The organism is Streptomyces sp. NPDC032940, assembly GCF_040636935.1.
Lineage (GTDB): Bacteria > Actinomycetota > Actinomycetes > Streptomycetales > Streptomycetaceae > Streptomyces.
The window spans coordinates 1-54652 of sequence record NZ_JBEZVJ010000036.1; the positions used below are offsets into that span (position 1 = coordinate 1).

Below are 54652 nucleotides of genomic sequence, written 5' to 3' on the forward strand. Positions count from 1 at the left end.
GTCGCCCTGGCCTGGGGATTCAGCGAGCGCCTGGCGCCGTGGTTCCCGGTCGGCGTGGATGCGTCGATCATCGCGTTCCTCGCGCTGGACCTGTACCTGATCCGCAAGGGCACCCCGTGGCCGCTGCTGAGGCTGGCCGCCCACGGCATGACCGGCGCCACGATCTGGTTCAACGCCTCTTCGCAGGGCCACCTCGCCGCCGACCCGGTCAAGGCCGCCAGCCACGGCGTCATGCCGCTGCTGTTCGTCATCGGCGTGGAGGCCGCCCGCCGCCTGATCATCCAAAAGGCCAGGCTGGAAGCGGGAACGGCAGCCGACCGGATCCCGCTGCACCGCTGGATCCTGAGCCCGCTGGCCACTCCCCGCTTCTACCGCCGCATGCGGCTGTACGGGGTCACCTCCTACCCGGAGATGATCCGCCGCCAGCAGGACCTCATCGCCTACGAGCAGTGGCTCAGGCGCAAGTACCACGGGGACCTGAGCAGGGCGAGTGAGGACGAGCGGCTGCCGATGACGATGGCCGCCTACGGCTACACCGTCGCCCAGGCCCTCGCGATGCCCGAGCAGCAGGAACGAGAGGCGCAGAAGCGGGCGGAGGAAGCCGAGCGCCGGCGCCTGGACGCGGAGACGCGTCGGGAACTCGCGCAGCGGCAGGCCGAGGCCGAGCGCCTGGAGGCCGAAGGCGAGCTGGAGACCGTCCGCGCCCGGGTGGAAGGCCAGACGGCCCAGGCCCGCGCCCACGCCCGCGCGCAGGCCAGCGCCGCCGAGCGGGCCGCCGAGCTGGAGGAAGCGGCGTTGGAGACGGCGGTCATCGCCGAGGCCCGCGCCCGCGAGGCGGAGGCGCAGCGCAAGGAAGCCCAGGAGCGAGAGGCGAAGGCCGCCGCGGATGCCCGGGCGGCCGAGCTGGAACGCCAGGCGGCCGAGAAGCGGAAGGTGGCAGCCCAGGCCGATCAGGTTGCCGCGGCCGAGGCTCAGGCCATCGAGACACAGGCCATCGCCGAAGCACGGCTGGCTGCTGCCGAAGCCGACCGGCGTGCCGCCGAAACGGAGCGGGCCGCCGCCGAAACGCGCCGCGCCGCTGCCGAAGCCGACCGGCTCGCGGCACAGGAGACCGAGCGTCAGGCCCTTGCCCACGCCAACGCGCAGGCCGCCCGAGAGCGTGAAGCCGAAACCGAACTGCGCGCCGCCGAAATGCGGCGCGCCGCCGCCGAAACGGAGCGGCGCGCGGTCGAAGCCGAGGACGCCGCCCGGCTCAAGCCGCGCGAGCGGGCCGTGCGCAAGGTCGCCCGGATGATCCTCGCGACCGCCGACGGCGCCGCTGAGCGGCTGCCGCTCGCTGACATCCAGCAGGAACTGGCCGTTTCCTCGCCCGGCACAGCCTCCGAGTACCGCCAGGAGGCGGCCGAACTGCTCGCCCAGGGCTACCGCCCCTGATCACGCCCCACACGGACCGTCCGACGGTTCCGCCGGCCCCCGAGATGATGACGACACCTCGGGGACACGGCGAAGGCGCCGAGACGCCACCCGCAGCTTCCCACCGATCCGGATCACCCCACCACCCCGAGGAGAACCCCTGATGAGCAAGGACATTGCCACCCGGGTCACGACCGGCGTGCAGGCCCTCGCCGTGCCCGGACAGCGCGAGGGCTGGCAGGCCCAGCACCGCGGCAGCCTGCTGACCGACGCGCAGACCTACGACGCCCTCGCCGACGCCATCCAGGCCGACCTGAAGGCCCGCCGCCTGGATGGTGACCTGCCCTGGGGCATCTCGGCTGCGGCCCGGGCCCGCAAGCGGGTCAAGCCGCTGCGCCAGGCCGCCCGCGCCATGCGGCAGGCCGCCAAGTGCATCAACGGCATGGTCGCCGCGTACGAGGAGACCGACCTGGAGAAGGTGGCGCTGCGCCGGGAGGCCAAGGCCGTGCGCAAGGAGATGCGCAAGCAGCAGCTCGGAGCAGCCGCCCGCAACAGCTCGGAGGCCACGCTGAAGCGCCTCGCCCCGGCCGACACCGACGACGCGCCAGCGGGTGCGCCCAAGCTGCTGGGCGACTTCTTCGGCGGCAGCAACAGCCAGCAGCGGGGCGCCTGATGGCCGCTGCGATGTCCCCGAAGCGGGCCGCGCACTGGAACGCCCGATTCGAACAGGCCCGCACGGCAGGCGAGAAGGGCCCGGAGGAGTTCTTCCGGGCCTGGCTCGACCTGGTGAAGGTCTCCGCGATCCAGAAGGTGCGCCGCACCGGCGACCACGCCACCTTCAACGCCCTGTCGGCAGAGCTGGAACGCCTCTACCGGGATCACTGCCAGTAATCGTCATCGTCATCATCATCACCGCCGAAATGGGGGTTGACGGGGGTCCCAACCACGCGTACGCGTACGCGTGCGAGGCGGCCCCCTTCCCTCACCGGCAGTCACCAGGAGAGGAGGGCGCGTGTCCGACGACGACAGCCCGGACAACGTGCTCCAGATGCCCCGCATCGGGTCCCCGCCGCCCCCGCCCGTCCCGGCGCCGCCGACCCTCGACGAGCCGTCACACGGGGCCGACGAGCCGGGCAGCACTGTTCGAATCAGTGCCTTCGACGCCCCCGCCGTCCCACACGCTCCGCCCCCGCCGGCCTCCATCCCGGCCGCCCTGCGCAGCGACGGCCTGCCCCCCGCTCAGGCCCCCTCGGACGCGGGACCGCCCCGGACGGGGGCGCTCTCGCTGGCCGCCATCCTCGCCATCGCGCTCGCCGCGTTCGAGGGCCTGCAGACCTGGATTCAGGAGTCCGGCCCGCGCCGGGCCCAGGCCGCCGCGAACCAGCGCGAGATGGAGCTCCTGGCGGCCCGCGCCACTGCGGACGCCACCCGGCACGGCGCGGAAGCCGACGCCGCCCGCGCCCGCGCCGGGAGCCGCCGGGTGCCCTCCAGCCACGACTACGGGCGCAGCGCCCTGGGACGCGGCTCCGGCGCCCCTGGACGCGGGTCTGCGGGCCTCGGACGAGTTGGCTCCGCAGGCCAGCGACGGGCCGCGAGCGGCCTGCACAACGGCTCTGCGGGGGCCGGGCGGGGCGGTGGCGCGGGCGGCCCCGCAGGGGGCCGACGAGGCCCCACCGGCACACACAACGGCTCTGCAGGTCTCGGGTCTGTGGGCCGCTCGGGAACGGGCCACTCCCCGTCCCGCAGCGGTGCCGCACCGGGCAGTGCGGGCGGAGGAAGCCGCGGGGGTGGTGGCCGCCGCACCGACGGCTCACCGCGCGGCGGCTCCGGCAGGACTCCGGCTCCGGGAGCCGGCGGGCACACCGGCCGCGGTACCGGGCCCGGAGGTGCCGGTGGCGGGGGCAGCGGGCGCCGCTCCCCACGGCAGGTCATGGCCGACTGGCGAGGCCAGCGCGGAAACCGGGGCGGCACAGCGCCCGGCGGCACCGGCTCGTCGCGGGGCCGACAGAACACCGCCAACAACGGTGCGGGCACGCGAGGCCAAGACGGGCGCTCCGGGCCGACGTTCTGGGATGCGGTCGGGGACCGCACGCGTAACCGCTGGCCCCGCCGCCCGGGCGGGGGCCGTGCTGGGCAGAGGGGCACGGGAACCGCCCGCACCGGCTCGGGGGCTGCCGGGGCCGTCAATGACGGATGGGCCGACCGCACGGACCTCCGAGGCGCCGTCTTCACCACCATCAACGACCGCTGGCGACGGCGCCGCAGGCAGTGGGACGTCAACGGTGGTCCCCGCCGCCGCGCACCGGGGCCGACCGGTGGTCCCGGTCCGGCTGAAGGGCAAGGGCCGACCGCGACAGACAACCCGGGACCGAGCGGAGGCAGTCCGGGACCGGCACATGGTCCTGGCCCTACGGGAGACCGTCCGGGACCGACCGGTGGTCCTGGCCCGGCTGGCGGCCCCGGCCCGACCGGCGGTACAGGGGCGACCGGTGGACCGGGGCCGTGGCAGGCGCGGTCCTCTCCGTTCGACGCCGACCCTGGCCCCCGCGTGACGATCACTGTCGAGCAGGTGGACCCGCCGGGTGCTCACGCCAAGCGGTGGGAGCCGGACGCGATCGCCCCGGCGCCGAAGCCGCTGCCTGCCCAGAGCCAGCCCGCCCTGCCCCGCGCTCCGCAACGTCCGGCCGGGCAGCGCCCCGGCACCACCCGCAGAAAGGACCCCATCCCCATGCCCACACCCGCAAGGGCGAGCACCGCACCGGCACCGGTCACCGCCTCGGTACCGGCGGCGGGCGGCATGACCGCCCAGCACGCCACCGACATCACCCTGGACGACGCCCTCAAGGCCCTCACCCGGCTCACCACCGCAGGAATGGAGACGCACGACGACTGCGCCCAGCTCGCCCGCCAGTCCCGACGCCTGATGGGTGAGCTGGAGACGATGGCCGGCGACCTGGCGACCACCCACAACGTCAGCGGCCAGCGCACCAACCGCGCCCTGTCCGTGCTGATGGAGAGCGTCGGCCAGATGGTGGTGCAGGCCGAACGGATGGCCCGGGCCGCCCTGGACGCCGCCGAAACCGCCGAGGCTGAGGAAGTCGCGATGGCCCGCGACTACCGGCCGACCCAAACCGCGACCGCGGAGGCCGGCCTCGCCGCGCCCAGCGCCCGCATCCACAACGAGAACTGACAGGAAGGAGACAGCCCGTGGGAGAGATCGTCCCCGCCGTCGCCGCGGACGGCGCCGCCAACGGCTTCGACGCCGTCCAGGCCAAGCTGACCGCACTCCAGCGCGCGGCGGCTCAACTAAACGAACACGCCGAGCGCGTGGCCCAGCGCATGCGCACCAACGCGAAGGCCGCCACCACCGTGGCCGACCTGAGCGCCGCCGCGCAGGTCGACGGCCGGCACGTGGCCGCCATCGCCGAAGTGGCCGGCCACTTCGGCCGGGTGGCCGGAGGCGCGCTGGGCCTGAGCGGCGCCGCCGAATCCATGCACCAGGCCGCCGGTCACCTCCGCAGCGCGCACCGGGCCGAATACGGCGGCGTGCACGCCGCCGTGGCGGCCTCCAGGGCACGCCAGGCAAAGCCCGGCTTCTACCGGCAGACCTGAACCACCCACCACGTCCCACCACCGGGGCCGCGCCCACCACCGGGCGCGGCCCCCACCTGTATGCGACACCCCTGGCCTCGCCGGACGCCGCACTGCCCCGCTCTCGGGCAGTGCGGCCTCCAGCACGACCAGCGGACCACCGTCCCCCAGCCCAGAAGGAACCGACCGATGAGCAAGATGCCGATGCGCGCCAAGGCAGAGATGGCCGCCTACGGGGCGTCCGCTGCCACTCTCGCCTACGTCCCCTCCATGGAGCTGCTGCCCGCCCACGCCACCGCCGTCGCCATCAGCGGCGGCTGCGTGTGGTGGCTGTACCGCAAGGTCAAGACCCGGGACTTCCGCCGTACGATCCGCAGCGCCCAGCGCATGCTCGGACCGGTCACCGGCGGCGCCGTCTACGCCGCCGCCGCGGTCGTGCCCGGCCACTCCTGGTGGGAGCCGGTCGCAGCCCTCGGCTGGGGCGCCCTGATGTCGGCCGCGCTGCCCATCACCCGCTCCACCTGGACCCCGCCCGACACCATCGCCGCCGCTTACCCGCCCGGGTTCCAGGGCCTGGTCATGCGGCTGTGGGACGGCGCCGAAGTTGCCCCCGAGACGCGGCTGGAGACCATCGAGCAGACGGTCTCGCCCCAGCACCCCGACTTCACCGCGCACATCGTCGCCCCCACCGGCCGCCCCGTCCCGCGCATCGACCCGACCGCCGCGGCCGCCGCGTTCGGCGTGCCCGTCGCCTGCGTCGCCGTGGACGAGATCCCCGGCACCGGACCGGGTCGCATGCGCCTGACCGTTGCCCCGACCACCCGCCGCGGCGGCGGCAGCCTCGAGGACATGTGGGCGGACAAGGTCGCTCGCCCCGGCGGCGCCATCCCGGACAGCGAGATCGTCCGCGTGGAAAGCTTCCCCGCCACCGGTGACCTGCCCGCCCGGGGCATGGTCCTCGCCCAGGTCGACGCCGGCGAGCTCGCCCGTATCAACCACGGCCAGCTCTGCTCCGCGTTCGGCGTCCAGCCCGAAGAACTGCGCCTGGTCGCCGAGGCACGCGGCCGCGAGGCCCTGGTCACGCTGTACGAGACGGCGCCGCTCAAGGTCTCCCGCCGGGCCACGCGGGAGCTGCTGACGCTGGACGCGTACGGCCGCTACACCATCGGCACCGCCCACGACGGCAGCGACGCCAAGGTCCACATGCAGTCCGCGGCCGGCACGCTGCACGGCTTCCTCGTCGGCGTCACCGGCTCCGGCAAGACCGTCGCCCTGGCCCTGATGTGCGCGGCGTGGGCCCTGGCGGGCCTGGCGAACTGGGTGACCTCCGCCCGCCCCGACGCGCAAATGAGTGCGGTCGGACGGCACATCGACCGCCAGGGCGCCGGAGCGATTTTCACCTGGTGGATGCTCAAGGCCGCCATCGCCCTGATGGACATCCGGGGCCAGATCAACGCGGAAGTCGGCCACGACTTCTCCGCCCACTCCCCCTACCCCGGCCTCGTCCTGGTCCTCGACGAGTTCAACAGCCTTGTCGGCGACGACGCCCTGGGCGACGAGATCGCCCACATGACCGACGTCCTCGCCCGCGAGGGCCGCAAGTTCGGCATCGGCATCGTCTTCGCCGGCCAGTCCCTCAACCTGTCCAAGCTCGGCGGCGAAGCCTCCCTGCGCGACCAGGTCCAGGGCGGCATCGGCGTCGTGCTGCGCATCGCCAGCTCCTCCGGCGGCATCGCCGCACGGCAGGCCACCGGCGGACTCGCCGGGGACGTCGACCTCGCCGACATCCCCGACCGGTTCAACGCCTCCACCTCGCTGATGGACCGCATGCACGGCGTCATCGACGACGTGCCCGGCGAAACCACTCAGGGCGTCGGCCACACCGTCACCGGCTCCGGGGCGACCATGATGCGCACCCTGTACGTCCACCTGCCCAAGGACGGCAGCCCCGACGGCCTCGGCGACATCTTCCCCGCGGACGGCTCCATCAACTGCCTCACCGACCGGGAGATCGACGCCCTGACCGAGCTCGGCCTGTGGCACGACTGGACCATGCCGCCGCCCTCCAAGAACGACAACGGCGACGGCGAGGTCGACGGCGCCATGGTGCCGCCGCAGTTCATCGGGATCGGCTCGTTCGCCCCGCCCCCGGCGCCGCCGAAGCCCCGCACCGTCAAGGAGAAGGTCCTCGCCGCCGTCGACCGGCAGATGACGGCCAAGGACATCCGCGCCAAGGTCGACGCCGCCGCCGGCACCGTCCGCAACGCCCTGTCCGACCTGGTCGCCGAAGGCCGACTCCAGCAAGTCGACCACGGCGTCTACGCGCCCGCCGGCCACGGCGCCGCGAGCACCGACCAGGACCAGCAGGCCGCGCAGCCTGCCCCCCAGAGCCCGAACGGCGTGGACGGCCCGCTGGTCGTGGAGGCCGCCGAACTCGTGATCAGCAGTCAGTTCGGATCGCAGTCAATGCTGCAGCGCAAGCTGCGGGTCGGCTTCGCCGTCGCCGGGCGCCTCCTGGACGCCCTGGAACAGCGCGGCATCGTCGGTCCCGCCGACGGCAGCAAGGCCCGCAACGTCCTGGTCACCACGGACGCCCAGGACGACGTCCTGCGCGAGCTCCGCGCCGACTACGCCCTCGCCGCCGACGACTGAACCTCCCCGTGCCGTCGCCCTGGCCACCGCCGGGGGCGACGGCACCGGCATCCGTCCGGCCTGCACCGCCCCGTCCCGAACCATGGAAGGAATACCCTCGTGATCGTCTCCGTGTCCGCCGCGCTGCTCTTGGCCGTCGTCGTGGCCGTCCTGCTGCGCCAGCGCATCGTCGGCTTCGGCTCCGCCCTCGCCTGCGCTCTGCTCGGGTTCTGCCTCGCCTCCACCGGCATCGCCCCCGCCATCACCGAGGCCCTGCACGCCGTGGCCGGCCTCGTGTCCCTGCACTGACGGGAGCTCCCGCATGGCCGCCTCACTGCACCCCGCGCCCGCCGTCCCAGCCGATCCGCGCGTCCGGACGACGCCCGCCGACGGTCTGAGCCTGGACGCGCGGCTGGCCGCTGTAGAGGCGGCCATGACCGTCCGACTGGACGAAGCCGCCGTCGCACACGAGGTGCGGACCGCTCACATCGACACCAAGCCCGTCGACCTCGCCGACGTCATCACGGTGCCGCTCACACCCACACTCCAGCCGCAGCCGCTCCCCGCCACTCCGGTCGCCGCTCTCCTCGAGAGGGCCCGAGCCCGGATGGAGACCGACGGGTGGTGTGCGGGGGCGCTGACCGACGAGAGCGGCGCGGTCTGCCTGCTCGGAGCCATCCGCAAAGAGGCCGGCGGCGACCGCGGCCTGGAGGCCGACGCCGCGTCCGTCGTCCTGGACGCCATCCGCCGCCGCTTCGGCGACGACGTCGACTCGGTGCCGTCCTTCAACGACGCGCACGCATCCGGCCGCCTGCCCGTACGCATGCTGGGCGAGGCCGCCTCGATGGCCGACGCGAAAGGGCTCTGACCGGCCGCCCGTAGCCGGCCCGGTCAGTCGTCCAGCTCGATGACCAGGCGCCCGTAGTCGTCGACCCACGCCGGATACACGTAACCGCCGACGATGGCGCGGTTCACGAAGATTTCGACCTCCGCGTCGGTGTCGATGACCAGGACGCCGTCCTCGTCCGTGAACGCCTGCCACGTGACGCCGTCGGTGTCCATGACCGCCTCGAAATCCACCACCGGCGGATCACTGCGAAACCAGCCCATCACTCCCCCTGCCGCCCTGCCCGCGCGCGCATCCCAGCCTGACGCACTCGCCCTACCCACACCAGCCATGGAGGTAGCCCGATGCTCATCCCCCGCCCCCGCCGCCGCATCGGCCGGCCCCGCCCCGCCGTTCCCGGCCCCCGCTACCCGCACCGTCCCCGCCGCCTGCCCTGCTCCTGGGAGACGCGATGACCACGCGCCGCGCCCGACAGCGACGCCAGGCCCGCCCCCGCATCCCGCAGGGGTTACCCGAATATGAGTGGGGCACCGCACCGACCGAGCAGCTCGCCACGCGCCGCCAGCTGCGCGCCGCGCGCCTGCGACCCGGCGGACACGACCCCGTCGCCATCCTGCGCTGCAAGGCCTGCGCTACTCGCCCGACGCGCACCTGCACCCGGCCCGCGTACCTGTACCGCATCGACCTCGCCAAGCCGATACGGCCCATGACGCTCGCCAAAGAGGCCGCCCTGGACACCGCGATGGCCGCCCGCTCCACTTGCCCGCGATGCCGACGCCGCTACCACCACGTGCTCCCGCTGCGCACGCTCGGCTGCTGCCTCGAGTGCCACGACGGCACCCCCGCCGACCCCGCCACCTACACCCTCCCGCCCGGCCACACCCTTGCTGCCTAACCACCTGGAGACGACGCGATGTCCGCACCGACGATCGCCACGAGCCTCACGGACAGGAACCTGGAGGCGGCCCTGGCAACCGTCCAGACCGAGATCGGCCGCACCGACGGCAAGGCCAGCCTGCTCCTGGCATTCAACGGCGCCTGCCTCGCCGGCCTCGCCTCCCTCGCCGGTGAGGACCTGCCGACGCCCACCCGGGTGCTGGGAGGCATGGCCGTCGCGGCGATCGGTGCCGCCACGGTCCTGCTGCTTTTAGTCGTCCGCCCCCGCCTGGGCGGCCAGGACCGCGCCTCGTTCCCCTACTGGGCCCGCCTGGCAGAGACTCAGATCCACGCCTGCATGAACGGCGACACCCGCGCCGCCCGCATCCGCATCCTGTCCCGCATCGCGCTCGCCAAGTTCGCCCGGCTGCGCCGCGCCGTCGACTGCACCCTCGCCGCGCTTGCGTTCCTCGCGCTGGCCGCCGCCGGCGCCCTGCTGTGACCCCCTGACGACCACCGCTGCCAGCGACCTGGCGGCCTTCCGTACGGTCCCGGCCGGCCTGCGCCTGCTGGCCGGGACGGTGCGGAGGACCGGACAGCCCGGCCAGCACCATCACACCACCCGGAGACTCGCATGACCGAGATCCTGGCCCTCCCGACACGCCCCTACGCCGCAGACTCCCCGCTCGCCTACCTCCTGGACATGGCGGCCGAAGCCGCCGGACCCACCGAGGAAGAGCAGCGCGATGACGCCGAAACCACCGCCGCCCACCACGTCTACACCGCCTACCCGCACAGCCTCGCGCAGGTCATCGAAGCGATGGACTGGCCCGGCTACCCCGCCAAGCGTGACGGCGTGTGCGACCTCGAGCCGTCGGCGGTGGTCTGGCTGGACGGCGGCCTGTGGCTGCACCACACCCTGCACATCAGCGAGGCCGACGGCGCCCGCGACGCCCTCACCCTGATCGTGCCGTGCACCTGCGGCCGCGGTTACGTCGACATCCAACTCGACACCGAAGACACCCTGCTGGAGATCCTCGCCGAACTGCGGCCCACCCACGGCCGCTCCCAGCACACCGACACCCCGCTCGACTGCCGGAGCGTCCCGCCCCTCCCGCGACTGAGCGGCCGGCGGTAACAGACCTGAGGTGGCTGCAGCATCGGCAAAGACACAGCCACCCCAGGGCACTCCCGTCTCCGTCACGAGACGACAGCACCCCAAGGATGCCCGGGCCCGGACGGACAACACCGCACGGGCCCCGGTGATCACACACGAGAGGCGCACCCCCATGCCTGGACAGCCCGGGGTGCGCCTCCTCATTCCGCCCGCACGGGCGAGAACGGAGATCCATCATGCCTGCCCCGACTCTCTTACGGCAGCCCTCTCGCACACGCGTCATCGCCGCGGCCGCTGTGCCGCTCGTCCTGGCCGCGCTCGCCGACGACGTCCGCGTCCGCCGCCAGCTGGACGCCGCCCGCCGCGACCCGCTGACCGGTCTGCACGGCCGTGCCGGCTACACCAGCCGGGCCCGGCAGATCACTGACCGATACGGCGACCACGCCCTGGTGGTCTTGGCCGACATCGACTACTTCAAGCAGATCAACGACACGCACGGGCACGCCGCCGGCGATCGCGTCCTGGCCGTCACCGCGCAGCGCCTGACCGCATGGGCGGGCAGTCATGGCGCGGTCGGCCGGCTCGGTGGGGACGAATTCGCCGCCACGGTGCGGATCGGGTCCGCGCGTCGCCGCCTGCGCCTGGAGGAACTGGCCGCCGTGCTCGCTCAGCCCGTCGACCTCGGCGACGGCCGCCTCGTCGACGTCGCCGTGTCCATCGGCGCCGCCGCTCCCGACACGGTCGGCACCACCGACTTGTCCGGCCTCCAGCGGGCCGCCGATGCTGCGATGTACGCGGGCAAGCACACCGGCCAAGCGATCCTCGCCGACCGCTCCCACGCCGCCGTGCCGTCCGTCAACGGCCGCCGCATCGGTCGGCCGGGCACCCACAGCTTCGGGGCCGCCACGTGACACCGCCGCTCTACGCCCCCGACGCCATCCGCGGCATCACCGTCAAACAGCCTTGGGCCGCCTGCATCCTGTACGGCGACAAGCGCGTGGAGAATCGCCCCCGCCCTTGGGGGCCGGGCTGGCGCCTGCTGCACGCCGGCGTGGCCATCGATCGCCCGGCGCTGCGCGACCCGCTCGTGGCACGCACGATCCGCGGCCTGGAAATGCCCACCCGTGAGGTCTCGGCCTCGTCCGTATACCCGGCTCCCACACCGACCCCGGCGAGACGTGCAGCACCTGAGCGCAGCCCGACCAGGTCCACGTCGACCTCGACGACGTCCACGCGCTGCCCCTGCCCGTGCCCTGCGACGGGCAGCTCGGTCCCTGGCGCGTCCCGCTCGCCGTCTACGAACGCGTCCTGCTCCAACTCCCCCGCACCTGCACAAGCTGCTCCCGGAGGTCACGTCATGAGCTACGTCGGTACCGCAAAGCTGACCGACACCACCGGGCCCGACCCGCGGTTCCCGTTCCCGCACCACTCCGCCCCGACCCGCTGCCGGACGGAGCCGTGAACAAGGCCCCGGGCCGTTCCCTCCATGGGAGGGAACGGCCCGGGGCCTTTTGTCTTTTGGCGCCGTGCCGCCTGCGGACCACCGGTCTCAGGCCGACAGTCCGCGTTCGGCCAGCTCCTTGACCAGCGCCTTGTACTCTTCCGCCCGGTTCTCACGGAGAAGCTCCAGGCCAACGCGTAGTGCCTTCGCGAAGTCCTCGGGGAGCATCTTCCTGAACAGGTGATGCATCACGTAGGGGGGATCGTCGTAGGGGAGCTGTCGTGGTTGCCCCTGCCGACCCTTCTGATCACCGCCGTCGCTGGTCGCACCTGCCGCTGGAGGACGTGAGCTTGGAGGGCTCGGCTGGTTAGGGACAGCTGCCTTAGAGAGGGCCGGAGCATCGGCAATGTTTTCCGCGGAGAACAAACTGGGGGCCTTACGCGGCTGAAGGTCGGGCTCCTGCGCATCCTCCGGGGAGGCAGTGTTGTTCTCCGCGGAAAACAAACCTGAGGCGGTGGTGCCCTCGGCCGGCCGCGCCTCACCAGCAGTCGGCTGGGTCTCGGGGCGGTGCAGCTTGTTATCCGCGGAAAACAAGTCCTCGTCAGCTCTACGTCGCAGAGCATGTAGCTGGGCGCGCTCTTCAGCCTTAGCCTTTGCGGCCGTCTCCTTCTCGGCCTCCAGCCGATCCAGCAACGTGGCAGCGTCGATGCCTTCGTTCTCCCGGACGTACCGCACCATAGTCCGTCCGTCCCGCTCTGGCACGCTGCCAGCGCTCAGCATGGCTTGGATCTCTTGGGGCAATTCCAGCAGGGCCAGTTGGTTCGTCACCCAGGAGCGGGCCTTGCCGAGGCGTTTAGCCGCTCGGGAGCGTGCTCCTCGCTCAGACTGCTCTGCGCAGGCCGCAACGAGCTGCTCGACGCCCCGCGCCCGTTCGATGACATCGAAGTCTTCGCGCTCGAGGTTCTCCTGCAGGAGGTAGTTGATGAACTCTTCCCGCGTCTTGGCAAGGTCGTCGCGGACGACGAAGTCCAGCGCTTCCAAGCCGACGTGGACGGCGCTGTGAAAGCGACGCTCCCCATTGATCAGAACATGGGAGGCGTCGGCGATCCGATCCGCGTGCTCAGGCCACAGGGCCAGGTAGGCACTTCGTGTGACCGCCACACACGCGGCCAGCTGTGCCTGGCGAAGCTCCTCGCCGAACCGCGTCTTTTCGTCATCCGTGCCGAAGTTGCGGCGCGGATTCAAAGGGGTGGGGGAGACATCCTCCAGACGAAGCCGGACCAGCTCGTACGACGGTACGTCTCCCTGCGTTATGGCCTTGGCCCGGCCGCGGGCGCTGCGGCCCCGAGGAGCCTGGCTGAACGATGAACCAGTTCCGAGTCGGTCGGCGATACTCATCCGCTGATCCTCCGTGCCACTGTGCGCATAACTTCCGCCTGCTCGCCGTAGGGCGCGTGGACCAGCAGCGGCTGCTTCACGCGTACCGCCTCGCGCTGGTCCTTCAGCTCCGGCACGATCGCGAGAACTGGCGGATCCCCGATCTTGTGCCACTCGTCCAGCGACGATGTGGCCACGAAGCCCTTGCGGCTGTCGTACATGTTCACGACGAAGCCCAGCATCGCGATGTCGACGTCCATGTCGGCGACAAGGTCCTGGATTTGGTCGTAGAGCATGTCATAGGCATCCGCTGATGAGTCCTCAGCGAGTACCGGGATGACGATGCCGGATGTGCTCTCCTGCTCGCCCTCGCGCGTTCGGGAGTAGTACAGGGCGGTGTCCATGCTGTAGCCGAGGCTGGGAGGACAGTCGACCAGGATGTAGTCGAACTCCTGCTCCAGAGCCTCCAGCGCCTTCTCGAGTGCTGTCTCCTTGATACGGACGTTACGGCTGGTGGCGAGCTTCGCATCCAGGAGGAAGGCGTCCTTGCATGCTGGCAGCAGCCACAGGTGCTCCTCGAAGTCGCCGCCCTTTATCGGCACCAATAGCTCAGCCAGCTCGCCCCGGGCCTCACCCAGCATGTGCTTGGCCAAGCTGGGGGCGTCGATGTCGACGAGAGGGTGGCCCAGTTGCTTAGTGAGATGTCCTTGCGGGTCGAAGTCGATCAGCAGGGTGCGGTTCCCGGACTCGGCGAGCGCTTGCGCGACGCCAGCGGAGATGGCAGTTTTGCCGACGCCGCCCTTCTGGTTGCCGAAGATGATGCGCCGCGCTCCCGTGACGCGGGGCGGCTTCGGACGCGGAGAGGGATGCCGGTCAAGCCACAGCCGGATCGACTGAGCGATGCCCTGGTTGTACGAAATGCCCCGGGACTTGCAGTCCTTCTTGAGTTTGTCGTACAGCCCGGTCGGCAGATAGGTCGCGAAGGACGTCCCTCCAGTCGTATCTACCAGCGGCAGGCTCTTCGCCTTCCGCCAGGCTTCCACGCCCGCTGTGACGGCGTCCTGGATATCTGTACCAACTTCGGCGGCGCGGACCTTGAGTTCTCTTCGCAGCTCAGACGGCAGCTTGGCTACTACCTTTTCCCGCTCGCTCGGGTCGTATGGGGCGGTCATGGCGCTACCTTACTCACCTTTGGCTGGTGTGGTCGGCAAGTAGGCGTGTCGCAGTTGCTTGTTATCCGCGGAAAACAAGCAACTGCCCTGCAGCAAGGCGTTGCTCCCCGCTCCTGGCTCGTCATGGTCCGTCAGGTCGGCGATTTCGTGAGGTAGACGTCAGCGTGCCGGACAAGCTGGAACCGTTCGACGCAAGCTAGTCAGACTCGTTAGGGTCCTCCGCCGTGCTCCATCGCTTGACGACCGAGCCCGGCCTGATGGGGGAGAGGTGCTGTAGGTCGGTGGCGAAGCGTGCCTCCGGCGAGTGGTCGACCGGAGCTGGAACCGGTGGACGGCGTTGGTTGGGGCAGGGCCCGGGGCCCGCACAACTCTCCCGGAAGGCCCCATGACCGCTTCAGCGGCGCCTGCGGGTCGAGAGGACGTACTCGCCGGCCGGGGCCTGGGGTGCGGGCGGGGCGGGCAGGTGTGGGGGCCGGTTGTAGCGATGGCGGCGCATGATCTGCCGCCAGGCCTTATCGGCGGCCGGGTACGGGCGGTGGGCCATGGCGATCAGCATGGCAGAGGATCATGCGGTGTCCGGCCACTGCGTCAACGTAGTGCCGCTCTCTTCGTCGATAAGGGTGACCAGGGTGCGAGGCCGGTCGCCGTGCTCGCCCACCCACCCAGTGAACTTGCCGCGGGCCACGCTCTCGTCCTGCCACCAGCCGCGCAGCATCTGCCGGCCGTCGACGGCCACGGTCACCCGGAAGCGGCCAGTCATGTGAGCCGGATTCCGCGTGCCCGGCCGGGCACGCGCACGATCGCGCCCTTGGCCTCCAGCTCGCGCAGCTGGTAGTGCACCGACGACGGGCGCAGGCCCACCTGCTGGGCGATCTCGGACACGGTGGGGGCGTCGCCCTGGTCGATGATGGCCAGCCGGACGACGCGGAGGATCTCCTCCTGCCTGCCGGTGAGGTACTCGACGCGATGGTTGGCCATACCCCCAGTAGAAACCTTGTTCGAATATTGGCGCAAACTGATCGTGTGACCGACCTGCCGCCCGACCTGCCGAGACTCCGGACCCTGGAGACATGGCTCGCCCTCGCCCTGGACGAGGTGCGGCAGGCCATCGCGCTGGCAGAGCGGCGGGAGGCGGAGCGGCAGCGCGGCATCCAAGCCCGCCCGACGCCGCCCGAGTGGCTGCTGGAGCAGGGACTGAACCGGGACAGCCCGCCCGTCCAGGTGCACGTCGGAGGATGCTGGAACGCGGGCAAGCGGTCGAAGGGCATCAGCCGGGACGAAGCGCTGCGCGCCCTCGCCGACGGGGTGAAGGCCTGCGGGGCGTGCCGGCCGGACGCGGAGCTCGGCTACCTGGAGGGCTAACCGGGGCTGCCGTCCTGCTGACGGCCGAAAGCGCGGCGCCCGGCTGGAGTGTCTGAATCTGAACGGCGATGCTGTGCGCCTGCCGCCGCCTTACGCCGACCTCCGCGGTTTGCGGGCTGTCTTCTTCGCCGGGGCCTTCTTGGCAGGCGTCTTCTTCGCGGACCGTTTGGCCGGCATCTCGTGGACGTCCGCATGCCCGCCGTCGCTGCGTGCTTCTTTGGCCTTGGCCACGGATTCGTTGAGCGCGGCCATCAGGTCGACCAGCTGGCCCGATTCCTGGGCCGGTTCCGGCGCGGGGGCTGGTGCACGGTGCTCACGCTTGGCCTCGATCAGCTGGGCGACCGCCTCGGTGTACGTGTCACGGAACTCCGGCCCCTCGAGGTCGTCACGGCTCATGGTCTCCATCAGTGCAAGAGCCCGGTCGATCTCCTCGTCGGAGACCTCCACCGGCGCCGGGGTCAGCGACGACGGATCACGGATCTCGTCGGGCCAGCGCATCGCGTGCAAAACGATCACGTCGTCCCTCACCCGGAGCAGTCCCAGGCGCTCACGGCCGGACCACGCGTACTTCGCGACCGCCACCCGGCTGCTGCGCTCCAGCGCCTGGCGCAGCAGTTTGTACGGCTTCGCCGCCACCTGCCCGTCGGGCTGGAGGTAGTAGCCGTCACCGATGCGGATCGGATCGATCGAGGCCAGCGGCATGAACGCGACGATTTCGATGGCTTTCGCGGTCGGCAGCGGCAGGTCGCGCAGCTCTTGGTCGGTGACGGGGACGATGTGGTCGCGGGAGACCTCATAGCCCTTGCCGATCTCCGCGGTGGACACCTCGCGGTCTTCCAGCTCGCACACCTTCCGTGTCCGCACCCTGGCCATGTCCGCCAGGTGTACGCGGTGGAAGCGGATGCTGTGGTCCTCCACCGCGCTGACGACGTGGATGGGGACCGTGACCAGGCCGAAGCTGATAGCTCCGGACCAGACCGTGCGGGGCATGAGTGACCTCCGTGACAGCCCCGAGCAGGTTCAGCCTACGGACGGCCCTGGGGTTCGCGCCTGTCGGCGGGGGCGCGTCCGGTGGGCCGGCGGCTCCGCCGGGCTGAGGATGTGGTGATCGGCGACGACGTGGGTGGGCCCGAGCGCCGTGTGGGAGTTGATCTGGCAGTGGCGGCCGATCGCGGTGCCCGGCCCGATGGTGATGTTCATGCCGGTCTGGGTGTGGTCTCCGATCAGGGCGCCGAAGCGTGGGGTGCCGCAGTGGTAGAGACCGCCGGGCAAACGGAGGACGGCTTCGCGGTCGGGCCGGGTCATGTCGCGGGTGAGGTGGATGGCGGCGACGGTGACGTTCGCGGACAGGTGGACGCCGTCACCGAGGAGGGTGCGATTGATGCCGACGCGGTGCCCCAGAACGCTGCGGGCGCCGACGTAGGCGTTGGTGACCTCGCAGTTGAAGCCGATCGACGCGCCGGGACCGATGACGGTGTGGCCGCGGACGCTGGTGAACTCCCACACCCGCGCCCCCGGTCCGACGATCACGTCCTCGCCGAGGATCGCGGTGGGATGGATACGCGCACTGGGGTGGACGCGGTACTCGACCTGGGCCAGGGCCTTAGCGTGCAGGTCGGACCAGTGGGCGAGCCACCAGGCCAGATCAGCGCGGTCCAGGCTCGCGTACGCGGTGGCAGCCAGACAGGGGCCGGTAGGGGCGCTGAGGTAGGTGCCGAGGCACAGGACAGGGACGTCGGGCACGAAGCTCTCCTTCAGTGGATGTGGTCGGGGTGCGCGGGCGGGCGGCTAGGCTCGGCCGGTCGATGTTGGATGGGAGTTCACCTGTGAGTCACCCGCGCCTGGGCGTTGCCGTCCTGACCATGGGCAACCGGCCTGCCGAGCTGGCGGCCCTGCTCGAGTCGGTGGCCCGGCAGGACCTGCCTGCGACGCGTGTGGTGGTGGTCGGCAACGGGACACCGCTGCCCGAGCTGCCGGCCGGGGTCGACGGGGTGGAGCTGAGCGAGAACCTGGGCGTCTCGGGGGGCCGGAACGCGGCTATCGCTCACCTGCGGGCCTGCGCAGACGTCGACGTGGTCGTGGACCTGGACGACGACGGCCTGCTGGTGGACACCGGCGTGTTCTCGAAGCTGGCCGCGATGTACGCGGCCGACCCTCAGCTGGGCGTGGTCTCGTTCCGCATCGCCGACGAACACGGGCAGACCCAGCGGCGTCATGTGCCGCGGCTGCGCGCCAAGGACCCGATGCGCGGCGGCGAGGTGACGACGTTCCTGGGCGGCGGGCACGGCCTGTCGATGCGCATGCTGAACGAGGTCGGGAACTGGCCGGAGGAGTTCTTCTTCACGCACGAGGAGACCGATCTGGCGTGGCGGGCGCTGGATGCGGGCTGGCGGGTGGTGTACGAGCCGTCGCTGGTTCTCCAGCACCCGAAGACGTCGCCGGCCCGGCACGCGGTGTACTACCGGATGACGGCCCGCAACCGGGTGTGGCTGGCCAAGCGGCATCTGCCCGCCCCGCTGGTCCCCGCCTATCTCGGGGTGTGGACGCTGCTGACGCTGGCCCGGACCCGGTCCCTGGGAGGACTGCGGGCCTGGGCCGGCGGCTTCTGGGAAGGCGTCACGAAGCCTGCGGGGCGCAGGCGGCCGATGCGGTGGGCGACCGTGGCTCGCATGACCAGGCTCGGACGCCCCCCGGTGATCTAGCTACGCGGCCGTCTCGGCCCGCAGCCAGGCCGGCAGGGCGGCCGGGGTGTCGTGCAGCCAGCGCACGTACCGGGCGACGCCGTCCTCGAGCGTGATCTGGGGCCGCCAGCCCAGGACCTGTTCCATGCGGGTGGTGTTCGCGCAGCCGCCGAGCGGGTCGCCGGGTGGCATCGGCGTTTCCTGCACCTGCGTCCCCGGGTACTGGGCGGCGATGAGGTCGGCGACGCGGCGGATGGTCGTCGGGCAGCCGGTGCCGATATTGACCGTCTCGCCGTCGGCGGCCGGCCGGGCCAGGGCGTTGAGGGTGCCGTCGGCGATGTCGTCGACGTGGATCAGGTCGCGGACCTGGTGACCGCCGCCGTTGAGCTGGAGCGGCAGACCGAGCGCTGCCCGGGCGGCGAACCAGGCCACCACCCACGAGTGGCTGCCCGGCTTGATGACCTGCGGCTCGCCGTACACGGAGAAGTAACGCACCACCGCGTGCGAGATGCCGACCGCACCGAGCTGCAGGGCGGTCTGCACCTCGCCGAAGGCCTTGGTGTTGGCGTAGACCGACAGCGGGCGCAGCGGGGCGTGCTCGGTGAAGCGGGGCACGGTGCGGCCGTAGACGGCGGCCAGCAGCTCCCGTGTGGTGCGGTGTTCGTCGCGGGGGCCGGCCCAGTCATCAGGGTTGCCGTTGCCGTACACGGAAGCCGAGGAAACAAACACCAACCGCTTCAGCCGGTCGGAGGCCGCGGCAGCGGACAGGACGGTCTGGGTGCCGGTGACATTGTGGTCGATGGCGTCCTGCGGGCGCCGGGTACACGCCGCGACGTCGGCGAGCGCGGCGGCGTGGACGACGTAGTCCGCCCGACGCATGGCCCGCTGCACGGCGGCAGCATCGCGGACATCCCCGACCAGGACGTCATCGCCGGCGGCGTCGATACCGAACAGGACCCGATAGACGTCTGCGGGGTAGGCGTCCAGAGTGCACAGCGCCAGCGGGGTGGCACCCAGAGACTTCAGGCGCCGCACGATCCGTGATCCGATCAGACCGGCGCCGCCGGTGACCAGAACGGTCGCTCCCTCAAGACTCCGGAGTGCCGAGGATGTCGCGGGAAGGGGACGGGTGTGCTGGTGCGTCATGGGATGCCCTTCGTGCCAGGTGACGGACTGGGGCGGCTGCGCAGCCTGCCTAGACGATGAGCGCCCGCGTTCGCCCGCGGGAGAGGTCCCGGGGAGGTCCCGTCCGGTTAGTGCCGTACCGGGCCAGGCCAGGCGGTGCCACGATGGCGCCGTGGAGCACCCAGCCGTACATCCTCTGGCCCTGGCCCGCCGGGCCCGCGGACTGTCGCAGGAACAACTCGCGGCCCGCATAAGAGATTCAGCGGCACGCCGCGGACTGCGCTCGGGCACCGACGCCTCCCGCATCCGCAAATGGGAGCGCGGCATCCAGCCCGACAAGGACTCCCAGACCTACCTCGCCGAAGCCCTGGGCCTGCCAGCGAGCGTCATCGACGGGCCGTGGCCCGACTGGCTGCCACTGACCGACACCGGCGTCGTCCCCCTCGCCCCGCACGCCACCGTGCCTGCCCTCAGAGAGGCCCTGCGAACCGTGGACCGCCGCACCTTCCTCACCGTCTCCTCCGCCGCACTGACCACCCTCACCGCCGACTGGGCATCCGCCCACAGCACAAAGATCCTGTCAGCTCAATTCGCCACAGACGGGGACCTGGTCGACGTGCTGCAGACCACCGCACAGCAGCTCACGGCCGCCGACCCCGCCCACCACCCGCACACCACCCGGCTACTGCACGAAAACCTGGCGACCGTGACCGACCTCCTCGACCACGGCTCCCACAGCGCCGCGACCCGGCACCGGCTGCACACACTGGCCGCGGACATCGCCCACACCCTGGCCTGGCGCCGCTTCGACCACGGCGACAACGCCCACGCCGCCCAGTACTGGATCGCCGCCCTCCACAACAGCCACGCCATCGGCGACACCGACCGCGGCGCCGGCCTCATCAGCGACCTCGCCTACCAAGCCGCCTGGCAAGGCGACCACGTCCTCGCCGGGCAACTCCTGACCCACGCACTCTCCCGCGCCACCCACCCCGCCGCCCGCAGCCTCCTCCAACTCCGCCTGGCACGCACCCACGCCGCACGCCACGAAACCCGCCCCGCCCTCCGCGCCCTCGCCGCAGCCGAGAAACACATGAACCAAACCGCCGGCGACCGCCCCGCATGGTGCGCCTGGCTCTCCGACGCCGACCTCGCCATCGACTCCGGCCAAGCCCTCCTCGACCTCGGAGACACCGCCCGCGCCCGCCAGCTCATCACCGACGGCGAACACCTTCTACCAACCCCCCGGAGCAAGACCCGCGGCATCTTCCTCGCCTACCAAGCGGCCAGCCACCTCGACCTCAAAGAACCCGAACCCGCCGCAGCCGCCGCCCACTCCCTCCAACTGGCCCGCAGCATCCGTGCCCCGCGCTGCATCCGCCTCGTCGAAGACCTCATCCCACGCTTCCAGCCCTACCGTGGGACGCCCGGCGTGACCGAACTGCTCCATCTGGCCGCCGCATAACGTCCGACTCAGCATTCCCTCCGTGCCCTCTGAGGCGCCCGGCGGGATGGCCTGGCCCTGGGGTCGGTTGTCGGTTGCCGGATGCCGGCGCCGCGCAGGGTCGATCCGTGCTGGGACCATCGCATGGCAGTACGGCGGCGCACCCGCCTGCCGGAGACACTGGACGGCATCACTGCGGACCTGCGGGCCGCGGCCCGCAAGTCCGGCCTGCCGGGAGCGGCGCGGCTGGCGTTCTATTCTTCGTTCGAGGCAGCCGGTGCCGGCTGCCGAGACGAGGAACCGCGATGACTGCCCCTGTACCGCCGACCACCGAGCCGGACGCCTCTGCGCGGATTTGCCCTGGCGACCAGATCGGCCCGTGCGCCGCCTGCCGCCGCCCCACCCACAAATACGGACGCGGCGCCCGCTCGCCGCTGTGCGAGTACTGCGACGCGAAAGCCGTGGAGAGGTGGGGCAGGAAGCTACGCGCATAGGGCGTTTCTTCCAGGATCACCTGATCGTTGGCGGTTTATGCCAACCATCGCGATCAAGTCCGCCGCAGCCGCGGCCGGGGCCGTGCTTCTTGTGGCCCCCTCTTCCTCAGCGTCGGTTCCCATGAGTGGAAGCGACGTCGACGGGGCAGTGTCGATCTCCGTCAAAGGCAAGGGGCTGCGCGTCGACTCCATCACTGTCTCCAGTAGCAAGCAGCGCAACGGCGAGGCATTCAGGGTTTACCGCCACACCGGATCGGCGGCCGCCCAGTCCTACGTCACGAAGTGGAAGCAGGCGAAGTTCGTCAGTGCTGGGATGACGAAGTTCGCCATGACCTCTTGGAAGATCAACAAGAGCTTCCCGGACGGGACATGGCTGTGCGCGGTCGCCAAGGAGTCGTCTGGCAACCCCTGCATCAAAGTCCACCGCTGACCTGACCCACGCGAAGCGCCTGCGGTACCGGCTCGGTGTTTGCGGCGAGGCACAGGTGGGCTGGAAGCAAGACAGCCGATCCGGCCGATCTGCCAGATATATGCAGCCATCCTCACAGAGCACGGGCACGCCAGAAACGCGTGCTGGCTACAACCTGACCAGAGGTCGTCTTCTGGGTGGGGGTTGCTCGTGCTCACGATCAATGTGGCGGTGCTGCTGGCGGTCATCATCGTCGTGCGGCTGCGCCGCCGGACCGAGGCGCGCAGCCGCAATGACGAGAAGCTGACCGTGCTGATCGTCCTGGTCTTCGGCATCCTCGTCGCGCCGACTGAGTTCGGGCAGGGCGTGCTGGATGTCGTGGCGAAGCTAGCGGCGGGCATCACCGACTCCACCCGCTGACAGGCGCTTGGCAGCGGCGCAGGCAACCCGACCGCCGGCCGCGCCATACGCCAAAACCGCTCTTGGGTCCGGAATCGCATCCCTAGGACCAGCGAGCACCGTAGCGTTGTTTTGCAGAACGGTGGGACGTGCCGGTGAGGGGAGCTACGGATGACCGCCGACACCGGAATCCACTCGGGCGAGGCTGCCTACGCCGCCTACGTGGAGCATCTGATGGCGTGCGGTGAATGCGGCCTGGCACCCTGCCCGGCAGGGGCGGACCTGTGCAACCGCTGTCTCGAACTCGTCAACCGGTCGTGGCCGGTCCACCGGGACGGCCACGAGCACTATGTGAGGCGCTGAGTGGAGAACTTCTTTACGCGGGTGGAGCGGGTATGGCCGGCGGGTCGGCGCGACCTGCACTGGCACATTTTGCCGACCGAGGCAGAGGCCCAGGCCTTGACCGCGCCGTACGCGGAGGTGGTGGCCCGGCCGGGGCTTCAGCCGGTACCGGTGCCGTGGATGCACTGCACGCTCCTGCACGCCATCGGTCTCAGCCGCAGCGCGGTCGACATCGGCGCGTTGGTGGAGCACGTCCAGGAGGACGTGCGGACGGTGGCGCCGTTCACGCTGACCTTCGACCGGCCGGCGGTCGGTCCGGTCGCTGTGGAGATCAGCGGCTGGCCTGGCCGAGCCTTCACTGGCCTCGGCACCGCCCTGACCGAGGCGACCACGCGTGCCAGCGGTGTGCCGTTCACTGCCAGCCGGAGCCGCTACCCCCACATGTCGGTCGCCTACACCACCAAGGGAGCCGAGGACGTGGACGCCATCGCAGTCAAAGCAGCCCTGGCCGACGTCGCAGGACCGCTCTCAGCGACAGTGTCCGTCGACCGGCTGCACCTCGTGGAGCAGTGGCACGACGGCGCCACCATCACATGGGAGCCCCTCGCAGAGGTACCCCTCGCAGGGCAGGCCTCGGCATGAGGACCTTCCCCGGCACGCACCCCATCAAGGCCGACACGGTGCACCTGACCGCCGACACCCTGTCTGTATCCATGACCGGCAGCATCACTTGCCAGGGCATCCTCCGGCACGGGCTCGGTTTCGTAGAGCTGGCCCTGCCCGACGCCGACCCTCAGCAGCGACGCGCCCTGGAAAGGGCCGCACAGTACGAGTTCGAGCTCTGGCGCGGCGGCGCCTGCCTGTACCAGTCCCCGCCGCTCAGGGTCCACGAGATCCGCAGGGACAGTATCGGCGCCCTGGTCGTCACCGGGGCACCCCGCTGACGGTGGTCGTCAACAGGGAGGACGGCTTCGAGGTAACGCCCGACTCGGCATTCTCGTGGTGCCTTTCGAGGTGTGCGGCGGATTGGCCTGGTCCTGGCGATGAGCTGACCGCCCCGCGAGGCGGGCGCGCAGCTGCCGGTATGACCATTGCACCCACACGGGCGGCGCACTCACCGAACACCTGAGAACGCCCCCTGACGGGCCGCTATCAACGGTGCATGATCAAAGCTGTGCTGCGCGGCCTGGCCGCCGCCTCCCTCGCTGTCCTGCCCCTCACCGTTCCCGCGCCCGCCCATGCGGCGGAAACCCTGTCTCTGTCAGACGCGGTCGCCGCTTTGCCGGTGGCGGCCGAGTCCCGGGAGGGCTACGGCCGGGACGCCTTCCGTCACTGGAACACGGGCGAGGATCCGACGGACGGTTGCAACACGCGCGCGGAGGTTCTCATCTCCGAGGCGGTGGAGCCGCCGACGGTGGGCCCGAGGTGCCGTCTGACGGGAGGCCGCTGGTGGTCCTACTACGACCAGGTGTGGGTGACGTCGGCTTCCGGCCTGGACATCGACCACATGACACCGCTCGCCGAGGCCTGGGACAGCGGCGCTTCCGCCTGGTCGGGGCAGCGCCGTGAGGCGTACGCCAACGACCAGGGAGCGGCGGCCAGTCTGGTCGCGGTGACCGCGCGTTCGAACCGGTCGAAGGCCGACCAGGATCCGTCCACATGGCTGCCGCCGGCCGCCGGGGTGCACTGTCGGTACATCGCGGAGTGGGTGGGCACCAAGCTGCGCTGGGCGCTGTCGGCGGACGAGGCCGAAGCGGCGGCCCTGGCAGAGGTCGCGGCCGGCTGCCCGGACCAGACCGTGACGTACGAACCGGCCCCGTGACCGGCCAGGCAGTGCACGCGGACAAGGAGAAGCTGATGGGCACAGCACGAAGGACACGACGTCGGACTGCCACGGTCGCGGCCGCTCTCGCTGCTGCCGGCGGCCTGCTGATGGTGACCGCGGCGCCTGCCAGTGCCGAGGTGAAGTCGACCTGCGGCACGTACATCTGTGTCGCCACCGCCTATCAGGGCCGCGACTTCGTCCAGGACATCACCGTCACCACGCGGGACGGCCTGCCGGGGACGCTGCGCGGGTTCGTCGGCGACTACCGCGCGAGCAAGGCGAACGCCTCGAGGTGGCGGTTCGTCGTCAACCGGGAGATCAGGGCCTACCCGAGGCTGGCCGTCTGCGGCGGCCTCGACCGCCGCGGCCGGGTCATCGAGAACCACTGCGTGATGATCCCCTGAAAGCCCGCACCGGTCCTCGTTGTCACACCAGCGGGCCCCGGTGGACGCAGTGACGTCCCCCAGGCCCGCTGTATGGAGTCGGTGAGGAAGAGAGCCCCTGCGCGGCTGTGCGGCACGCCGTCCCCGTCGCGGGGGAGGGCGTGCCGCACGGTGCGGTAGCGGCGATGCCGGTGGGGTCCACCGGCACCACCGCTACGGGTCAGTGGCGGCCGCTGCGGCGGTGGCCCCAGGAGTCGGAGTCGATGTAGCGGCCGTGGTCGTTGCGGAGGGTGGCGGTGTCACTCCTGTTGTCCCACACGTAGTTGCGGCGGTCCTGGTAGACGTCGGTGCGAGTGTCGCGGCCTTGTCCGGTGTGGACGCGGACGGTGGAGCGTCCGGCGAGGCGGTAGTCGTGGAAGGTGTAGCGGTGGCCGTCCTCGTCCCGCAGCGTCCAGCCGTCGAGGTTGACCGTGCGGCGGGTGTTGTTGGTGATCTCCACCCATTCCTTGTTCAGGGAGCGGTTGGAGCGGTCGTCACGGCCCGGGGAGTCGTACTGCACGTCGCTGATCTCCACGGACGGGCGCGGCGCCCGGTGGTGGTCGGCGGCGGTGGCCGGCACCGCCAGGACGGCGGTCAGCGCGCCGACGGTGAGGGCGGCGGCGGTCAGGCGGCGGGCGGTGATGGACTTCGACACAGGGTCCCCCTGCAGGTGCGGGCACCACCGGATCTGTACGGCAGGAAACGCCGCAGGAGCCGGGTGGTGCGTGGTGCGTGCGCTGCCGGTCGGCCGCGCAGTCACACCCTGCCCACCGAGCGACCGCCGGGTGGAGACGACGTGAACGCTGTTACCGATCCCCCACCCCACGGTGACCCTCGCCTGCATCCTCCATCTATGCGACGAATGCACCAGATTGACGCGCCCTCACGACAAGGACCCGCTCCAGCACTGGCCCCACACACCGAACCGCCAGGTCACGCCACCCCAGCCGCACGGAAGCGTTCACCCGAAAGTGAGTAACGACCCCCCGCGCGGCGGCCGGCCGTAGATGTGAAGAAGTCCCGCCCCCTCGATGGTGCCGGGGGCGGGACTGGGTGGAGCGCCGGGCAGGCCTTGCACCTGCATTTCCCCGCAGGAAGCGGGGCGTCTTTCCTTAGACGACCAGCGCACGGCAGACGGCCGCCGCAGCGACCCGCCTTGCAAGATCAACTATAGGCGCAGTCGCCTCTCAGTGCACATCGCGTTCGCAGCCCGGCGTAGTTGGGCTCTCTCGCACGCACGCGCGGGCCTGTGCGGTCCCCAGAGGGCTGAGGGGAGGACACGCGGTTTCTTCGACTCCTGTACTGCCGCCACGAGGAGCGCCGGCGGTGGAGTGCAGGGGGAGTGTCAGTGCTGTGGCCTACGGTCGTCGTGCCCCTTGCGCGGGGTTGCGCTCTCGCCTGGCCACTACGGCCGGCCAGGCGAGAGCTGATGCCCGCTTCCCCCATTGTTTCGGCACGGGGGCGGGCCCTTCCGCAGGGAAGGCCGACACCAACAGCGTCGTGTTCTATTGACGTCTCTTCAGCGTGCAATTGCAAGGAGAACCGGGAACTTCCACCCGTCAGCGCGCCTCCTTGAACTCTCAGCCGCGATCCTCCAGCAGCCCCTTCGTCCGGTGACATCTGTGATCGACATTGTTCCGTGATTCCATGATCACGTGGCGTAGCAACTTCCGTCCCCTCCATGCTGGTTGCCCTCCCCGGACCGGTGGCCTCGGCACCCGCCTGTCCGGGGACCCGGCGGCATCCCGACTAGCCGCCACGGCACCAACACGTCAAAGGACAGGACATGGAAACCAGGCAGATAGCGGTCCTCGCCGTCACGATGACGGTCTTCACGTGGAGCGGGGTGATGGTGGCGGCCGGCCAGACGGCAGCGGCCGCCGCGCTCGCCCCGGCCCTCGCCGTCACTGTGCAGCAGATCGTCCACACCGCCCGCACCCACGGCGCACCGCGCCCCGTGGAGGCCGCGGACAAGGAGGACGACGCCCCGTGACGACGCCCACCGACCCGCCGGCACCTCCCGACAGATCCCGGCCGGGCCGCAAGCTCGGTCCCATCGCAGACAACGTCAGCAGCACTCACCGTGCCTGGCTGGAGCCGTTGCGCGAGACCTACCGGGCCAGCGGCCTGACGCTGAACGCTCTCAGCGGCCGGATCAGCTTCGCCAAGTCCAAACTCTCCGAGCTGCTGCGCGGCGTGGGCCTCTACCCGCGCTGGGAGGTCGTCTCCCTGATCGCAACCGAGCTGGGCATGCCGGACTGGCCCCTGTACCGACTGTGGCGACAGGCGGCCTTCGAATCCCACAGGAGCGGCGAGTGGGTCGAACGCTGCACGGAACGCACCACCATCCTGACGGCCACCCACACCGCCCCGCCCTGGGACCACTGCGCCTTCCGCGATCGCATGGAGGGCGACTACCTCCGCTACGCCCAGGTCTTCCTCGACGACCGCCAGCGCGACACCGCCGTCTCGGACACCTTCGACATCCTCTGGCTGTCCTGGAACGACGCCCTCGCCAGCCAGGACACCCGCCGCTTCGCCTGGAACGTCCTGCGGGCCACCGTCATGGCCCGCACCCCCCACCGCGACGGCCGGCCCGAGCTGGGCACGGCCGCCTTCGACACCGTCGCTCTGCGCTCCATCTCCGACCCGGCCGACTTCATCGAGCAGGCTACGGAGATCCTGCGGCTCTTCACCGCGATCAGCCACCTGCCCCGCCGCCAGTTCGATGTCATGGTGCTGCGCCGCCTGTGCGACTTCACCCCCGAGGCCGTCTCAGCTCTGGTCGGAGCCTCCCTGGCCACCGTCCGCTCCGACGAACGCCACGCCACCCACTTCGTGGAGAGCGTCCTGTACCCGCCGCCCTCGACCGAAGGAAAGACCCCGTGACCCGCATCGAAGACCTCCTCACCAGAGCACGGCTCGTCCACGAACGCACCGTCCCTCGCGAAACCCCCTGCCCCCACTCGACCACAACGGGCACACGCCCCACCGGCGCCCCCACCGAAGACAGCGCCCCCAGCGCAGCCGCCCAGGACCTGCGCGCCCTGTGCGAAACCCTCGTCCTGCACACACCCCCGGCCACCGTCACCAAGTTCGTCACCGACCAGGTCCCCGAACCCCGCAGCGCCCTGGTCCTTGCCTGCATCCTGCAACTGACCGACACCGACGAAGGCGCACGCTTCTGGTGGCAGTACGCCGCCGGCGCCGGACAAGCCGCCGCCGCCTACTGCCTCTACCTGCACCACCTCGCACTGGGAGAACGAACCACCGCCGAGTGGTGGCACCAGCAGACCGACGACGTCCAGCCCACGCCCGAACCCCCCGCCTGGGACGACGGCGGCAGCTGGAACCCCGCAGACCACCGGATCACCAGCGCCTCCACCACCCAGTTCATGCGCATCCTGCGCCACCTCGCCAAGCAGACCGTGCGGTCGCGACCCGCTGCGGTCAGCAAACTCATGGCGTACATCCCCGCTGCCGTCACGGCCGGTTATCTTCGCGAGCCGGACACCGAGCTGCCCCTGCCTGGCAACGAATTCGCCCGCCGCATCAGTCGACTGCTCGCCGTGACAGACCGTCCGCACACCTGGCAGAGACGGCCCAACAATCCCGCTGGAGACCAGCGTGAGCCCACCAGTGTCGAGCCTGTCGAGCGGGCGTACCTGCAGACTGTCCCCGAACAGATGGGCACCGCCAAACGCTGAGCGCGCGCCCACTCGAGGGGAGGCCCGGCAGTGTGGGGCAAAGCCCCTCGACTTCTCTGGCCTGGCCTGTTCTCCCCTTCCTTGATCACTCGGGGTGCTGATTTGCTGACGCTTTGTCAGTGGCTCCTGTCAGCATGGACGGTTGTGCGGGGAGTTGTTGCGAGGGGGAGAGGCTTCGATGCCGTTAATTCGGTCGTATGTGCGCTCTGACGGGACGCAGGTCCGTAGTCATTACCGGTGGGCTCCGGGCGCGCGGCGGGAAGTGATGATTTTCAGCGTCGTGGCGCTGGCCGTGGTCGGGCTGGGCAACGGCAACGTCTCTGCAGGGGGTGGGGGAACTCCGCGGCCGCAGCCGACGGTCCAGTACCCGATCCGCTTCGACAATGCCCCGGTAAGGCCGGCGCCGAAGCCCCAGCCCACGGTGTCGTACCCGATCCGGTGGGAGCGGTGACCCGCCGACGGCCGCCCGCACGGCGGCGCAGGCGGCGACCCAGCCGCAGGCAGCAGCAGCGGGACGCACAGCTGATCGCCTTCGCCGTGGTGGCGGCAGCCGTCATCGGCCTGGTGGTGACGGTGGTCAACTGGCTGCTGGCCCACTGGTGGCTCCTCGTCGTGGCCCTGGTCCTCGCCGTGCTGGCGGGCGCCGGCTGGCTCTACAACCGGCAGCAGCGGGCCCAGTGGGAGGCGGTGCGGGCGCAGGGCCTGCGCTACGGCCTGCCGCAGCTGGACGCTCTGCGCCACGACCGGTTCGAGGACGCGATACGGGACCTGATGCAGCGGGACGGCTGCCGCGATGCCCAGCGGGTCGGCGGCCGCGGCGACCTCGGCGCGGACGTGAAGGCCACGGATCCGTTCGGGCGGCGCTGGGTGATTCAGTGCAAGCACCGCCGTAACGGCGCCCAGGGCTCGCCGGTGGGCACGCCTGATCTGCAGGTGCTCAACGGAACGGCCCGCCAGGTCCACGGGGCCGACGTCGCGGTGATCGTCACGAACGGCCGGGTGACCGGGCCAGCGGTGACCTTCGCCAAGCAACAGCGGCTGCACGTCGTCGACCGCCAGACCCTGGCCGTCTGGGCATCCGGTTCCCGCCCCTTGTGGGAGCTCCTGCGGGCGGTACCGCCCCCGTGCCGCCCCACATCACTGAGCTGAGCCGCCACCTGGGTCTACAGGGGCTGTGATAGCCGATGCCGCTCCGCGCTCCCTTCCAAGGGTGTGAAGCGGATTCGCCCGCGCTCACGAATCGCCCCCGTGAGCGCGGGCGGTCTGTCAGGCGGCGAGATTCCCTCTGGTGGGGAGCAGCAGCATCCGCTCTACCACACGAAGGAACATCTCAGCTTCCCGCAGAAGCTCCTGTGCCTCTCGTGGGGATGCTGCTCCTGTGACGCCTGCCTCAGCGCGAGCCCTTTGTATGGCATGCGTGGAGAACAACGATGCCCAAGAGCTGAGTTCCGGAGCGACTTCTGGCAGGACTTCCCAGGCGGTGCGTATACGGACTGCCCTACGGGGTGACTTTGTTGGACCGCCCCGCGCCGCCAAGACCGCTGCGGCGGTGCGCAGTGCTGCCAGATGCGCGGTAGCGAAACGTTCATTGGCTGTGCCTGTACGAGATTCCCGCAGCCCCTTGCGGGCCTGGTGCAGCAGATCTGCGGCCTCAGGCGGGTACGTCGCCCGGTCGGTCCCCCGACTGGTCATGTGTACGCGCGACCACGCGCTGAGCCAGGGCTGAGCCTCCAACGGACTGAGTCCCAGTGCCAGGAGGTAGGTGCGGAAGAAGTCTTCCGATGGCAGCTGACTGCCACGCAAGACATCCGACAGCGTGCTACGCGCAAGCCGGCACCCCAGGCCACGCCGTGCTCGCCGCTCAAGGTCCCGGTAGGTGGGACTGCCTCGATTGATACGCAGCAGCCGCATGGCTTCGATCAGTGCCGCGGGTGTCCCGATGAGCTGCGGGGTCAGTCCCGGACGAACTACATCGGCAGCTGCCTTCGCGGGACGAGGCTGCTTCTTTTTGATCAGCGAGGCTTCGAACCACAACTTCCTCGCGGGCCGCAGGTCCGCCCCACAGGCAGCCAGAAAACCCGCCACGGTCTCCCACCGAACAGAGGTGTGGCCACGCTCTGCCCGACACAGCGAGGGCGCCGAGCACCCGGGGCGCCCCTCCAGTCTCGAAGCCATGGCGCGCAGAGAGAGGCCGGCCAGCTGCCGTTGCTCCCTGAGGTGAGCTCCTAGCGCAGCGTAAGCGTTCTGTCCCGACTGGACAGACCCTTGCTTACGCAGAGCACGCTGTACCGAAGAGGGCGGTATCTGCGGGCCTTGGTCGAACCTCGGAGTATCCATCAGCGCCCCGATCCGGAAGCAGCGATCAACTCCCGTACGACCCAGATGCCCAGCCCAGCGCCCACTGCGACGACCGTGACGACGCCCTCCAAGGGCATACCGGACCAGACAAGACCTGCCACAACGAGAAGCACCGTCATCACGATGAGTGCTGCCGTCAGGGGTATAGCAGTCAGCGCGGAACGGGGGTTGCTTGCCGCACTGCTGGCGGCTTTTCTTGCTTGAGGCATGCCGGACTCCACTTCGGTTCACCACTCGACTGAGCCGCCCAGGTAGGCCCCAACTGGTTTCCAGCCCAGCTGAGTTGAGCGACCACCCGCCATGGTTCCGGGCGTGTAGGGGGTAAGTCCAACGGGCACAGACAGCCGTTTCATTCTGTCCGGCGTAAACGGTTGAATCTCTGGCGCTGAAACACGCTGGCTTCGCGTGAAACACCCAGCTCAGCGTCCGGAAGGCCCCGGACAAGTCACCTTGGAAGGCGTCAGGTCAAACGAATGTGTCCGGTCGCCGCTGTCCCTGTCGCCTGGCCCTCGCCATACTCAACCTAGTGGCCTTGGATCTCGTATCCACCACACGGCCCCCCGCTCGTCACCACTCGACAACAGGGGACATGAAGCAGGAACTGTTCCAGCAGACCTGCTTCGGTGGTTGGGGGCACCGCCCCCAACCACCGACGACTTTCCCACACGCAGCAGTCACGGTCACTGAGACGACGACGCTCATGAGGGAGTTCGTCGACCATGCGCTTGCTGTCCAGCACCGTTGTACCCGCCCCCTTTCTCCTCGCTCCCCGCAGCCCAGCGTCGGACACCACGCTGCAGGCGTGACGTCGTCCCCCGGTACGTGAGCGAGCCCGGACCGCATCGGGCGCAAGTGTCGCCGGTCATCGTCACAAAGGGCCGGGTGACCGGCCCAGCCGTGACCTGCGCCAAGCAGCAGCGGCTGCACGTCGTCGACCGCCAGACACTCGCCGTCTGGGCGTCCGGCTCCCGTTCGCTCTGGGAGCTGCTGCGGGCGGTTTCACCGCCACGCCGCGCGTCGCCGCTGAGCCAACAAGCGCTGATCGTCTAGTTCTCCTCGTGTAGCCGGTACCGCTCGATCTCAGCCGAGTCGATCATGCGATGCCCGCCAGGACCTCGCGGGCGAGCTGCGCGTAGAGCGGGCGGGTCGCGGACAGAACAACGCGTGCGGTCACAGGCATCATGACGAGTTCATCCGAGCCTCCACGACGAGGGCGAGTCCCGACACGGCGATGAAGGCGGCGCCTCCGGCCTTGACGGCGTCTATCGGCGACGCCCCCAGCGCTCTGGCGACGACGCCGGCACCCATGCCGACCACGGCGCCGATCAGCACGCACACCACGACGGACAGCGTGCGGATCGTCTTCTGCGCCTGGACCAGGCGCTGCTGCACAACGGGGTCGGCCGGGGCAGACATAAGGGGACCTCCTGCGGTCACGGGGTGGTCAGAGCGGGCGGAGCATGGACAGCACGCACCTCCTACGCTGCGGCCTAGCCGCGCGACAGAGAGCTCTTCTCTAAGAGGTCCGACGCAGTCGAATGCGTGGCGACACCTTGACCGAGGCAGCGCCAAGCCGCGCAACCCCCAACACCTTGGCTCGCTAGCCCCACCCAGTGCCCTGTACAAGCGGCGCCCTCTCGGTTCCGGGCAGGCCGCCCCAGGCAGGCCGCCGACGGGCGCAGCGCCGCGAGTGGACAGCTCCCGGCCCGCTCACCCGCTGCCCTGCTCTGCGTGAGCCACCCGCCCCCGGCGCCGCTCCGCCCTGCAGAGGTCCACCGTGCGCTCCGCCCTGCAGAGGTCCACCGTGCCGGATCCTGTGCTGCGGTTGCCGATGTCCGCCAGTTTCCACTGACAGGAAACTGCAGAGTCTGAAAAAACTTGCTGACATCACAAAGTTTCCACGCGGTGGAAAGTAGCGAGAATCGGAAAGTTTTCTTGGCTGTCTGGCGTTTCCGTGGCACGATCGGCCCGTGGACGATCACACGACTCAAGCTGAAGCCGCCGATGTCCTCAACGCAGGGGCGATGGCTCTGCGGGCCATGCTGGGCGACGACTGGGACGTGGCCGTCGAGCCGGAAGCCGCGTCACCGCTCGGCGGTGACATGGGATGGGACGCGGTCATCCGGTTGACCGCGCGCCACGACAGCATCTTCACCGAGCTGCTCGTGGACGTCCGTACACGCGTCACACCGAAGGACGCCGCCGGCCTCATCGCCTCCAAGGCCCTGCTGGTACGCAAGATCAACCGCAACACACGTCTGATGGTCTTCGCTCCTTGGATCAGCCCTAAGACCCAGGAGGAGCTGCGCCGCCGTGAGATCGACTACCTGGACCTGACCGGGAACGTGTCGCTGCGCGTCACCCGTCCCGCCGTCATCATCCACACCCAAGGGGCCGACCGAGCCCCGGCAGGCCACCGTGCTCCCAGCAGCAAGCCCATGCTGACCGGGCCCGCAGCCGGCCGACTGGTACGCCTTCTCGCTGATGTGAAGCCCCCCTACCGGGCCACCGATCTGGCCAAGAGCGCAGGCTTGAGCACGGCCTACGTCTCCAAGCTGCTCGACTCCCTTGAAGAGCAGCTCCTCATCGAACGCGACAACAAGGTCATCGTCCATGTCGACTGGCAGGGCCTTCTGCGAACCCGCGCCGCCACCTTGGACCTGGCCCACCACTCGAAACCGGTCGGCATGATCGCTCCCATGGGCATCCGACCCGTCATCGAGCGCCTGGTTGAGGGGGACGGGTTCGTCGCAGGCAGCGAAATCCTGGTCACCGGCTCGTACGCAGCGCGTTCCGTCGCTCCGATCGCGGTCGGTGGACAGCTCATGATCTACACAGTCCTGCACGACGACGCCTCGCTGACCCGCCTGGCCCAGGAACTCGGCCTCATGCCCGTACCGGAAGCGGCCGACGTCCTGGTCCTTGCTCCCTGGGACCTGAGCGTCTTGCACCGCCCCGTCCGCTACGACCAGTACTGGCAGGTCGGGCTGAGCCAGCTCGTCCTGGACTGCCTCTCCGGCCCCGGCCGCATGCCGGCGGAAGGCGAGAAGGTGCTGGAATTCATGGCCGCAAACGAGGACAACTGGCGCCTGGACGACCTCGCACACGCACGCCTCCACAGAACGACCAATCCCGGCACAGGGCCGCAGGAACTGTTCTAAGATCACGCCCACGATCGAGGGGGCGGCATGTCACAGGCACCGGCTGGCGTTGGCGAAGACGAACTCAACCAAGCAGCACGAACTGCGCTCTTGGACGCCTTGACCGCGCTGCAGGATCACCGCGACGCCGCGACCGTCGTCGGAGCCCAGGCGGTCTACCTCCGCACCCAGAACGCCATCATCCGCAGCGCCGCCTACACAGCCGACGGTGACATCAGCATCGACCCGCAGCGCCTCGGCGAGCAGCCGCTCATCGAGCAGGCCATGCACGCAGCCGGCTTCACTCTCCGGGACAAGCAGCCCGGCCTGTGGGAGCGGCCTCAGCAGGTCGGCTCACTGACCGTGCCCGTGGAAGTCGACCTCCTCATCCCGCACCAGCTCGCGCCACGCCCCAACACCAAGCGCCGTACCGAACTGCCGCCACACGACGCATGGGCAACCAAGAAAGTCGCCGGCCTCGAGCTCGCGTCCGTCGACCGGTCCGTCATGACCATCCCCAGCCTCACCCCCGGCGACCCGCGCACGATCGAGGCCTACGTTGCCGGCCCCGCAGCTCTGCTGGCCGCCAAGGCCATCAAGCTCGACGAACGCATCCGCAACGTCGACAAGCGCCCGGATCGGCTCAACAACAAGGACGCCGGCGACGTGTACCGCATTATGACCACTGTGCCCGCCACCGAAGTCGCCCAGACGTTTGCTGAATTGCGCGACGACCCCCGCGTAGGCGACACCGCCCGCCAAGGTCTGCAACTGCTGCGCACGCTCTTTGGCGCAGCAGCCACTCCCGGCACCAATCTGGCGATCCAAGCGCTCGCCGGTGACGTGCCCGCAGACCGTGTTCGCGTGCTCGCTCCGGTTTTCGTCGCTGCCCTCTACTCGTGATCTGAGCCTGAACAGGCTCGACTGGACCGGCCCGGTGTCCGGACGAGACAGAGGTGGGCTGCTGGCGGCCGCGCTTGCCGGACCCTGGCGCCGACCGAGGGCGAGCACCCATGGACGGGACCCTCGTCCGCCCCCGGCCGGTGGTGGACGTCGCCCATGTCGCCGCCAGCCGATGGCGCAACCCGGTACGCCGACACCGCCCTCGCCCCGCCTAGCCCCCCGGCCGCCGTGGTGCGGCACGGCGGCCGGGAGCAATGGGCTACTCCTACCGCAGCATGAAAAAAGCCCAAGTTGAGCAGGGACGTGTGCAAATAGACTGCTGGTGTGACAAGAACATGGCGGCGGCTGACTGACCGCCTCAACGGCAAACAAGACCCAGAAGTCCTCTACGAAGAGCTTCCCGACCACCTGGCCGTACCCGTCAGGCTTTGGGCCCACCAAGTTGCCAGCACCTACGGTCTCGTTGCTCTTGTCTGCCTGCGCCTGCGATTGCCGTCCAAGGTCCTCAACAGTCATTCGCCAGAAGAGACGCTCGCCAACTACCAGGACAGTCGCAACCCGATGATCTTCATGGAGATTGTCGATGCGCTGCTGGCGGGCCTCTCGGAAGTCAACCCATTCTCATCGGCGGGGAGGTACAACGGAGTTACCATCAGCGACCTCCGCAATGAGTTGGACCGCATCCTCCTCGAAGGGGGATCGGCCTACATGATCAACCCGGACAAGAACGGGTTGTGCCGCAGAGTTGATGTGACCTTGCGGCAGTCTCTGGAAGCCGCCGTGCAGGCAGCGGACAAGCAGACGCAAGGCGCCGGCGCACACCTCCGGGAGGCTTTCGCCGCGGCCTACGGGATCAGCCCTAACCCCAGTGTTGCCTACTCTCAGTCCGTGAAAGCGGTAGAAGCTGTGGCAAACCCTCTTTTCCTTCCTAAATCTCCTGAGCCCACCCTGGGGGCTGTGCGATCGACCCTTGACCAGGGCAGGAACAAGTACGAGATGGTCGTGCAGGACCGAACGGGGGCTCCCGCAGGCATCGAGGCAGCGGTCGAACTGCTTAACCTCCTCTGGCATGGGCAACGCGACCGCCACGCTGGCGGCCCCACGAGCCGGCCAGTGACACAGGAAGCTGCCGAGACTGCCGTACACGCTGCCGCTCTTCTGGTCCACTGGATAGCGACGGGCGCGATTCGGAAGAAGTAGCAGTGGACAAGGAGCGCAGCGGAAGCCACCCCCGGGGCCGCAGACCCCGCAGCTCCGGGAGCGCAGCGGACGGAGCGTCACCTGCCTTGCGTAGCAAGGCAGGTGAGCTGCTCGCGCAGCGAGCAGCAGCGCTCACGCGGAGCGTGAGCGCAACACCCGTGCGCAGCACGGGTGTTCGCTTGCCCATCGCGCAGCGATGGGGTACCCGCTCCGCGTGAGCGCTGCTGCTCGCGCAGCGAGCAGCTCACCGGCCCGGCTGCGCCGGGCCGGTGACGCTCCGTCCGCTTCGCTCCCGGAGCTGCGGGGCTACCGGCCCCGCGAGGTGGCCTCCGCTGCGCTCCAGCCACCCGGGGCGCTGCGCGGATCGGCCAACGGGCCTTCGGCCCGAGCGGCAAGAGGGAGGGGGTGGGCTGGTGCCGGTGACTCTGCATCACGTGATGCAGCATGTAGCTTTGGCGGAACCAGCCCACCCTCGGAGGCTACTTGCTTGCGTTCTTGCGGCGGTTGATCCTGCGCTCCAGGGCCGCCCGGAGGGCGAGGGCGCGGCGGCTGGTTTCCGGGGTAGGCGGGCCGGCGCGCGGTGCCGGGTGCCGCTTCCGATCGCGCGCAGCGCTCGGCACGCGCAGGCGCGCAGCGGACGCCCGTACCCCTGGCGCGTGCGCGCGGCGGCCGGTGCCGCGCCCCGGCCCGCCTACCCCGAAAAAGAAGGGTTCTGCTGCGCCCGCCCGCGCCTGGGGCCGCTGCTGCGCCCCGCTGCGCGCGGTTCGGGCGGGGCCTGGGGCGGGGCTCGGTATGCTGGCCGTGAAGTCCTCCTTCGGGTGGGTTTTCGGTTGGTCGGCGCCCTTGCCACCCGCTTCGGCGGATTGGGCGCCGGCCGCTTTTGTGTCTCAGGGCGTGACGCCGTACGCTGCCGCCTCCCTCAGCACCTCCAGGGCCTCCTGGAGCGCCTGGACGGCGTGCTGCCGCACTGCGCTAGGGCTGGGGTACTCCTCGGCCTCCTGCAAGTCGCGGAGTGCGTCCTGGGCGCTTTCCAGCGCGGTGCGCGGGTCGGCGAGCAGGACCAGGGAGCCCGAGGTGTCGACCGTCCAGACCTGGCCCGTTTCCGGCTCGATGTCGGCGGCGGCGAGCAGTTCGCCGCAGGAGCAGGCGAACAGGCCGTCCGGCCGGGCGGTGTAGGGGTGGGCGTGGTCGCAGGTGATGAGGTCCATGAGGCAGCCCGCCTTTCGTGGGGTCCTGGCGTGGTGGTGACCAGGAAGCCGCGCGGTGCGGCGGGGGCTCGACGGCCCCGGGTGCGCCCGCAGGGCGCGGGCCGTCGACCGGGGCCCGCAAGGGGCGCCGCAGGCGCCGGGTCCCGGCGGTCCGGCCGCGCGCAGCGCAGGACCGCAGCGCGAGGGAGCGCAGCGGACCGCGCGTCGCGTCGGGGAGAGCCCGCAGGGCGCTCTCCGACGGCCCCCGCCGCACCGTGTGGCACCCTGGTCACCACCACGCCAGGACCCAGCTCCTGAGGCTCTACCAGGCGGACAGTTGCGTGGGAGCGATGCGGCAGGCGAATCTGAGCTGCCGCCCACGCGGGCCAGCCTTACCGACAAGGCGGATCACGCGATGAGGACCCGCGAAGCGTCAGGGCTGGGGACGACTGCGAAGAACAGGAACGGCACTAGCCTCGCGCTTTCACGAGGTGAGCTGTCCGGCACGTGATTGAGAACGTGGAAATCGCTCCTGAACTGCAAAGATGGGACTTGTCGAGGGTCCTGATCGTGCCGTGAAAAGAAGCACTCCACAGATGAAGAGGCGCCCCGGGGCGGAACCGCCCTGTCCGTATTGAGGAAAGTTGTCGGAAAACCGCCAGTCACTCCCAACGCCGGAGACGACCCACCGAAGGAGCTGACGGGCCGTCACGCATGACCGAAGCTAGCCGCCAACAATCCAATACAGCAGTCCGAGACCAGGAACACCGAGCAGCAGGGCCAGAGTCGACAGTATGTAGGCTATGCCGTACCCGATCGGCGGCACCTCGGCGTTCTTCGGCCGACGTGGGTCGTAGACGACGTCGACCGACTCTCCTATCCGTGCGCACGCAACGGCCGCTGGCTGGCTCAGGCATGTGAACTTCTCACCCGACGCGGCCTCATATCTCACGATCACGGCTACGCCGTCCTTGGCGAACGTGTGCCTGACACAGACTCCCGTGACCCGAACTCCCCTCACACGCACGGCGAACGCCCGTTGAGCCATAAAGGCCAGGACCCCGGAGCCACCCAGCAGCACGAGGGTGTGGGGGAGGAAGTAGGCCGAGCCCGAAGCAGCGAGGTACGCAGATGCCATACGCCCATCTAACCTCGTTTTCTCACGAGGTGGGGTGTCCGAGGCTTGATCAAATAAGCGGAAAGCGCTCCTGACCTGCAATGATGAGACGTGTTGAGGGTCCTGTTGGTTGCGTGGGAAGAAGCACTCTCCAGGTGAAGAAGCGTATCGGGTCGTACCCGTGTGTCCGCGTCGAGGGCGGCGGCCGGGCGGTGGTCTCGCAGGCCGGGGGTGTCCTGCTGGTGGAGACCGTCCGCAAGGTCGGCCTGGGCACCGCGATGTCAGCGGCGCTGACGCCGTGGCGGAAGCCGCGGGCGGTGCACGATCCGGGGAAGATCTTGCTGGACGTGGCCCTGGCGGTGGCGCTGGGCGGGGACTGCCTGGCGGATGTCGGCATGCTGCGGGCGGAGCCGGCCGTGTTCGGGCCGGTGGCCTCTGACCCGACGGTCTCCCGCCTGATCGACACCCTCGCCGGCTCCGAGGGGAAGTCACTGGCGGCCATCCGCTCGGCTCGGGCCGAAGCACGTGAGCAGGCTTGGCGGTTGGCCGGCGGCCACGCTCCCGGAGCGGGCGGGTCGGTGACCGTGGACCTCGACGGGGTGCTGGTGGTCGCACACTCGGACAAAGAGGACGCGGCCCCGACCTGGAAGCGGACCTACGGTCACCACCCGTTGATGGGGTTCGTCGACCACGGACCGGGCGGCACTGGGGAACCGGTGGCGGCCCTGCTCAGGCCCGGGAACGCCGGCTCGAACACAGCCGCCGACCACATCACCGCCACCCGACTGGCGCTGGCCCAGCTGCCGGCGAAGTACCGGCGCGGGCGCCGGACACTGATCCGCACCGACTCCGCGGGCGGCACCCACGACTTCGTCGCCTGGCTCGCTCAGCGGGGACGGTGGCTGTCCTACTCGGTCGGCATGGTGATCACCGAGCAGGACCACCAGCATGTGCTGAAGGTTCCGGCGTCGGCCTGGACGCCGGCCGTCGAGGCGGACGGAGAGATACGCGACGGCGCCTGGGTCGCCGAACTCACCGGCAACGTTCTGGACGGCTGGCCGAAGGGGATGCGGCTGATCGTCCGGAAGGAACGGCCGCACCCCGGGGCCCAGTTGCGGCTCACGGACGCGGACGGCATGCGGCTGACCTGCTTCGCCACCAACACCGTCGGCCGGCCGATCGCCGAGCTCGAGCTCCGTCACCGGCTGCGAGCGAGGGCCGAGGACCGCATCCGGGCCGCCAGGGCCACCGGCCTGCGGAATCTTCCTCTGCACCGCACCGCCCAGAACCGGATCTGGCTGGAGATCGTGCAGATCGCTCTCGACCTGCTGGCCTGGATGCCGATGCTCTCGCTGACCGGCAGGGCCAGGCTCTGGGAACCCCGCCGTCTGCGGCTCCGCCTGTTCACCACGGCCGGACAGCTCGTCACCACCGGCCGTCGGCGGATCCTCCGCCTGGCACGGCACTGGCCCTGGACCGGTCACATCACCGCAGCCCTCGACCGGCTCACCCAACTGCCCGACCCCGGCTGACCAGCGAAATCACCCGTCCCTACGACAGCACCTCAACACCCGGAGCAGTGGAACCCGGCGCCCTCCCGAGACGACACTCGGGTCCTCGGCCTGCCCAGCCTCAGCCCACAGCAACAAGAACGGTCCACCGACTCCGTCGGCGGACCGTCACGAAACTTCGAGGCTAGAGCCAGTCCATCCTGTGCGCGAGGCAGCTGACGAGGTCGCCTATCAGAGCACCTGGTTGTTACGGGCGAGTACGGGAATATCCAACGAAATCTATTGGCCATAGATGGCGCGACAGAACCTTTTTGCGCGATACGCCCGTTTCTGAAACACGACATATGCCAACGGAAGGAACGAAACGCCCCGCAGGTTCTGTAGTTGGCAGTGCACTTTCCGTGAGGTTAGGGTCACGGGAGCGTGGGCTCCGAGGAGTTGCAGCCCCATTGACGAAGCCCACGCCATCCATGAAATGCACGATTCAAGGAGATCCCATGAGGTCGTCCCCGAACCCTGGCGAACCCAAACCCCCACGTCGGAGGCTGTTCCGCGTTTTCGACACTAACAGCCGTGACGAAAATAGCCAACGTCACGGGCGAATGGTTCACATCCTGTTCGTAGCGATGCCTGTGCTTCCCGTAATTGGCATCGCCGTTGCTTCCCCCTACACGGGCGAGTCGCTTCTGGCGTCCTGGACGGCAGCATTCACCGCCGGGATCGGGTGCCTGGTATGGAATTTCCCCGTCCACGAGCGCCGCATGGCCTGATCTAGCCGCCGGGGGAACGCGGACGCGTTCCCCCGGCGCACCACCGGCGATTGGTTCCCGACGAAACGGTTGTACCTGACCGCCGGTGTGACGCAATTCCATCACTCCTTTGGATGTGCCCCAGGGCCCATGCTGTTCACGAACAGGAGCCTCGCTCATGATCCCCACCAGCGTCCCGGAGCCTCAGTGCTATCACTGCGGTACCCCGATGCCCCCTCCCGGCGCCAAACGCGGCAGGCCAGCTGATTACTGCGGGCAGGCCTGTCGTCAGGCCGCCTACCGCGAGCGGCAGCGCCGACGCGGCAAGTCCGCGGAGACCGACAGCGACCCCGAGTCGCTGCCTGAACAGCCCCCGGAACAACTGCAGTTGCTCGAGCTGGCACAGGACACGCAGGAGGAATTACGTCACCTGCTCCGGCTGCTGTCGAATAGCCACCGTGCATCAGCGGCAGACATCCTCGAGCACTCCGTCAAAGTGCAGCGGCGCATGGATCTGATCACCGCCGGCGTCGTCCTGATGGCGCGCCGCCGCCGCATCCCGTGGGAGCCCCTCGGCAAGATCCTCAGTATCAGCCCGGAAACCGCCCGGCATGCCTACCATCCGCGCCTCGTGCAGCGCCGTCTGGACGACTACGCCCCCCACCTGGCACCGGCCCCGCCACAGGCGACCAGCCCGCCGGATCCGGACGAAGCCGAAGCCCTTCTCCCCACCCAGCAGCTCGACCAGCCTTCTCTGCGAACCACCAATCAGCTCTCTCCCATCCTGTCCAGGCTGCAGATCGCCAGCGGCATCCCACTGCGTCAGCTGGGCCTGCGCGTCCAGGTATCCGCGAGCTACCTCTCCCGTGTACTCAGCGGAGAGAAGTTCCCTACCTGGGAACTCACCGAGAAGATCGCACTCGTTGTCGGAGCGGACACTGACGCCGTACGAAGGGTCTGGCAAGACGAACGCAACCGCCACGGCATCCGCGCCCGCACGTCCCACCCGCAGCCTCCACCACCAGACCCCGGATCCGGCACATCGCTAGCCGCAGGGCTACGCACCCTCTACCAGCGCGCGGCCAGCCCCTCCGTGCACAGCGTCTCCGTAGCAACCGGGCATCTCATCAGCGCCGACGACGTCCGCCGGATCCTTCACGGTGAGACGGTGGGAAGTTGGGAAGAAGTCAGCGCTCTCATTCGCGCTCTGGACGGGGAGCCGTCGTTCTTCCAAGCGCACTGGCAAGAAGCGCACGAGTCATCCCCACCACCGCTGCCGGCCATCGCGGAAACCCCGACCAACCGCCTCAACCGTCTGCTGAGCGCCTTCGGCGACAGTCTCCACGACGCCCGCACTCTCGCACCGTCACCCACACTGTCCGTCCGGCGTCGCGCCCTGCGCCGTCGCATGGCAGCGCAGAACACTCGTCCCGCCCTCTAACGCACGCCAGGACGCCCAGCGGACGCCCGGTGACCCTGCCGCGTAACAGGGACGTGCCGCTTTCAGCTGGTGGGGGATGCGCGACGCGGGGGGTTCCGCGACCCGCACCTGCGCCCGAAGGACGTCGTGCACCACCAGGAGGAGAGCCCGGTGACCACCGAGCCCGAGCACACCGACCCCGCCCCCGTCCCCGACCTCACCATCCCGCTGTCCGCCGCCGACGCCCAGGCGCTGGGCGACGACGTCAGGCAGCTCGCCATGCGGCTCGGTGCCGTCCTGCACGGCCTCGCGCAGCTGCGCGCCGGCGGGGTAAGCACCGAGGACCTTGCGAACCATCCTGATGTCCACCGGTCTGATGAACCGGCTGGAGGGCATCCGGGACGCCGCCGTGCGTCAGCACGCCGCCCGCGGCGGCTCGTATGGCGCGCTGGCCAGCGCCATGGGCGTCACCCGAGCCACCGCCCAGTCCCGCCGCGACACCCTGCTGAAGAAGGACCCGAGCGAGATGGAGAAGTGGGCCACGAGCAGCAGCTGACCTCCGAGCAGCGGCGCCGTTCAGCAGACCGACGACAGGTCGCTGCACGGCGCCGCTGCGTTGCAGCACGCGGCCTGCTGCACGAGCAGCGCCCGGGTGCCGACCTCGCAGCGTCCGTGCACGGCTGCTCCGACGCGGCCCCAAGCAGCACTGCTCGCTGCCCGCGCGCTGCACCGTGCAGCGGGATGCAGCAGCGCCCCGGACCACCTGATGGTCCGGGGCGCTGCATGGGTGCTCGGGAGGCCCCTACGCCTCAACATACGCGACGATCGTGATCTGCCGAAGGGCCGTGACGTAGTAGATGACGCGGACCCCGTCGATGTCGTCGACATAGTCGCGCAGCAGAGTGTCGGGCACCGCCGTGCCCAGCTCGGGGTTGACGCTGATCGCGACGATCGCGCGGTCCAGGCGGTGCGTCTCGGTCGCCGTCAGCTTCGCCAGCTGGCTCAGCGCGGGCTCCACCAGGACGACCTGAGAGCGGCGCGGCCCGTGCTCAGGCGACACGGGGCTGCTCACCGGCGAGGCGCTCCAGGTGGGCGTCGCGGGCTTCCTCCCACAGCACGCCGGACTCCGCGGCCGGGTAGCCGTGCTCCGCGATGTCCTCGAGGACCGAGGCGAGGACATCGACCCGGGCACGCTGGTCGGCCGCGTAGGCGCGGACGGACGCGGCGGCGTTCTCATCGAGGGGCTGGCGGTCGGGGGCGGGCGCGGGGGCCGGCTGCTCGCTCATCCGGGGCTCCTGGGCTGTCATCTGGCGTGTGTCACCACGGTATCGCCGGGGCGGGGCGCTCCGGGACGGTACGGGCATAACCCCGCCCGGGTGACACAGATGACACAGCTGAACAGTGACACAGACGGTCCCGACGACCTGGGGAAACGATGGGTTGATGACACAGGTCGACTGTTCACCCCTGGCTGTTCAGGTGACTGACGCGACGGCGTGAGCGGAGTGCCCTCTGACACTGAACATGGATCGATTGCCAACCCATGCGGGCTCTCCGTTCATGATCGGCTGTCCGGGCCGCTGCGGGGCGATCATGGCCGGGCCGGGGAAGTTGCCCAGCCCGGGCTGATCGCGCCGCACAGCGGCGTCCAGGGTCGTTAGAGGGCGGGTTCTTCCGCGCCGGACATGTCGCGCAGACGGCTGTAGTGGAACTGGTGGGCCACGGTGACGGTGGCCGTCGGCCCGTTGCGGTGCTTGGCCACGATCAGGTCGGTCTCGCCGGACCGCTCGGACTCGGGCTCGTAGTAGTCCTCGCGGTGCAGCAGGATGATCGCGTCGGCGTCCTGCTCCAGGGCGCCGGAGTCCCTCAGGTCGCTCACCGCCGGCCGCTTGTCCTGCCGCTGCTCGGGCCCGCGGTTGAGCTGGGCCAGAGCGATGAGCACCGCTCCGGTGTCGGAGGCCAGGATCTTCAGTTCGCGGCTGATCTCGGTGACCCGCTCGTAGGGCGTCTGACGGGCGTTGCGCTGGTCGGTCTGCATCAGCTGGAGGTAGTCGACGACCACCAGCGGTGCGCGGCCGGTCTCGCGGACGATGGTCTTGATGCGAGAGCGGATCCGGGCGGGGCTGACGCGGGCGCTGTAGTCCATCCACAGCGGCAGGTCCTTCAGCTCCGGGGCGTACCGGTCGAGGCGGTCCCAGTCGTCCTGCGTCAGGCCGTCGACGCCGTCGCGGATGTGGTGGAACGCCACGCGGGCCCGGGCCGACAGGATGCGATTGCTGACTTCGGCCCGGCCCATTTCCAGGCTGTGCACGAGGGTCGGGGCTCCGGTGCGGGCGTTCGCGGTGGCCACGCCGAGCGCGAACGCGCTCTTGCCCATGGCCGGGCGGGCAGCGACCACGATCATCTGCCCCGGCATCAGCTTCATCAGGCTGTCCAGGTCGCTGAACCCGGTGACGGCGGCCGGCGGGAGGGACACGGCGAGGCTGTCCAGGTGCGCGTCCAGGTGGTCACCGAACCGGCCGAAGGTGTCGTCGTCGTCGTCCTGGTCGTCGGCGGCGAGGTACTCCAGCTCGGCCTGGTGGGCGGCGATCGTCTCCGGGACCGCCAGGGGGTCCGCCTGCCGGGCGCCCTGCATCCCGCGCACCAGCGCCTGCTGGTAGCGGCGGACCTGGGCATAGCCGTGCACGAGGTCGGCGTAGTGGCTGGCCTCTACGGAGGAGCAGGCTTCGCTTGCGAGCCGGGACAGGCCCACCACGCCGCCCACGCGCTCAAGGTCGCCGGTGCTGCGCAGCTGCGCCTCGACGGCCGGCACGCCGGTGGGGCGGCTGGCGCCGTGCAACCGCTGCACGGCCGACCACACCAGCTCGTGCGCGGGCTCGTGCCAGTCGCCCTCGCGCACGACGCGGGCCACGTCGGCCACCGGGTCGTACGAGGGGGTGGCCATCAGGCAGGCACCGAGCGTGCGGCGCTCCGCGTCCACGGACACGGCCTGCTCCTGGTCCCGGTCCTGGGTCTGTGTGGTCACTTGGCCGCCTCCACTTCGCTGAGGGTGACGCCTGGATGGGTGCAGCGGAGCTGAGGGCCGCTGTCGTCGTCGTCCAGGAGCCAGCCGTACTCGTCGCAGGCGGGGCAGGCCGCGATGAGGGCACGCGCCGCAGACCGCGGACCGCTGCTCGCCGCGGAGGTGTTCTGGGGCCGGGGCCGCACGAGTGTGTAGCGGCGCAGGTCCTCCACCCAGCCGGGCAGGCACTTGACCCACGCCTTGGCGCCGTCGGTGTTCTTCAGCACCTCGGCTTCCAGCAGGCGCCGGTAGTCGTCATCAGCCCCGACCAGGGACGGCCAGCCCTGCCTGCGCATCGTGCGCAGCAGCTTGGGCGCGCACCGGCGAGCCGTCGCCGCGCCTGCCTGCCAGCGCTGCATCTGCTGGAGGAAGTCCTCAGCCCCGGTGATCTCCTCCGGGGAAAACTCGGTCTCCTCCTCCCGCTGTGACGGTAGCGACCCCGTGGAGCCAGTGAGGGGGTTGGGGGAGGAGGTATCCACCTCCTCCGGGGGGTGTGGGGGGTACGGAGCGGATCGCGGGTTTTCCGCATTCCGGCTCTGACCAGGCGAAACGCGGGTTTCCGGATCGCGGGTTTTCCGCGATCCGGCTCCGGACTGCGGGTTTTCCGCATTCCGGCTCTGACCAGGCGAAACGCGGGTTTCCCGCGATCCGGAGGGCTGGGAATCGCGGATTTCCCGCACGTCGGTGCTGACCTGCTGTGATGCCGCGATGCCGAGATCCACGTACTGCTCGTTGTTCGCCGGGTTCCGGTAGACCCGGGTCACCCAGGTCGGGCGCTGCGTGGCTTCGTCGTAGACCGAGACGCGGGCAAGGTGGCCGGCTTTCGTCAGCCGCGCCGCGATGGCGTTGTACCGGTCCTTGCCCATCTTCCAGCCCTGGGCCTGGAGGTCCCGTCGGATGGCTTCCATGGTCGACGGCAGGCGAGGATCGCGGAGCAGCAGCTCCGTCAGAACACCGATGTCCTCAGGCTGGAGGCCGGGCGTGCGCACCAGCTCGCGGCGCAGCACAACCTCCTCAGGCGGCTCCCAGCCGCGTTCGAGGTAGCTCGCCCCGAAGTCGTCGGGCGACGGTGGACGGTGTGGGCTGTGCACGGGGCATCTCCCCAGGTAGGGGAGCCGTGACCAGCAGATGTGACCTAGCCGAGCCCCGGAGTAGTGGCGTTGCGCTATCTCTTGCGCATACTCTGGGTATAGGTGACCCACGCGGGCCTACGGGCCCACGGGCATCACCCCGGCGAGGTCACCTCACCGGACACGACTCAAAGCTTTGGTAGGGCGAGAGTCGGACTTGGAAGCGGCTCCTGTTGTGGCGACGGGGGCCGCTTCGCATTTACGGGGGGCGGATAGGCATAAGGTTCCTCATCCTGCTTGCTGCGTCGGCTCGAGCGGCTTGGCGGCCTCTGGATGCTTCGCTGCCCACCCGTTCAGCAAACGGGCGTAGGCCTCAAGATGCCGCCGACGAGGCTTCGCCTGGCCGGTCTCCCAGCGGTGGAACGCGACCCGCGTCACGCCGAAGACTTCTGCAACTTCGTCCTGCGTCAGACCATCGGCTTTCCGAAGACGCGCACGGACGTCCGGCGGCGGCATGATGTCTGGCCGCGCGAGTAGAGCGTCGACTGCATCAAGTAGCTCAGACACTGCTCCCCCTCTCCTCACGTGATCCAGAACTATACATAACTCTCCACCTGAAACGGTCGAGTTGGGCCGCGTGTCGTTGGCAGACATGGCGCTCTGCAGGGCTCCAATGGCGAGTTCGGGCTAAGGTCGTCGGTATGGCCTTCGCCCTCTTCGACCTGGACAACACATTGGTCGACCGGCAGTCGGCGTACGAAGATGCCGTGACCACTCTGTGCCGTAGGCGGGCGTTCGGGCGAGAGATTGAGCAGTGGCTCCTCACCGAGCTGGCGGACCGCGCGAATCTCGTCGACTTCACGCGGCTTCAGAGAGCCTTTGGCCTGGGTGTCTCCGCAGACGCGCTTTGGCAGGAGTACGTCGGCCTGGTGGCATCTGCTGTCGCCTGCCGGCCAGGCGTCATCGAAGGGCTGAAGCAACTGCGCGCAGCATCCTGGACGGTTGGCATCGTCACCAACGGTGCTTCCGATATTCAACGGGCCAAGCTCGCTGGAACCGGTCTCGCCACCCTGGTCGACGGCGTTGCTGTCTCCGGTGACCTGGAGATCCGCAAGCCGGACCGGCGCCTGTTCGAACTCGCGGCGTCCCGCTGCGGTGTGAACCTCGCGGGTGGTGGCTGGATGATTGGCGACAACCCGGCCGGGGACATCGGCGGCGGTCACTACGTCGGCCTGCGAACCATCTGGCTGCGTGGTCGGCCCTGGCCGGACGGCACCCCTAGGGCGCTCCACGTCGTGGACGACGTCACAGATGCCATCGCCATATTGCTCACCGAGAGTTCGGAGTAACACCGTGGACCAGCCGACCGTGGGCATCCTCCACCCCGGCAGCATGGGCGCAGCCGTGGCCGCCTGCGCCGCGACCAACGCGGCAGAGGTCCTGTGGTGCGCAGCCGGGCGCAGCGCCGCATCCACGGCGCGCGCCGCCCAGTTCGGCCTGACGCCCGCGGCCACGCTCGCCGACCTGCTGCAACGCTGCGACATCGTCCTCAGCCTCTGCCCGCCCGCCGCCGCTGAGGACTTGGCCGCTGACGTTGCCGCGCACCGCTTCGCCGGGGTGTACGTAGAGGCCAACGCCATCGCGCCCATGCGAGTGCAGCGGATCGCCGCACTACTCCCGGACGCCACCGTCGTAGACGGTGGCGTCGTCGGATCCCCGCCGGTCGGTGGCAAGACGCCGACCCTGTACTTGTCCGGGCCTGCTGACGCGACAGCCCGCATCGAGGCACTGTTCGCGGACACCTCCGTCCAGGCAGCGGTGCTGGGCACGGAGGTGGGGAAGGCGTCCGCGTTGAAGTTGTCGTACGCCTCGTTCCAGAAGGCGAGCAGGGTGCTGGTGGCGCTCGCGGTCGGCATGGCACGCGAGCACGGCGTTGACCAGGAGCTCATCAAGGTCGCCTCCCGACGCACCGACTCGTACCTGTCCGAGCCGCAGTACGTCGCCAAGACCGCAGCCCGCGCTTGGCGCTGGGGCCCTGAGCTGGAGGAAGCCGCCGACGCACTCACGGCCGCCGGCCTCCCGCCGGAGATGCTGCGCGCGGCCGCGGCCACGCTGGCACGGTGGAACGACGCCAAGGACAGCGAGCTCACGCTCACCGACGCCCTGGACCGACTCGCCCAGCCGTAGCCCGCGCTCATGCCGTCGCCGCTCCCGCTCGCTGCACCAGCAGCTGGTCGATGAGCCGCGCCGCGTCCTGCGGAGCCGACGCCGTGGTGTCCACAGTCAGGTCCCAGACCATGCCCGGGTGCGCGTCCAGGTCCTCGCGGGTCGCGTCCCACGCCACCAGGCGCGCCGCGGTGTCGCTGTCGCCGCGCCCCACCGACCGCTGCTCGGTCACCTCGCGCGGGCACCACAGCAGCACCACCGACCATTCGGCCGGGTAGCCGTCGATCATGGCTCGGATGCCATCGACCTGCCCGAGGTGCACCACGGGCACCCCGGCCTCGAACGCTGCGTCCAGGCCGGGCGCGTCGATTACATACGTGTTGCCGTACCGGGCGTTCGCGTAGACGACGTCGCCCGCGGTCTCCAGCTCGCGCAGCTGCTCCGCCGTGCCCATCCGGTAGCCAGCCGACTTGCCGGTCCCGACCTTGAGTCGCGCGAACTGCGCGTACCTGGAGTCGAGGTCGCTGAGCGCGGTGGTGACGGTGTCCTTGCCCGAGGCCGGCGGGCCGTAGAGGATCACGCCCTGTTGCTCCGTCATGCGTACATCGCCCCCATCGCTTGCCGGGCCTGGTCCGCGAGCGTCACCGCGTTGCCCAGCCGGTTGTCGACGACCAGGTGCGGTACCGCCGGACGTAGGTCCAGGTCGATCGTGGCCATGTACTCGTCCCACCGTGCGAGCTTCCAGGCGTCCCGGGCTGCCGAGCGGAAACCGATGTATTCGCGCATGGATTCTTCATCGCACTGCACCCAGACCGGGAAGACGTCGACGCCCATGGCCGCCGCGCGGTTGGCCAAGCGCTGCATCCAGGCCGGATCGGTCATCTCCGCGATGAACGGAGCGGAGAGCACGGTGCTGATTCCGCACTTGATGTTCGCCATGGCGGACTGCATGAGGCAGTCATACTCCACTGACCGAACATGCTCCCTGTAGAGCTCGGTGTGGCGGTCGTTTGGATCGCCGCCCAACGCGACCAGTAGCCGTTCCACCAACGGCCGGGTGAGCGGGTCCTTATCGAGCAGCGGCCAGCCTGTGAGCTGGACGAAGAACCTCGCCAGCTCGGTCTTGCCGCTCCCGGCGTACCCACCGACCAGGATCAGGACGGGGCGGTGTGGGTCGCCTCCTGTGTGCCTCCGCTTCCAGGCGTCGATGATGCGCTGCTGGAGAGCAAAGTGCCCGGCGTCTTCGCTGCCGGGCGAAATGCGGTGGATGGCCCGTTCGACGGCCAAGACGTGCGCGCCGTTGAGGCGGTCGTCCATCGGCGTGAGTTTGAACGAGGTCTCCTCACCGGGCAGAGCGGTTCGGAACCCCAAATCCGGCTCGGTTGCTCGGTAGAGGAGGCAGTAGGCGCGCCGGTAATGCGGGCCCGGATAGACCTCCCCTTGCTCGTGCTGCCACAACGTCTGGGGATTCGCGGCTGGGATGCCCTTGAGCTTGGCTTGTTCAGCAACTTCTCGGAGTCGCTCGCCGGCCTTCTCCAGAGTCAGGCCGTGAGCTTCCCGTTGCTCGCGCAGGCGGTCCGGCCGCCACCCTGCTCGATGCTTCCCCACCCTGGTTCCCTCGGTCGTCGCCATGGCCGTGAGCCTAGGCCGCAGCAGTCAATTCCCATGTGTACGCGGATGTTGAGAACCCGTGAATGCCGATGCGCACGAGCTTCGACAGAGCGCTGTGATGTTGCTATCTGCTCGTGGCTAGTGAGATGGCCCTCACACCACGACCAGCCGGGAGAGGTTCGCGATGGGGCGCTCACGCATCGAACTTGTACTCCAGGACGTAGGCCGCGCTGTCCATCGTCATCTCGTTCACTTCGACGGCTCGGAGCTCAGCGTCGAAGGCCGTCCGGCACACCTTGATAACCGGACGCTCCAGCGGCATTCCCAGCCCTTCGGCCTCTTCTGCTACGGGGAGCCTGCAGCGGATCTCTTCGCGGAAGTGCGCAGGTGCGTGACCGATCTCAGCGAGTCTCGCGTACGCGCCGCCCTCTCCAGTGTCGACTCGCATGATTGCTGTGCCGTCCACCAGGTCCAGGGGAAGGTACGACGTCGCGAGCATGACCGGCCTGTCGTCCAGGACGAAGCGGCGGGACCGCGTGCAGACGCGATCGTTCTCTTCTACTTCCAACATCCGCGCTACGTGCGCTGGTGCTGCAACGGTGTCAACTCGAACGTCGATGGTGACGGGACGTTCTTCATCAGCGGACCAGATGGACCTTCCTGTACCCCACTGCTCGCGTGCGAGGCGCTGAATGCCATGACGCCGGATGGGTCGGAACTCGATGACACGGGCCCCTGCGCCCTTCTTTGTCTCTACCAGTCCCTCGATGCGGAGGATCTTGAGTGCTTGGCGAGCGGTGAGCACCGCAACGTCGTACTGCGCCGCAAGAGCGCTCTCCCCTGGCAGGCGGTCCCCGGGACCGTACGCGCCAGATTCGATCGCCTCCTTCAGAGCGTCGGCGATTCGCTGGTACTTCGGCCTCTGCGGCCCCGTGTCACTCGCCATGCCTCTCCCTACCTCGTTAGCGATCCTAGGGCCGCTAGCTATCGAGCCGCCGGAAGGGGCCACCTCGACTTTTCTCTAGATCTCGCGCGGCGAGCGTACCTCGTTAGTGTGACTACTTGACATCGTTAACGAGGTCGCGTTCACTGTGGATTGTACCTCGTTAACGAGGTCGTCCGTCGCAAGACCGCAGTAGTCGTCCGGCCCTTCGGGGGTCGGCCGGGGTAAGTCCTCGGAGTCACCCAGGACGCGAGAGCACCATCGAACTCCCCCGGAGCCTGACGGCACGACAACCGCGTGCACGTCGCAGCGCTGTGCGCTGTCTGTCCTACGGGACGCCGGCCTCGTGCCGTGCGGCCCGGAGGGCAGAGAGAGCATCGCGACGCGCCCCCTGCCACTCCGCCCGTGAGGAGTCCAGATGTCTTCCACCCTTGAGCGCACCGCCCGCCCCCGCCGGAGCCGGACCCGCTCCCGCACCGTCAACGCCCGCCCGGCGCTGCCCCTCTCCACCCTCAAGGCCCACCAGTACGACCTGCGCCCCGCCTGCGCGTCGCTGGTCTGCCCCGACTGCAAGACGTGGGTGCCCATCACCGGCCTCCAAACCAAGAAGCCCAAGGTGGTGCCGCACGACACCGGCCGCGCGGGCAAGGACGCCGCCGTCCGCTGCCGACTGGGCAGCAACCGCCTAGTCACCGTCGACGTGACGGTCAGGACGTGGCAGGAGCGCCTGGAGGACGGCCACGCGGAGACCGGCCACCGCCGCAAGACCACCGTGCGGCGCAAACCGAAGACCGCGGTCGCTCCGGCCGTCAGCCAGATCGCCACGCAGAAGCAGGCGCCGGCGGATGACGAGCCCGGTGTCGGTCAGCCCTTGTGGCTGCTGCGCGAGATGAAGTGGGCGTCGACCGAGTCCGCGGTCCGCGACGCCGACACCCGCCGCGCGCAGATGCCCGCCGGTGACGCGCCGCTGGGCGCGCCGCCGGTCCCGCAGACGACGCTGCACCCCGAACGCCGCGCGAGCTGACTGGCCTAGCCGGGGCTGTGGCTCGCTGACTCCAAGGCCTGACGCAGCTTGCGCTGCCCGTCGTACACAGCCCCCGTCCTCGAGGCCGGGCCGGTGGCCGGCGGAGTGCGCAGGATGCACTGCCCGCCATTCGCCATGGCGTCCCTGCTCGGGACGTCGGCGGACTCGATGCGACGACCCCCCAGGGATGCCGCCCTGGGGGGTCTGTCGCAGGTCACCCTTCGTGAGAGGACGAACCCACCACATGCTCAGCATTTCATCATCCCCAGCAGCCTTAAGTGGCCGGCCTCCACTGCCGACCCGCCCGCAGCCGCACGAGCGTGACGGCCGCCAGCCGCAGCCCGGCGGCGGCCAGCCGCACCCGCGCATCGCGCACGACGACAGCGTCGCCCGTGAGCTGCTCACCGCGCTGTACGACGACTACGCGCCGCTGGTCCTCCGCACCGCGGCCCGGGCCCTGCGTCCCGACGACCGAGACCTGGTCGACGACCTCGCTCAGGACGTCTGGCTCGACACCTGGCGCCATCTGCTACGCGGCAACGAGTTGCGCCGCCCGGCGGGATGGCTCGCCACCCGCACCCGCCGCCGCGCCATCGACCACTACCGGCTCGCACATGTCCGGCGCGAGCGGGCCACCGACTACAGCGACGACGTCACCCTGCACCGCATCGCCCGGATGATCGGAGACGCAGCATGACCGCCCCCATCACGTTCATCGCTCTGCCGACCACCGCGGACGAGATCGGCCCGCGTCTGCCCGGCGCCATCTACGCCAACGTCGACGGCCGCTTCGAGGTGCTGGCGCTCATCACCAAGCCGGACGACGCAGCCAAGCTGCTCCGCCGCCGCGCCGCCCGCTGGGCGGTCATCGTCCGCGACACCCTGCGCCCCGACGGCGAGCCCTTCGCGGTCGGCTCGGTGTGGACGACGTCCGACTATTTGGTCCGGCCCGGCCGCACCGTGTACGCCCCGGCTGCCTGACGACCGCCACGGTCCGGCTCCCACCCCACCAGAGCATCAGGGGGTGGGAGACGGGCCGTGGCTGGCCGTCCGGCCAGTCACAAGGGCGACAGCCCCGGAGCTTGGACCCTCCGGGGCTGTCCGGTCAAAACGGATTCGGAGATCCCTATGACCACAGCGATCATGACATGCCCCGCAGCCCGTACAACAGTGACCGCGATCACCCCGGAGTACTGGTGCGGCCCGTGCGGCGCCTTCCACGCCGGGCCCTGCGCTTCGGTCGCGTACCGGCAGCTCGGTGACCTCCTGGCGCGCATGGTGCGCGAGGCCGACCGCCGCGTCACGACCGAGCGTCGGGCGCGGCGCACGCTTCAGGAGATGCTGCCCGGCTACGAGCGGCAGCCGGTGCTCACCCTGCACCGCCCGGTGATGGCCGACGACTCCTGCCCCCTGTGCCACCGGTGGCAGTGCGACCCGAGCAACTGCCCGCCCGGGGTGGCGCCCGCGCCGGCCCCGGCCACCGCGTCCGGCCAGTGGCAGTGCGACAAATGCGGCGGCTGGTTCGGCGTCGCCGGGGCACCGGCCGGTCCGGTCACCGCCTGGACGTGCAGCGCCTGCCAGAACAACAACCCCTGATGCCGCACCTCATACAGGCGGCCCGGGCAGCGCAGCACCGCGCCGCCCGGGCCGCCGCCAGCATCGGCACCGGCCACCCCCTTACCCGCCTGCTGCTCGCCGCCGCCGCGGTGGCCGCGACAGCAGCGTGGGAGGCAGGACACCGCGTCGCCGACCTCCACCCGCCCCGCCGGCACAACGAAAGACGAGCACGTGCCTGACGACCTGTACCAGCGCTACCAGGCAGCCGCCCGCGCCCACCAGGAGCACACCACCGGCTGCCCCCGCTGCACCGACCGCGCCCGCTGCCCCGAAGGCGCGCGGCTGTGGTCCACCTTCGAGCGGTTGCAGGACGCCTACCTGCAACGCCAGCGCACCCGCTGAACCACTGCCCCAATCGACATCGCCACCTCTGTCGGTTGCCTCCCTCGCCCGTCCCGGCCCCCCTGGCGGCCGGTACGGGCGAGGTGAGGGGAGCCGCACAGCCCAGGCACCGCCGTTTCGGATCCACCGGCCGCCGTTTCGGGAACGCCTCGCCGCGTTTCGGGAGCGGCGGCCGTCGTTTCGCGCCCACCCCGACCGCCCTCTTTGGAGGCCCCCTGTGACGATCACCGACACGCCGCAGAGCGCGCCGCCCGGCACCCCCGTTTCGCTCCCACCGCCCGCCGTTTCGGACCCGGCCGGGACTGTTTCGGCAGCGGCGGGCAGCGATTCGCGGACACCGAAGCGGAACGCGATCACGCCCGAGCGCGACCGCCTGATGACGGCCCTGTCCCTCGCCGCCGCGATCGGCGGCACGCTGGTCGGGATCATCGGCTTCGCGATGTCCTACAGCACCCTCGCCAAGGTCGCCCTGGCCTGGGGATTCAGCGAGCGCCTGGCGCCGTGGTTCCCGGTCGGCGTGGATGCGTCGATCATCGCGTTCCTCGCGCTGGACCTGTA

Annotated in this window: 63 protein-coding genes, 1 tRNA gene and 3 pseudogenes; 43 read left to right on the forward strand and 24 right to left on the reverse strand. The window is 70.0% G+C overall.

Annotated elements, in window-relative coordinates:
- From AB0E77_RS30100 to AB0E77_RS30135, 8 genes are all read left to right on the forward strand, one after another.
- Positions 1 to 1434: DUF2637 domain-containing protein (locus AB0E77_RS30100; protein WP_361576835.1), on the forward strand; the 1434-nt coding region annotated here is incomplete at its 5' end.
- Between the two features lie 142 nt (positions 1435 to 1576).
- Positions 1577 to 2086 (forward strand): hypothetical protein, encoded by a 510-nt coding sequence (locus AB0E77_RS30105; RefSeq protein WP_361576837.1) that lies wholly within the window; start codon positions 1577 to 1579, stop codon positions 2084 to 2086.
- Positions 2086 to 2304: a hypothetical protein gene (locus AB0E77_RS30110; protein WP_361576840.1), complete on the forward strand. Its 219-nt coding sequence runs from the start codon at positions 2086 to 2088 to the stop codon at positions 2302 to 2304. The genes AB0E77_RS30105 and AB0E77_RS30110 overlap by 1 nt, the downstream gene beginning before the upstream one ends.
- Positions 2305 to 4141: 1837 nt before the next feature.
- Complete coding sequence (locus tag AB0E77_RS30115) at positions 4142 to 4603, forward strand: hypothetical protein (protein ID WP_225638418.1); 462 nt, start codon at positions 4142 to 4144, stop codon at positions 4601 to 4603.
- Between the two features lie 17 nt (positions 4604 to 4620).
- Positions 4621 to 5025, forward strand: coding sequence for a hypothetical protein (locus AB0E77_RS30120; protein ID WP_361576843.1), 405 nt, complete (start codon positions 4621 to 4623; stop codon positions 5023 to 5025).
- Positions 5026 to 5193: 168 nt separating this feature from the next.
- Positions 5194 to 7656, forward strand: coding sequence for a DNA translocase FtsK (locus AB0E77_RS30125; protein WP_361576846.1), 2463 nt, complete (start codon positions 5194 to 5196; stop codon positions 7654 to 7656).
- Between the two features lie 99 nt (positions 7657 to 7755).
- The gene (locus AB0E77_RS30130) at positions 7756 to 7944 is read left to right on the forward strand and encodes a hypothetical protein (protein ID WP_225638414.1); all 189 of its coding nucleotides are present in this window, start codon (positions 7756 to 7758) and stop codon (positions 7942 to 7944) included.
- Positions 7945 to 7957: 13 nt separating this feature from the next.
- Positions 7958 to 8503: a hypothetical protein gene (locus tag AB0E77_RS30135; RefSeq protein ID WP_361576849.1), complete on the forward strand. Its 546-nt coding sequence runs from the start codon at positions 7958 to 7960 to the stop codon at positions 8501 to 8503.
- A 23-nt stretch (positions 8504 to 8526) separates the two neighbouring features.
- Here AB0E77_RS30135 and AB0E77_RS30140 read toward each other — a convergent pair whose 3' ends face one another.
- Positions 8527 to 8718 carry a hypothetical protein gene (locus tag AB0E77_RS30140; RefSeq protein ID WP_361576852.1) on the reverse strand — a complete coding sequence of 64 codons (192 nt, stop codon included), beginning with the start codon at positions 8716 to 8718 and terminating at the stop codon, positions 8527 to 8529.
- 215 nt (positions 8719 to 8933) lie between these two features.
- On the opposite strand from AB0E77_RS30140, the gene AB0E77_RS30145 reads away from it, so the two are divergent.
- The 5 genes and pseudogenes from AB0E77_RS30145 to AB0E77_RS30165 all read left to right on the forward strand — a co-directional run bounded on the left by AB0E77_RS30145 (position 8934) and on the right by AB0E77_RS30165 (position 11836).
- Entirely contained in the window at positions 8934 to 9377 is a 444-nt protein-coding gene (locus AB0E77_RS30145; RefSeq protein ID WP_361576855.1) for an RRQRL motif-containing zinc-binding protein, read from the forward strand.
- Positions 9378 to 9395: 18 nt separating this feature from the next.
- Positions 9396 to 9860: a Pycsar system effector family protein gene (locus AB0E77_RS30150; protein ID WP_361576858.1), complete on the forward strand. Its 465-nt coding sequence runs from the start codon at positions 9396 to 9398 to the stop codon at positions 9858 to 9860.
- Positions 9861 to 9992: 132 nt separating this feature from the next.
- On the forward strand, positions 9993 to 10496 hold the full coding sequence (locus AB0E77_RS30155; RefSeq protein WP_361576861.1) for a hypothetical protein: 504 nt from the start codon (positions 9993 to 9995) through the stop codon (positions 10494 to 10496).
- Between the two features lie 275 nt (positions 10497 to 10771).
- Positions 10772 to 11386, forward strand: coding sequence for a GGDEF domain-containing protein (locus tag AB0E77_RS30160; RefSeq protein ID WP_361576864.1), 615 nt, complete (start codon positions 10772 to 10774; stop codon positions 11384 to 11386).
- Positions 11383 to 11836 (forward strand): annotated as a pseudogene (locus tag AB0E77_RS30165) (hypothetical protein). The gene AB0E77_RS30160 and the pseudogene AB0E77_RS30165 overlap by 4 nt, the downstream one beginning before the upstream one ends.
- 188 nt (positions 11837 to 12024) lie before the next feature.
- Here AB0E77_RS30165 and AB0E77_RS30170 read toward each other — a convergent pair.
- The 5 genes from AB0E77_RS30170 to AB0E77_RS30190 all read right to left on the reverse strand — a co-directional run bounded on the left by AB0E77_RS30170 (position 12025) and on the right by AB0E77_RS30190 (position 15443).
- Positions 12025 to 13314, reverse strand: coding sequence for a ParB/RepB/Spo0J family partition protein (locus AB0E77_RS30170; protein WP_361576867.1), 1290 nt, complete (start codon positions 13312 to 13314; stop codon positions 12025 to 12027).
- The gene (locus AB0E77_RS30175; RefSeq protein WP_361576870.1) at positions 13311 to 14465 is read right to left on the reverse strand and encodes a ParA family protein; all 1155 of its coding nucleotides are present in this window, start codon (positions 14463 to 14465) and stop codon (positions 13311 to 13313) included. The genes AB0E77_RS30170 and AB0E77_RS30175 overlap by 4 nt, the downstream gene beginning before the upstream one ends.
- 394 nt (positions 14466 to 14859) lie before the next feature.
- On the reverse strand, positions 14860 to 15021 hold the full coding sequence (locus AB0E77_RS30180) for a hypothetical protein (RefSeq protein ID WP_361576873.1): 162 nt from the start codon (positions 15019 to 15021) through the stop codon (positions 14860 to 14862).
- A 9-nt stretch (positions 15022 to 15030) separates the two neighbouring features.
- Positions 15031 to 15225, reverse strand: a complete 195-nt coding sequence (locus AB0E77_RS30185; RefSeq protein WP_361576876.1) for a hypothetical protein — start codon at positions 15223 to 15225, stop codon at positions 15031 to 15033.
- Positions 15222 to 15443: a MarR family transcriptional regulator gene (locus AB0E77_RS30190; RefSeq protein ID WP_361576879.1), complete on the reverse strand. Its 222-nt coding sequence runs from the start codon at positions 15441 to 15443 to the stop codon at positions 15222 to 15224. Before AB0E77_RS30190 ends, AB0E77_RS30185 begins: the two co-directional genes overlap by 4 nt.
- A 45-nt stretch (positions 15444 to 15488) precedes the next feature.
- Between AB0E77_RS30190 and AB0E77_RS30195 the strand changes: the two genes are divergently transcribed.
- Positions 15489 to 15827 (forward strand): DUF6233 domain-containing protein, encoded by a 339-nt coding sequence (locus AB0E77_RS30195; RefSeq protein ID WP_361576882.1) that lies wholly within the window; start codon positions 15489 to 15491, stop codon positions 15825 to 15827.
- Positions 15828 to 15917: 90 nt separating this feature from the next.
- On the opposite strand, the gene AB0E77_RS30200 is transcribed toward AB0E77_RS30195, so the two are convergent.
- Positions 15918 to 16817 (reverse strand): Ku protein, encoded by a 900-nt coding sequence (locus AB0E77_RS30200; protein WP_361576885.1) that lies wholly within the window; start codon positions 16815 to 16817, stop codon positions 15918 to 15920.
- Positions 16818 to 16847: 30 nt separating this feature from the next.
- Positions 16848 to 17570: a transferase gene (locus AB0E77_RS30205; RefSeq protein WP_361576888.1), complete on the reverse strand. Its 723-nt coding sequence runs from the start codon at positions 17568 to 17570 to the stop codon at positions 16848 to 16850.
- Positions 17571 to 17653: 83 nt separating this feature from the next.
- On the opposite strand from AB0E77_RS30205, the gene AB0E77_RS30210 reads away from it, so the two are divergent.
- The gene (locus AB0E77_RS30210) at positions 17654 to 18529 is read left to right on the forward strand and encodes a glycosyltransferase (RefSeq protein WP_361576891.1); all 876 of its coding nucleotides are present in this window, start codon (positions 17654 to 17656) and stop codon (positions 18527 to 18529) included.
- On the opposite strand, the gene AB0E77_RS30215 is transcribed toward AB0E77_RS30210, so the two are convergent.
- A complete protein-coding gene (locus AB0E77_RS30215; RefSeq protein ID WP_361576894.1) occupies positions 18530 to 19654 on the reverse strand; it encodes an NAD-dependent epimerase/dehydratase family protein in 1125 nt (374 codons plus the stop codon). It abuts the gene before it with no gap.
- Between the two features lie 151 nt (positions 19655 to 19805).
- Here AB0E77_RS30215 and AB0E77_RS30220 point away from each other — a divergent pair, with 151 nt between their 5' ends.
- From AB0E77_RS30220 to AB0E77_RS30255, 8 genes are all read left to right on the forward strand, one after another.
- A complete protein-coding gene (locus tag AB0E77_RS30220) occupies positions 19806 to 21098 on the forward strand; it encodes a helix-turn-helix transcriptional regulator (RefSeq protein ID WP_361576897.1) in 1293 nt (430 codons plus the stop codon).
- A gap of 594 nt (positions 21099 to 21692) precedes the next feature.
- Positions 21693 to 22001, forward strand: coding sequence for a hypothetical protein (locus AB0E77_RS30225; protein ID WP_361576900.1), 309 nt, complete (start codon positions 21693 to 21695; stop codon positions 21999 to 22001).
- A 189-nt stretch (positions 22002 to 22190) separates the two neighbouring features.
- The gene (locus tag AB0E77_RS30230; RefSeq protein ID WP_361576903.1) at positions 22191 to 22400 is read left to right on the forward strand and encodes a hypothetical protein; all 210 of its coding nucleotides are present in this window, start codon (positions 22191 to 22193) and stop codon (positions 22398 to 22400) included.
- Between the two features lie 150 nt (positions 22401 to 22550).
- Positions 22551 to 22742, forward strand: a complete 192-nt coding sequence (locus AB0E77_RS30235) for a hypothetical protein (RefSeq protein WP_361576906.1) — start codon at positions 22551 to 22553, stop codon at positions 22740 to 22742.
- The gene (locus AB0E77_RS30240; protein ID WP_361576908.1) at positions 22743 to 23363 is read left to right on the forward strand and encodes a 2'-5' RNA ligase family protein; all 621 of its coding nucleotides are present in this window, start codon (positions 22743 to 22745) and stop codon (positions 23361 to 23363) included.
- Positions 23360 to 23665 carry a hypothetical protein gene (locus AB0E77_RS30245; RefSeq protein WP_361576911.1) on the forward strand — a complete coding sequence of 102 codons (306 nt, stop codon included), beginning with the start codon at positions 23360 to 23362 and terminating at the stop codon, positions 23663 to 23665. The genes AB0E77_RS30240 and AB0E77_RS30245 overlap by 4 nt, the downstream gene beginning before the upstream one ends.
- Before the next feature lie 218 nt (positions 23666 to 23883).
- Positions 23884 to 24543 (forward strand): HNH endonuclease family protein, encoded by a 660-nt coding sequence (locus AB0E77_RS30250; protein ID WP_361576914.1) that lies wholly within the window; start codon positions 23884 to 23886, stop codon positions 24541 to 24543.
- On the forward strand, positions 24540 to 24950 hold the full coding sequence (locus AB0E77_RS30255) for a hypothetical protein (RefSeq protein ID WP_361576917.1): 411 nt from the start codon (positions 24540 to 24542) through the stop codon (positions 24948 to 24950). The genes AB0E77_RS30250 and AB0E77_RS30255 overlap by 4 nt, the downstream gene beginning before the upstream one ends.
- 199 nt (positions 24951 to 25149) lie before the next feature.
- On the opposite strand, the gene AB0E77_RS30260 is transcribed toward AB0E77_RS30255, so the two are convergent.
- Positions 25150 to 25623 carry a lamin tail domain-containing protein gene (locus AB0E77_RS30260; RefSeq protein ID WP_361576920.1) on the reverse strand — a complete coding sequence of 158 codons (474 nt, stop codon included), beginning with the start codon at positions 25621 to 25623 and terminating at the stop codon, positions 25150 to 25152.
- Between the two features lie 399 nt (positions 25624 to 26022).
- Positions 26023 to 26095: transfer RNA gene (locus AB0E77_RS30265), tRNA-Gly, on the reverse strand.
- Positions 26096 to 26754: 659 nt separating this feature from the next.
- Between AB0E77_RS30265 and AB0E77_RS30270 the strand changes: the two genes are divergently transcribed.
- From AB0E77_RS30270 to AB0E77_RS30285, 4 genes are all read left to right on the forward strand, one after another.
- Positions 26755 to 26961 (forward strand): hypothetical protein, encoded by a 207-nt coding sequence (locus AB0E77_RS30270; protein ID WP_361576923.1) that lies wholly within the window; start codon positions 26755 to 26757, stop codon positions 26959 to 26961.
- Positions 26958 to 27857 (forward strand): sigma-70 family RNA polymerase sigma factor, encoded by a 900-nt coding sequence (locus AB0E77_RS30275; RefSeq protein WP_361576926.1) that lies wholly within the window; start codon positions 26958 to 26960, stop codon positions 27855 to 27857. The genes AB0E77_RS30270 and AB0E77_RS30275 overlap by 4 nt, the downstream gene beginning before the upstream one ends.
- Complete coding sequence (locus AB0E77_RS30280; RefSeq protein ID WP_361576929.1) at positions 27854 to 28675, forward strand: hypothetical protein; 822 nt, start codon at positions 27854 to 27856, stop codon at positions 28673 to 28675. The genes AB0E77_RS30275 and AB0E77_RS30280 overlap by 4 nt, the downstream gene beginning before the upstream one ends.
- Before the next feature lie 447 nt (positions 28676 to 29122).
- Positions 29123 to 29824, forward strand: a complete 702-nt coding sequence (locus AB0E77_RS30285) for a restriction endonuclease (RefSeq protein WP_361576932.1) — start codon at positions 29123 to 29125, stop codon at positions 29822 to 29824.
- A gap of 117 nt (positions 29825 to 29941) precedes the next feature.
- On the opposite strand, the gene AB0E77_RS30290 is transcribed toward AB0E77_RS30285, so the two are convergent.
- Positions 29942 to 30367, reverse strand: coding sequence for an SAV_6107 family HEPN domain-containing protein (locus AB0E77_RS30290; protein WP_361577001.1), 426 nt, complete (start codon positions 30365 to 30367; stop codon positions 29942 to 29944).
- Positions 30368 to 30733: 366 nt separating this feature from the next.
- A pseudogene (locus AB0E77_RS30295) lies at positions 30734 to 31012 on the reverse strand (helix-turn-helix transcriptional regulator); the annotation flags it as partial.
- 873 nt (positions 31013 to 31885) lie between these two features.
- On the opposite strand from AB0E77_RS30295, the pseudogene AB0E77_RS30300 reads away from it, so the two are divergent.
- Positions 31886 to 32083 (forward strand): annotated as a pseudogene (locus AB0E77_RS30300) (hypothetical protein); the annotation flags it as partial.
- A 129-nt stretch (positions 32084 to 32212) separates the two neighbouring features.
- Here the strand turns inward: AB0E77_RS30300 and AB0E77_RS30305 are convergent.
- A complete protein-coding gene (locus tag AB0E77_RS30305; protein WP_361576935.1) occupies positions 32213 to 32449 on the reverse strand; it encodes a hypothetical protein in 237 nt (78 codons plus the stop codon).
- Positions 32450 to 33003: 554 nt separating this feature from the next.
- Here AB0E77_RS30305 and AB0E77_RS30310 point away from each other — a divergent pair.
- The 3 genes from AB0E77_RS30310 (at position 33004) to AB0E77_RS30320 (ending at position 36276) form a co-directional block, all read left to right on the forward strand.
- Positions 33004 to 34194, forward strand: a complete 1191-nt coding sequence (locus AB0E77_RS30310) for a hypothetical protein (RefSeq protein ID WP_361576938.1) — start codon at positions 33004 to 33006, stop codon at positions 34192 to 34194.
- A 27-nt stretch (positions 34195 to 34221) separates the two neighbouring features.
- Positions 34222 to 35076 (forward strand): hypothetical protein, encoded by an 855-nt coding sequence (locus AB0E77_RS30315; protein WP_361576941.1) that lies wholly within the window; start codon positions 34222 to 34224, stop codon positions 35074 to 35076.
- Positions 35077 to 35400: 324 nt separating this feature from the next.
- Positions 35401 to 36276 carry a hypothetical protein gene (locus tag AB0E77_RS30320; RefSeq protein ID WP_361576944.1) on the forward strand — a complete coding sequence of 292 codons (876 nt, stop codon included), beginning with the start codon at positions 35401 to 35403 and terminating at the stop codon, positions 36274 to 36276.
- 887 nt (positions 36277 to 37163) lie between these two features.
- Here AB0E77_RS30320 and AB0E77_RS30325 read toward each other — a convergent pair.
- A complete protein-coding gene (locus AB0E77_RS30325) occupies positions 37164 to 37484 on the reverse strand; it encodes a hypothetical protein (protein ID WP_361576947.1) in 321 nt (106 codons plus the stop codon).
- A gap of 703 nt (positions 37485 to 38187) precedes the next feature.
- On the reverse strand, positions 38188 to 38601 hold the full coding sequence (locus tag AB0E77_RS30330; RefSeq protein ID WP_355099836.1) for a DUF3592 domain-containing protein: 414 nt from the start codon (positions 38599 to 38601) through the stop codon (positions 38188 to 38190).
- Between the two features lie 134 nt (positions 38602 to 38735).
- Between AB0E77_RS30330 and AB0E77_RS30335 the strand changes: the two genes are divergently transcribed.
- The 3 genes from AB0E77_RS30335 (at position 38736) to AB0E77_RS30345 (ending at position 42816) form a co-directional block, all read left to right on the forward strand.
- Complete coding sequence (locus tag AB0E77_RS30335) at positions 38736 to 40112, forward strand: IS1380 family transposase (RefSeq protein WP_361576950.1); 1377 nt, start codon at positions 38736 to 38738, stop codon at positions 40110 to 40112.
- A 906-nt stretch (positions 40113 to 41018) separates the two neighbouring features.
- Positions 41019 to 42281 (forward strand): helix-turn-helix transcriptional regulator, encoded by a 1263-nt coding sequence (locus AB0E77_RS30340; RefSeq protein ID WP_361576953.1) that lies wholly within the window; start codon positions 41019 to 41021, stop codon positions 42279 to 42281.
- Between the two features lie 340 nt (positions 42282 to 42621).
- Positions 42622 to 42816 carry a hypothetical protein gene (locus AB0E77_RS30345; protein ID WP_361576956.1) on the forward strand — a complete coding sequence of 65 codons (195 nt, stop codon included), beginning with the start codon at positions 42622 to 42624 and terminating at the stop codon, positions 42814 to 42816.
- 246 nt (positions 42817 to 43062) lie between these two features.
- Here the strand turns inward: AB0E77_RS30345 and AB0E77_RS30350 are convergent, their stop codons facing one another.
- The 5 genes from AB0E77_RS30350 to AB0E77_RS30370 all read right to left on the reverse strand — a co-directional run bounded on the left by AB0E77_RS30350 (position 43063) and on the right by AB0E77_RS30370 (position 46958).
- Entirely contained in the window at positions 43063 to 43332 is a 270-nt protein-coding gene (locus AB0E77_RS30350) for a hypothetical protein (protein WP_361576959.1), read from the reverse strand.
- Positions 43310 to 43546: a hypothetical protein gene (locus AB0E77_RS30355; RefSeq protein WP_361576962.1), complete on the reverse strand. Its 237-nt coding sequence runs from the start codon at positions 43544 to 43546 to the stop codon at positions 43310 to 43312. The genes AB0E77_RS30350 and AB0E77_RS30355 overlap by 23 nt, the downstream gene beginning before the upstream one ends.
- Positions 43547 to 43917: 371 nt before the next feature.
- Complete coding sequence (locus tag AB0E77_RS30360) at positions 43918 to 45285, reverse strand: DnaB-like helicase C-terminal domain-containing protein (RefSeq protein WP_361576965.1); 1368 nt, start codon at positions 45283 to 45285, stop codon at positions 43918 to 43920.
- On the reverse strand, positions 45282 to 46412 hold the full coding sequence (locus AB0E77_RS30365) for a hypothetical protein (RefSeq protein ID WP_361576968.1): 1131 nt from the start codon (positions 46410 to 46412) through the stop codon (positions 45282 to 45284). Before AB0E77_RS30365 ends, AB0E77_RS30360 begins: the two co-directional genes overlap by 4 nt.
- Positions 46413 to 46679: 267 nt before the next feature.
- Positions 46680 to 46958 (reverse strand): helix-turn-helix domain-containing protein, encoded by a 279-nt coding sequence (locus tag AB0E77_RS30370; protein ID WP_225638433.1) that lies wholly within the window; start codon positions 46956 to 46958, stop codon positions 46680 to 46682.
- A 134-nt stretch (positions 46959 to 47092) separates the two neighbouring features.
- Here AB0E77_RS30370 and AB0E77_RS30375 point away from each other — a divergent pair, with 134 nt between their 5' ends.
- Together AB0E77_RS30375 and AB0E77_RS30380 are read left to right on the forward strand one after the other, a co-directional pair.
- Complete coding sequence (locus tag AB0E77_RS30375) at positions 47093 to 47740, forward strand: HAD family hydrolase (protein WP_361576971.1); 648 nt, start codon at positions 47093 to 47095, stop codon at positions 47738 to 47740.
- Between the two features lie 4 nt (positions 47741 to 47744).
- Positions 47745 to 48578 carry a DUF1932 domain-containing protein gene (locus AB0E77_RS30380; protein WP_361576974.1) on the forward strand — a complete coding sequence of 278 codons (834 nt, stop codon included), beginning with the start codon at positions 47745 to 47747 and terminating at the stop codon, positions 48576 to 48578.
- A gap of 7 nt (positions 48579 to 48585) precedes the next feature.
- Here AB0E77_RS30380 and AB0E77_RS30385 read toward each other — a convergent pair whose 3' ends face one another.
- From AB0E77_RS30385 to AB0E77_RS30395, 3 genes are all read right to left on the reverse strand, one after another.
- On the reverse strand, positions 48586 to 49155 hold the full coding sequence (locus AB0E77_RS30385) for a guanylate kinase (RefSeq protein ID WP_361576976.1): 570 nt from the start codon (positions 49153 to 49155) through the stop codon (positions 48586 to 48588).
- A complete protein-coding gene (locus AB0E77_RS30390) occupies positions 49152 to 50189 on the reverse strand; it encodes an AAA family ATPase (RefSeq protein ID WP_361576978.1) in 1038 nt (345 codons plus the stop codon). The genes AB0E77_RS30385 and AB0E77_RS30390 overlap by 4 nt, the downstream gene beginning before the upstream one ends.
- 172 nt (positions 50190 to 50361) lie before the next feature.
- Positions 50362 to 51114 (reverse strand): GntR family transcriptional regulator, encoded by a 753-nt coding sequence (locus AB0E77_RS30395; protein WP_361576980.1) that lies wholly within the window; start codon positions 51112 to 51114, stop codon positions 50362 to 50364.
- Between the two features lie 415 nt (positions 51115 to 51529).
- Between AB0E77_RS30395 and AB0E77_RS30400 the strand changes: the two genes are divergently transcribed.
- From AB0E77_RS30400 to AB0E77_RS30430, 7 genes are all read left to right on the forward strand, one after another.
- Positions 51530 to 52135 carry a hypothetical protein gene (locus tag AB0E77_RS30400; protein WP_361576983.1) on the forward strand — a complete coding sequence of 202 codons (606 nt, stop codon included), beginning with the start codon at positions 51530 to 51532 and terminating at the stop codon, positions 52133 to 52135.
- A gap of 244 nt (positions 52136 to 52379) precedes the next feature.
- On the forward strand, positions 52380 to 52832 hold the full coding sequence (locus AB0E77_RS30405; protein ID WP_361576986.1) for a sigma-70 family RNA polymerase sigma factor: 453 nt from the start codon (positions 52380 to 52382) through the stop codon (positions 52830 to 52832).
- A complete protein-coding gene (locus tag AB0E77_RS30410; protein ID WP_361576989.1) occupies positions 52829 to 53116 on the forward strand; it encodes a hypothetical protein in 288 nt (95 codons plus the stop codon). The genes AB0E77_RS30405 and AB0E77_RS30410 overlap by 4 nt, the downstream gene beginning before the upstream one ends.
- A gap of 147 nt (positions 53117 to 53263) precedes the next feature.
- Positions 53264 to 53731 (forward strand): hypothetical protein, encoded by a 468-nt coding sequence (locus AB0E77_RS30415; protein WP_361576992.1) that lies wholly within the window; start codon positions 53264 to 53266, stop codon positions 53729 to 53731.
- Positions 53731 to 53931 (forward strand): hypothetical protein, encoded by a 201-nt coding sequence (locus AB0E77_RS30420; protein ID WP_361576995.1) that lies wholly within the window; start codon positions 53731 to 53733, stop codon positions 53929 to 53931. The genes AB0E77_RS30415 and AB0E77_RS30420 overlap by 1 nt, the downstream gene beginning before the upstream one ends.
- Positions 53924 to 54094: a hypothetical protein gene (locus AB0E77_RS30425; protein WP_225638422.1), complete on the forward strand. Its 171-nt coding sequence runs from the start codon at positions 53924 to 53926 to the stop codon at positions 54092 to 54094. The genes AB0E77_RS30420 and AB0E77_RS30425 overlap by 8 nt, the downstream gene beginning before the upstream one ends.
- A 217-nt stretch (positions 54095 to 54311) precedes the next feature.
- A partial coding sequence (locus tag AB0E77_RS30430) for a DUF2637 domain-containing protein (protein WP_361576998.1) occupies positions 54312 to 54652 on the forward strand: 341 nt, incomplete at its 3' end.

Excerpts from the sequence above, each read along its gene's own strand:
- AB0E77_RS30105 (WP_361576837.1), top strand. The coding sequence starts at position 1,577 with ATGAGCAAGGACATTGCCACCCGGGTCACGACCGGCGTGCAGGCCCTC.
- AB0E77_RS30110 (WP_361576840.1), top strand. The coding sequence starts at position 2,086 with ATGGCCGCTGCGATGTCCCCGAAGCGGGCCGCGCACTGGAACGCCCGA.
- AB0E77_RS30115 (WP_225638418.1), top strand. The coding sequence starts at position 4,142 with ATGCCCACACCCGCAAGGGCGAGCACCGCACCGGCACCGGTCACCGCC.
- AB0E77_RS30125 (WP_361576846.1), top strand. The coding sequence starts at position 5,194 with ATGAGCAAGATGCCGATGCGCGCCAAGGCAGAGATGGCCGCCTACGGG.
- AB0E77_RS30135 (WP_361576849.1), top strand. The coding sequence starts at position 7,958 with ATGGCCGCCTCACTGCACCCCGCGCCCGCCGTCCCAGCCGATCCGCGC.
- AB0E77_RS30145 (WP_361576855.1), top strand. The coding sequence starts at position 8,934 with ATGACCACGCGCCGCGCCCGACAGCGACGCCAGGCCCGCCCCCGCATC.
- AB0E77_RS30150 (WP_361576858.1), top strand. The coding sequence starts at position 9,396 with ATGTCCGCACCGACGATCGCCACGAGCCTCACGGACAGGAACCTGGAG.
- AB0E77_RS30155 (WP_361576861.1), top strand. The coding sequence starts at position 9,993 with ATGACCGAGATCCTGGCCCTCCCGACACGCCCCTACGCCGCAGACTCC.
- AB0E77_RS30170 (WP_361576867.1), bottom strand. The coding sequence starts at position 13,314 with ATGAGTATCGCCGACCGACTCGGAACTGGTTCATCGTTCAGCCAGGCT.
- AB0E77_RS30175 (WP_361576870.1), bottom strand. The coding sequence starts at position 14,465 with ATGACCGCCCCATACGACCCGAGCGAGCGGGAAAAGGTAGTAGCCAAG.
- AB0E77_RS30180 (WP_361576873.1), bottom strand. The coding sequence starts at position 15,021 with ATGCTGATCGCCATGGCCCACCGCCCGTACCCGGCCGCCGATAAGGCC.
- AB0E77_RS30185 (WP_361576876.1), bottom strand. The coding sequence starts at position 15,225 with ATGACTGGCCGCTTCCGGGTGACCGTGGCCGTCGACGGCCGGCAGATG.
- AB0E77_RS30190 (WP_361576879.1), bottom strand. The coding sequence starts at position 15,443 with ATGGCCAACCATCGCGTCGAGTACCTCACCGGCAGGCAGGAGGAGATC.
- AB0E77_RS30200 (WP_361576885.1), bottom strand. The coding sequence starts at position 16,817 with ATGCCCCGCACGGTCTGGTCCGGAGCTATCAGCTTCGGCCTGGTCACG.
- AB0E77_RS30215 (WP_361576894.1), bottom strand. The coding sequence starts at position 19,654 with ATGACGCACCAGCACACCCGTCCCCTTCCCGCGACATCCTCGGCACTC.
- AB0E77_RS30225 (WP_361576900.1), top strand. The coding sequence starts at position 21,693 with ATGAGTGGAAGCGACGTCGACGGGGCAGTGTCGATCTCCGTCAAAGGC.
- AB0E77_RS30235 (WP_361576906.1), top strand. The coding sequence starts at position 22,551 with ATGACCGCCGACACCGGAATCCACTCGGGCGAGGCTGCCTACGCCGCC.
- AB0E77_RS30245 (WP_361576911.1), top strand. The coding sequence starts at position 23,360 with ATGAGGACCTTCCCCGGCACGCACCCCATCAAGGCCGACACGGTGCAC.
- AB0E77_RS30250 (WP_361576914.1), top strand. The coding sequence starts at position 23,884 with ATGATCAAAGCTGTGCTGCGCGGCCTGGCCGCCGCCTCCCTCGCTGTC.
- AB0E77_RS30270 (WP_361576923.1), top strand. The coding sequence starts at position 26,755 with ATGGAAACCAGGCAGATAGCGGTCCTCGCCGTCACGATGACGGTCTTC.
- AB0E77_RS30290 (WP_361577001.1), bottom strand. The coding sequence starts at position 30,367 with ATGACCAGTCGGGGGACCGACCGGGCGACGTACCCGCCTGAGGCCGCA.
- AB0E77_RS30305 (WP_361576935.1), bottom strand. The coding sequence starts at position 32,449 with ATGTCTGCCCCGGCCGACCCCGTTGTGCAGCAGCGCCTGGTCCAGGCG.
- AB0E77_RS30315 (WP_361576941.1), top strand. The coding sequence starts at position 34,222 with ATGTCACAGGCACCGGCTGGCGTTGGCGAAGACGAACTCAACCAAGCA.
- AB0E77_RS30325 (WP_361576947.1), bottom strand. The coding sequence starts at position 37,484 with ATGGACCTCATCACCTGCGACCACGCCCACCCCTACACCGCCCGGCCG.
- AB0E77_RS30330 (WP_355099836.1), bottom strand. The coding sequence starts at position 38,601 with ATGGCATCTGCGTACCTCGCTGCTTCGGGCTCGGCCTACTTCCTCCCC.
- AB0E77_RS30340 (WP_361576953.1), top strand. The coding sequence starts at position 41,019 with ATGATCCCCACCAGCGTCCCGGAGCCTCAGTGCTATCACTGCGGTACC.
- AB0E77_RS30345 (WP_361576956.1), top strand. The coding sequence starts at position 42,622 with ATGTCCACCGGTCTGATGAACCGGCTGGAGGGCATCCGGGACGCCGCC.
- AB0E77_RS30355 (WP_361576962.1), bottom strand. The coding sequence starts at position 43,546 with ATGAGCGAGCAGCCGGCCCCCGCGCCCGCCCCCGACCGCCAGCCCCTC.
- AB0E77_RS30375 (WP_361576971.1), top strand. The coding sequence starts at position 47,093 with ATGGCCTTCGCCCTCTTCGACCTGGACAACACATTGGTCGACCGGCAG.
- AB0E77_RS30385 (WP_361576976.1), bottom strand. The coding sequence starts at position 49,155 with ATGACGGAGCAACAGGGCGTGATCCTCTACGGCCCGCCGGCCTCGGGC.
- AB0E77_RS30390 (WP_361576978.1), bottom strand. The coding sequence starts at position 50,189 with ATGGCGACGACCGAGGGAACCAGGGTGGGGAAGCATCGAGCAGGGTGG.
- AB0E77_RS30395 (WP_361576980.1), bottom strand. The coding sequence starts at position 51,114 with ATGGCGAGTGACACGGGGCCGCAGAGGCCGAAGTACCAGCGAATCGCC.
- AB0E77_RS30400 (WP_361576983.1), top strand. The coding sequence starts at position 51,530 with ATGTCTTCCACCCTTGAGCGCACCGCCCGCCCCCGCCGGAGCCGGACC.
- AB0E77_RS30405 (WP_361576986.1), top strand. The coding sequence starts at position 52,380 with ATGCTCAGCATTTCATCATCCCCAGCAGCCTTAAGTGGCCGGCCTCCA.
- AB0E77_RS30410 (WP_361576989.1), top strand. The coding sequence starts at position 52,829 with ATGACCGCCCCCATCACGTTCATCGCTCTGCCGACCACCGCGGACGAG.
- AB0E77_RS30415 (WP_361576992.1), top strand. The coding sequence starts at position 53,264 with ATGACCACAGCGATCATGACATGCCCCGCAGCCCGTACAACAGTGACC.
- AB0E77_RS30420 (WP_361576995.1), top strand. The coding sequence starts at position 53,731 with ATGCCGCACCTCATACAGGCGGCCCGGGCAGCGCAGCACCGCGCCGCC.